The sequence below is a fragment of the Pseudomonas agarici genome (genome assembly GCF_001543125.1).
Taxonomy (GTDB): domain Bacteria; phylum Pseudomonadota; class Gammaproteobacteria; order Pseudomonadales; family Pseudomonadaceae; genus Aquipseudomonas; species Aquipseudomonas agarici.
This window is the reverse complement of the sequence record NZ_CP014135.1, coordinates 1,334,438-1,392,108: the sequence shown is the minus strand read 5'-3', so window position 1 is coordinate 1,392,108 and position 57,671 is coordinate 1,334,438. Positions and strand designations below refer to the sequence as shown.

General features: G+C 59.2%; 45 protein-coding genes and 1 pseudogene (1 of these 46 cut by a window edge). 21 read left to right on the top strand and 25 right to left on the bottom strand.

Annotation, left to right across the window (positions count from 1 at the left end):
* The 4 genes from AWM79_RS06075 to AWM79_RS06060 all read left to right on the top strand — a co-directional run.
* Window positions 1–596, top strand: the 3' portion of a protein-coding gene (locus AWM79_RS06075; protein WP_060782409.1) for a CbtA family protein. 106 nt of this gene lie to the left of the window's left edge; only the last 596 of its 702 coding nucleotides appear in the window; its start codon lies off the left edge, out of view; it ends in the stop codon at window positions 594–596.
* Entirely contained in the window at window positions 593–1,018 is a 426-nt protein-coding gene (locus AWM79_RS06070; RefSeq protein WP_017133871.1) for a cobalamin biosynthesis protein, read from the top strand. The genes AWM79_RS06075 and AWM79_RS06070 overlap by 4 nt, the downstream gene beginning before the upstream one ends.
* Before the next feature lie 63 nt (window positions 1,019–1,081).
* Complete coding sequence (gene cobM / locus AWM79_RS06065) at window positions 1,082–1,828, top strand: precorrin-4 C(11)-methyltransferase (RefSeq protein WP_026013394.1); 747 nt, start codon at window positions 1,082–1,084, stop codon at window positions 1,826–1,828.
* Between the two features lie 14 nt (window positions 1,829–1,842).
* Window positions 1,843–2,283, top strand: coding sequence for an NUDIX hydrolase (locus AWM79_RS06060; RefSeq protein WP_017133873.1), 441 nt, complete (start codon window positions 1,843–1,845; stop codon window positions 2,281–2,283).
* 65 nt (window positions 2,284–2,348) lie between these two features.
* On the opposite strand, the gene nfuA is transcribed toward AWM79_RS06060, so the two are convergent.
* Both nfuA and AWM79_RS06050 read right to left on the bottom strand, forming a co-directional pair.
* On the bottom strand, window positions 2,349–2,933 hold the full coding sequence (gene nfuA, locus AWM79_RS06055) for a Fe-S biogenesis protein NfuA (RefSeq protein ID WP_060782408.1): 585 nt from the start codon (window positions 2,931–2,933) through the stop codon (window positions 2,349–2,351).
* Window positions 2,934–3,079: 146 nt separating this feature from the next.
* A complete protein-coding gene (locus AWM79_RS06050) occupies window positions 3,080–5,371 on the bottom strand; it encodes a fatty acid cis/trans isomerase (protein ID WP_060782407.1) in 2,292 nt (763 codons plus the stop codon).
* 151 nt (window positions 5,372–5,522) lie between these two features.
* Between AWM79_RS06050 and metH the strand changes: the two genes are divergently transcribed.
* The 4 genes from metH (at window position 5,523) to AWM79_RS06030 (ending at window position 12,232) form a co-directional block, all read left to right on the top strand.
* Window positions 5,523–9,233, top strand: coding sequence for a methionine synthase (gene metH, locus AWM79_RS06045; protein WP_060782406.1), 3,711 nt, complete (start codon window positions 5,523–5,525; stop codon window positions 9,231–9,233).
* A 109-nt stretch (window positions 9,234–9,342) separates the two neighbouring features.
* Complete coding sequence (locus tag AWM79_RS06040; RefSeq protein WP_017133878.1) at window positions 9,343–9,561, top strand: DUF2970 domain-containing protein; 219 nt, start codon at window positions 9,343–9,345, stop codon at window positions 9,559–9,561.
* 534 nt (window positions 9,562–10,095) lie between these two features.
* Window positions 10,096–11,754, top strand: a complete 1,659-nt coding sequence (locus AWM79_RS06035; RefSeq protein ID WP_017133881.1) for a nitrite/sulfite reductase — start codon at window positions 10,096–10,098, stop codon at window positions 11,752–11,754.
* The gene (locus tag AWM79_RS06030; protein ID WP_017133882.1) at window positions 11,738–12,232 is read left to right on the top strand and encodes a DUF934 domain-containing protein; all 495 of its coding nucleotides are present in this window, start codon (window positions 11,738–11,740) and stop codon (window positions 12,230–12,232) included. The genes AWM79_RS06035 and AWM79_RS06030 overlap by 17 nt, the downstream gene beginning before the upstream one ends.
* Before the next feature lie 40 nt (window positions 12,233–12,272).
* Here AWM79_RS06030 and AWM79_RS06025 read toward each other — a convergent pair whose 3' ends face one another.
* Window positions 12,273–17,120: an NEL-type E3 ubiquitin ligase domain-containing protein gene (locus AWM79_RS06025; RefSeq protein ID WP_060782405.1), complete on the bottom strand. Its 4,848-nt coding sequence runs from the start codon at window positions 17,118–17,120 to the stop codon at window positions 12,273–12,275.
* 127 nt (window positions 17,121–17,247) lie between these two features.
* On the bottom strand, window positions 17,248–18,282 hold the full coding sequence (sohB, locus tag AWM79_RS06020) for a protease SohB (protein ID WP_017133884.1): 1,035 nt from the start codon (window positions 18,280–18,282) through the stop codon (window positions 17,248–17,250).
* 463 nt (window positions 18,283–18,745) lie between these two features.
* Here sohB and AWM79_RS06015 point away from each other — a divergent pair, with 463 nt between their 5' ends.
* Entirely contained in the window at window positions 18,746–19,093 is a 348-nt protein-coding gene (locus AWM79_RS06015; RefSeq protein WP_017133885.1) for an SCP2 sterol-binding domain-containing protein, read from the top strand.
* A gap of 66 nt (window positions 19,094–19,159) precedes the next feature.
* Here the strand turns inward: AWM79_RS06015 and AWM79_RS06010 are convergent, their stop codons facing one another.
* Genes AWM79_RS06010 through AWM79_RS05985 form a run of 6 tightly spaced genes read right to left on the bottom strand, consistent with a single transcriptional unit; the run spans window position 19,160 to window position 25,376 of the window.
* Complete coding sequence (locus AWM79_RS06010) at window positions 19,160–20,695, bottom strand: ABC transporter substrate-binding protein (protein WP_026013395.1); 1,536 nt, start codon at window positions 20,693–20,695, stop codon at window positions 19,160–19,162.
* Window positions 20,692–21,705 carry an ABC transporter ATP-binding protein gene (locus AWM79_RS06005; protein WP_060782404.1) on the bottom strand — a complete coding sequence of 338 codons (1,014 nt, stop codon included), beginning with the start codon at window positions 21,703–21,705 and terminating at the stop codon, window positions 20,692–20,694. Before AWM79_RS06005 ends, AWM79_RS06010 begins: the two co-directional genes overlap by 4 nt.
* A complete protein-coding gene (locus AWM79_RS06000; protein ID WP_060782403.1) occupies window positions 21,702–22,688 on the bottom strand; it encodes an ABC transporter ATP-binding protein in 987 nt (328 codons plus the stop codon). Before AWM79_RS06000 ends, AWM79_RS06005 begins: the two co-directional genes overlap by 4 nt.
* Window positions 22,685–23,542: an ABC transporter permease gene (locus AWM79_RS05995; protein ID WP_017133889.1), complete on the bottom strand. Its 858-nt coding sequence runs from the start codon at window positions 23,540–23,542 to the stop codon at window positions 22,685–22,687. The genes AWM79_RS06000 and AWM79_RS05995 overlap by 4 nt, the downstream gene beginning before the upstream one ends.
* Window positions 23,539–24,486 carry an ABC transporter permease gene (locus AWM79_RS05990; protein ID WP_017133890.1) on the bottom strand — a complete coding sequence of 316 codons (948 nt, stop codon included), beginning with the start codon at window positions 24,484–24,486 and terminating at the stop codon, window positions 23,539–23,541. Before AWM79_RS05990 ends, AWM79_RS05995 begins: the two co-directional genes overlap by 4 nt.
* Complete coding sequence (locus AWM79_RS05985; RefSeq protein WP_017133891.1) at window positions 24,483–25,376, bottom strand: proline iminopeptidase-family hydrolase; 894 nt, start codon at window positions 25,374–25,376, stop codon at window positions 24,483–24,485. Before AWM79_RS05985 ends, AWM79_RS05990 begins: the two co-directional genes overlap by 4 nt.
* A 170-nt stretch (window positions 25,377–25,546) precedes the next feature.
* On the opposite strand from AWM79_RS05985, the gene AWM79_RS05980 reads away from it, so the two are divergent.
* From AWM79_RS05980 to AWM79_RS05965, 4 genes are all read left to right on the top strand, one after another.
* Window positions 25,547–26,311 carry a LuxR family transcriptional regulator gene (locus AWM79_RS05980; protein WP_017133892.1) on the top strand — a complete coding sequence of 255 codons (765 nt, stop codon included), beginning with the start codon at window positions 25,547–25,549 and terminating at the stop codon, window positions 26,309–26,311.
* A 90-nt stretch (window positions 26,312–26,401) separates the two neighbouring features.
* Window positions 26,402–27,301, top strand: a complete 900-nt coding sequence (locus tag AWM79_RS05975) for a proline iminopeptidase-family hydrolase (RefSeq protein WP_060782402.1) — start codon at window positions 26,402–26,404, stop codon at window positions 27,299–27,301.
* Window positions 27,302–27,471: 170 nt separating this feature from the next.
* Window positions 27,472–28,539, top strand: a complete 1,068-nt coding sequence (locus tag AWM79_RS05970) for a phosphotransferase family protein (protein WP_060782401.1) — start codon at window positions 27,472–27,474, stop codon at window positions 28,537–28,539.
* A 26-nt stretch (window positions 28,540–28,565) separates the two neighbouring features.
* Window positions 28,566–29,333 (top strand): SDR family oxidoreductase, encoded by a 768-nt coding sequence (locus tag AWM79_RS05965; RefSeq protein WP_017133894.1) that lies wholly within the window; start codon window positions 28,566–28,568, stop codon window positions 29,331–29,333.
* Between the two features lie 179 nt (window positions 29,334–29,512).
* On the opposite strand, the gene AWM79_RS05960 is transcribed toward AWM79_RS05965, so the two are convergent.
* The 8 genes from AWM79_RS05960 to AWM79_RS05920 form a co-directional block, all read right to left on the bottom strand.
* Window positions 29,513–30,532 (bottom strand): ABC transporter substrate-binding protein, encoded by a 1,020-nt coding sequence (locus AWM79_RS05960; protein ID WP_060782400.1) that lies wholly within the window; start codon window positions 30,530–30,532, stop codon window positions 29,513–29,515.
* Window positions 30,533–30,758: 226 nt separating this feature from the next.
* Entirely contained in the window at window positions 30,759–31,226 is a 468-nt protein-coding gene (locus tag AWM79_RS05955) for a hypothetical protein (protein ID WP_082712579.1), read from the bottom strand.
* A 715-nt stretch (window positions 31,227–31,941) separates the two neighbouring features.
* On the bottom strand, window positions 31,942–32,154 hold the full coding sequence (locus AWM79_RS05945; protein WP_060782398.1) for a hypothetical protein: 213 nt from the start codon (window positions 32,152–32,154) through the stop codon (window positions 31,942–31,944).
* Between the two features lie 97 nt (window positions 32,155–32,251).
* The gene (locus AWM79_RS05940) at window positions 32,252–33,493 is read right to left on the bottom strand and encodes a methyl-accepting chemotaxis protein (RefSeq protein WP_425262055.1); all 1,242 of its coding nucleotides are present in this window, start codon (window positions 33,491–33,493) and stop codon (window positions 32,252–32,254) included.
* A gap of 572 nt (window positions 33,494–34,065) precedes the next feature.
* Window positions 34,066–34,470 carry a TraR/DksA family transcriptional regulator gene (locus AWM79_RS05935; RefSeq protein ID WP_017133899.1) on the bottom strand — a complete coding sequence of 135 codons (405 nt, stop codon included), beginning with the start codon at window positions 34,468–34,470 and terminating at the stop codon, window positions 34,066–34,068.
* Between the two features lie 385 nt (window positions 34,471–34,855).
* Window positions 34,856–35,893, bottom strand: a complete 1,038-nt coding sequence (locus AWM79_RS05930) for an ABC transporter permease (RefSeq protein WP_060782397.1) — start codon at window positions 35,891–35,893, stop codon at window positions 34,856–34,858.
* Window positions 35,894–35,953: 60 nt separating this feature from the next.
* The gene (locus tag AWM79_RS05925; RefSeq protein ID WP_060782396.1) at window positions 35,954–37,501 is read right to left on the bottom strand and encodes a sugar ABC transporter ATP-binding protein; all 1,548 of its coding nucleotides are present in this window, start codon (window positions 37,499–37,501) and stop codon (window positions 35,954–35,956) included.
* A 63-nt stretch (window positions 37,502–37,564) separates the two neighbouring features.
* Entirely contained in the window at window positions 37,565–38,506 is a 942-nt protein-coding gene (locus AWM79_RS05920) for a sugar ABC transporter substrate-binding protein (RefSeq protein WP_060782395.1), read from the bottom strand.
* Window positions 38,507–39,362: 856 nt separating this feature from the next.
* Between AWM79_RS05920 and arnC the strand changes: the two genes are divergently transcribed.
* The 8 genes from arnC (at window position 39,363) to AWM79_RS05880 (ending at window position 48,704) form a co-directional block, all read left to right on the top strand.
* On the top strand, window positions 39,363–40,376 hold the full coding sequence (gene arnC / locus AWM79_RS05915) for an undecaprenyl-phosphate 4-deoxy-4-formamido-L-arabinose transferase (RefSeq protein WP_017133903.1): 1,014 nt from the start codon (window positions 39,363–39,365) through the stop codon (window positions 40,374–40,376).
* Complete coding sequence (arnA, locus tag AWM79_RS05910; RefSeq protein ID WP_060782394.1) at window positions 40,373–42,364, top strand: bifunctional UDP-4-amino-4-deoxy-L-arabinose formyltransferase/UDP-glucuronic acid oxidase ArnA; 1,992 nt, start codon at window positions 40,373–40,375, stop codon at window positions 42,362–42,364. Before arnC ends, arnA begins: the two co-directional genes overlap by 4 nt.
* Window positions 42,364–43,248: a 4-deoxy-4-formamido-L-arabinose-phosphoundecaprenol deformylase gene (arnD, locus tag AWM79_RS05905; protein ID WP_017133905.1), complete on the top strand. Its 885-nt coding sequence runs from the start codon at window positions 42,364–42,366 to the stop codon at window positions 43,246–43,248. The genes arnA and arnD overlap by 1 nt, the downstream gene beginning before the upstream one ends.
* Window positions 43,245–44,894 carry a lipid IV(A) 4-amino-4-deoxy-L-arabinosyltransferase gene (gene arnT / locus AWM79_RS05900; RefSeq protein ID WP_026013397.1) on the top strand — a complete coding sequence of 550 codons (1,650 nt, stop codon included), beginning with the start codon at window positions 43,245–43,247 and terminating at the stop codon, window positions 44,892–44,894. The genes arnD and arnT overlap by 4 nt, the downstream gene beginning before the upstream one ends.
* Window positions 44,891–45,235: a 4-amino-4-deoxy-L-arabinose-phosphoundecaprenol flippase subunit ArnE gene (arnE, locus tag AWM79_RS05895; RefSeq protein ID WP_017133907.1), complete on the top strand. Its 345-nt coding sequence runs from the start codon at window positions 44,891–44,893 to the stop codon at window positions 45,233–45,235. The genes arnT and arnE overlap by 4 nt, the downstream gene beginning before the upstream one ends.
* The gene (gene arnF, locus AWM79_RS05890; RefSeq protein ID WP_017133908.1) at window positions 45,232–45,639 is read left to right on the top strand and encodes a 4-amino-4-deoxy-L-arabinose-phosphoundecaprenol flippase subunit ArnF; all 408 of its coding nucleotides are present in this window, start codon (window positions 45,232–45,234) and stop codon (window positions 45,637–45,639) included. Before arnE ends, arnF begins: the two co-directional genes overlap by 4 nt.
* Window positions 45,636–46,997 carry a UDP-glucose dehydrogenase family protein gene (locus AWM79_RS05885; RefSeq protein ID WP_060782393.1) on the top strand — a complete coding sequence of 454 codons (1,362 nt, stop codon included), beginning with the start codon at window positions 45,636–45,638 and terminating at the stop codon, window positions 46,995–46,997. The genes arnF and AWM79_RS05885 overlap by 4 nt, the downstream gene beginning before the upstream one ends.
* A 99-nt stretch (window positions 46,998–47,096) precedes the next feature.
* Window positions 47,097–48,704, top strand: a complete 1,608-nt coding sequence (locus AWM79_RS05880) for an ArnT family glycosyltransferase (protein ID WP_060782392.1) — start codon at window positions 47,097–47,099, stop codon at window positions 48,702–48,704.
* An 84-nt stretch (window positions 48,705–48,788) separates the two neighbouring features.
* On the opposite strand, the gene AWM79_RS05875 is transcribed toward AWM79_RS05880, so the two are convergent.
* The 7 genes and pseudogenes from AWM79_RS05875 to AWM79_RS25370 form a co-directional block, all read right to left on the bottom strand.
* The gene (locus AWM79_RS05875) at window positions 48,789–50,330 is read right to left on the bottom strand and encodes a M10 family metallopeptidase C-terminal domain-containing protein (protein WP_017133911.1); all 1,542 of its coding nucleotides are present in this window, start codon (window positions 50,328–50,330) and stop codon (window positions 48,789–48,791) included.
* A 107-nt stretch (window positions 50,331–50,437) separates the two neighbouring features.
* The gene (locus AWM79_RS05870) at window positions 50,438–51,793 is read right to left on the bottom strand and encodes a TolC family outer membrane protein (protein WP_017133912.1); all 1,356 of its coding nucleotides are present in this window, start codon (window positions 51,791–51,793) and stop codon (window positions 50,438–50,440) included.
* A 1-nt stretch (window position 51,794) separates the two neighbouring features.
* Window positions 51,795–53,123 (bottom strand): HlyD family type I secretion periplasmic adaptor subunit, encoded by a 1,329-nt coding sequence (locus AWM79_RS05865; protein ID WP_017133913.1) that lies wholly within the window; start codon window positions 53,121–53,123, stop codon window positions 51,795–51,797.
* Window positions 53,120–54,919 (bottom strand): type I secretion system permease/ATPase, encoded by a 1,800-nt coding sequence (locus tag AWM79_RS05860; RefSeq protein ID WP_017133914.1) that lies wholly within the window; start codon window positions 54,917–54,919, stop codon window positions 53,120–53,122. The genes AWM79_RS05865 and AWM79_RS05860 overlap by 4 nt, the downstream gene beginning before the upstream one ends.
* A gap of 143 nt (window positions 54,920–55,062) precedes the next feature.
* Window positions 55,063–55,794 (bottom strand): calcium-binding protein, encoded by a 732-nt coding sequence (locus AWM79_RS24160; RefSeq protein ID WP_082712578.1) that lies wholly within the window; start codon window positions 55,792–55,794, stop codon window positions 55,063–55,065.
* A gap of 560 nt (window positions 55,795–56,354) precedes the next feature.
* Entirely contained in the window at window positions 56,355–57,179 is an 825-nt protein-coding gene (locus AWM79_RS05845; protein ID WP_060782389.1) for a methyltransferase domain-containing protein, read from the bottom strand.
* Window positions 57,180–57,260: 81 nt separating this feature from the next.
* Window positions 57,261–57,671: pseudogene (locus tag AWM79_RS25370) on the bottom strand (hypothetical protein); the annotation flags it as partial.

Here is a 57,671-nt window from a genome sequence, read left to right as displayed (position 1 = left end):
AGACCTATGAGAAAGCCGCCGCCGCCCAGATGCATGAACACGCCGCTGCCGCCCGCCACAACCACAGCCATGATGAAGAAGCCTGGGAACCGCAAGACGGCTGGCAACGCCTGCTCTCCACGACCGGCAGCAACTTGGTGGTGGCGATCGGCTTTGCCCTGATGCTGGCGGGTCTCTACACCCTGCGCGCACCGAAGCGCACCTCCCAAGGACTGCTCTGGGGCCTGGCCGGCTATGCGACTTTCTGCCTGGCACCGACCCTCGGCCTGCCACCGGAACTGCCTGGCACCGCTGCCGCGGACCTGCTGGCGCGACAGATCTGGTGGGTGGGCGCCGCTGCGTCCACCGCCGTGGCCATTGCCCTGGTGGTCTTCGGCAAGCATTGGGTACTCAAAGGGGTGGGCGTGGCGATTATCGTGGTGCCCCATCTGATCGGCGCGCCACAGCCGCCAGTTCACTCCAGCCTCGCGCCGCAAGAACTGCAAGCGCAGTTCAAAATGGCCTCGCAGTTGACCAACGCGACGTTCTGGCTGGCCCTGGGCCTGATCAGCGCCTGGTGGTTTCGCCGTAACGCCGACGATCATTACCCGGCATGAATGAAACCTGGACGACGCCAACCCTCGCGGTTGGCTTCGGCTGTCGGCAAGGCTGCAGCGCATCGACCCTCCAGGCACTGCTTGAGCAGTCACTGCAGGTCTACCGGATCGATCTCAAGGCACTCAAAGGGTTGGCCAGCATTAATGACAAGCAGCATGAGCCAGGGCTACTTGAACTCGCGCAGCGCCTGAGCCTGCCATTGCTGTTCTTCAGTGCCGCTGAACTGGCACCTTACGAAGCCCGCCTGAGCCATCGCTCCGACCTGGCCTTCGAACGTACCGGTTGCCATGGCGTCGCGGAAAGTGCCGCGCTGGCCCTCGCCGAACGCTTGGGACCAGCCCCCGCGAGCCTGCTGATTTCACGCCAGAAACATCCGCTGGCAACCTTTGCACTGGCCTGGACGGGGCAAAACCCCCGATAATCCCCGTCTCCTGCATGAACGTTGTTCATGTGGCGCCTCGTGCAGACCTGTTCAGAGAGTGTTATGACCGTCTATTTCATCGGCGCCGGCCCTGGCGATCCGGAACTCATTACTGTCAAGGGTCAACGCCTGATCCATCGTTGCCCGGTGATCATCTATGCTGGCTCGCTGGTCCCTGAAGCTGTGCTGGAAGGTCATTGCGCTACACAAGTGATCAACAGTGCCGAACTGCACCTGGAACAGATCATCGAGCTGATCAAGGCGACCGACGCCCTGGGCCTGGATGTGGCGCGGGTGCACTCGGGGGACCCTTCGCTGTATGGCGCCATCGGCGAACAGATTCGCCATCTGCGCGAGCTGGGCATTGCCTACGAGATCATTCCAGGAGTAACCGCGACCGCCGCCTGCGCGGCCCTGCTGGGTGTCGAACTGACACTGCCGGATATTTCCCAGAGCGTGATCCTCACCCGTTATGCCGACAAGACCACGATGCCAGACGGCGAAGAGCTGGACAGCCTGGCCCGACACCAGGCCACCATGGCAATTCATCTGGGAATCAAGCACCTGGACAGGATCGTCGAGGTGTTGCGCCCTCATTACGGCGCGGACTGTCCCATTGCCGTGATCCATCGCGCCACCTGGCCCGATCAGGATTGGGTTCAAGGTACACTGGCGGACATCCTGGGCAAGGTCCAGGCCAAGGGCTTTCGCCGCACCGCATTGATCCTGGTGGGGCGCGTACTGGCCAGCGACCACTTCAGCGATTCGTCGCTGTACCGTGCCAGCCACGCCCATCTTTATCGGCCTTGATCTGGAGGACGCCGATGTCCGAGCCATTGTTTTCCGGTGCCAAGCTGGCGCTGATCTGCGGTGACGAGCTGTTGACCTATCTGCGCGACATGAAGGACAGTATCCCCTACCCTGGACATTGGGACTTTGCCGGTGGTGGCCGCGAGGGCAATGAAACCCCGAGCGAATGCGCGCTCCGAGAGCTGGACGAAGAGTTTTCCCTGCACCTCGACGCCGAACGCATCGAATGGATCCGGCGTTATCCCAGCGTCACCCAACCCAATACTCACTCGTGGTTTCTGGTGGGGCAACTGGAACGGGCGGAAATCGAGACGATCCGGTTTGGCGATGAAGGCCAGTACTGGCGGATGATGTCGATTTCCGAGTACCTGGAGCACCCGTTGGGCGTGCCCTATCTGCAGGAGCGCTTGCGCCACTATCTTGAAGAGCGAACCCGGCCTATCCGCCCCGCTTAAAAAAACGGTGCTCACGGACACCGTTTTTTATTCAACCGAACGCAGCGAATGCCCTGTCACCGAACTCAGTAGTAGGCATTTTCTTTCTGCGTATGATCGGTCACGTCACGCACGCCCTTGAGCTCGGGAATACGTTCGAGCAAGGTTCGCTCAATACCTTCCTTCAAGGTCACGTCGGCCTGACCACACCCCTGGCAACCCCCACCGAACTGCAGCACGGCGATACCGTCCTCAACCACCTCGATCAGGCTCACCTGACCACCGTGGCTGGCCAAGCCCGGGTTGATCTCGGTTTGTAGGTAATAGTTGATGCGCTCGTTGATCGGGCTATCGGCATTGACCATCGGCACCTTGGCATTAGGCGCCTTGATGGTCAGTTGGCCACCCATGCGGTCGGTGGCGTAGTCGACCACGGCATCGTCAAGAAAGGCCTCGCTGAAGGAGTCGATCCACGCGGTGAAGCTTTTCAGCCCCAGCGCCGTGTCTTCAGGTTTTTCCTCGCCCGGTTTGCAGTAGGCAATACAGGTTTCGGCGTACTGGGTACCCGGCTGGGTAATGAAAACGCGGATGCCGATCCCCGGTGTGTTCTGCTTCGACAGCAGATCAGCCAGATAATCGTGGGCGGCATCGGTAATGGTTATGGCGCTCATGGAATCTCCTCACAGACTTGCCAGCAGTTTACGCCAATCGGGCCGCTGGACAAAGTCCTAGTGTTTTTGTCGGAAAAGCAGTGACAACCAGCGAGTCAAGTCATGGGTAAGAGAGTGCGGCGAGCGCCGGAACACTCCCTTAGCCCTCACAGGTTCTCATAGCGGTTCATATCCAGCACCCCGGCATTGATCGGGTCGGTTTCCCGCAAATAGGTCGTCAAGTCGTGGAAATAGTGCCAGAACTGCGGATGACTGCGGCGAATCCCCCAGCGCTGGACGATCTGCTCGAACCTGGTGGCATCCTTGGCTTGTTCCATGGCATCGACAAACGCCGGCACCTGGTCGGCCGGGATATTGAACATGAAGTTGGGATAGCTGGTGAGGATTCCTGGGTAAATGGTCAAGGTATCCAGGCCGGGCTGGTAGCGGTAGGCCTCTCCGAGCATAAAGGCTACGTTACTGTGAGCGCGATTGCGCAGCAAGCTGTAGACCTCGCGTTGGCCGCCGCGGGTCTCGATACGCAGCATCGTCGCTTCCGGAAGTTGCTCGATGACTTTGAGCCCGGCCGCCGGGCGCGAGGTCAGGCGACTCAGGGACTGTTCGGCCTCCTGCAATGCCGGGGCAATGTTGCGCCGCGAGCAGTAGGCACCTTCGCAGCGGTTGATCGGATCGGGATGAGCATTGAGTTCGCGGTAGCGGGTGAGCAACTGCCTGGCGAAATCGAGTTTCGGGTTCTTGTCATCGAGTTTCAGCGCACTTGGCTTATCGTTGTCGATGCTCTCGTAGTCCAGCCACATCTTGAACTTGCCGCTGTTCTGGTACCAGTCATCGAGATAAGCATTGCGGGAATCCGCCGGCATCAGGCGCAGGAAGTTCAGTTCGGCGCCGTTGCGGATCAGATCGAAGTAGAGCCGGGTCTGCGCCTGATGCGAGACATTGCCGAACACATCGAAATTGGCCGCCAACTGGTAATACGTGCGCTCCAGCAACGGATAGTCGAACAGCCACATCGTCTGTGGAACCTCGCCGATCAGGCCCTTTTTGACGGTGGCGCTGTCAAAATGCCGAAAAATGCTCAGCAAGGCGTTGTCGTTGCCGGTCCACAGACTCGACCAACCGGGCGCCGGCACCGCCGCATAGGCCTCGCCACGCAGGGCTTCATATTGGTTGCGCTTATCGCGATAGGCCAACCACAGGTTCAGCACGCTGCCGACATCGTCGTTCTGCCCCGGCATCGCCAACAATGGCGTGGCTGCACCGCGATAGCTTGGGTCGGTGATATACAGGTCGTGCTCCGGCGCCTGGAACAATGCCCAGAAATTGTCGCGAATCACATCAGTAGCAATCTGCCCGCGACAGACCGGCCCACGGATAAAGGTATCGACGAAGTACTCGGCGTTATCGAGCATGAACTGATAACGCGCAGCCGCCGGAATGGCCTCGAATGTCTCGAAGGGATTGGCCCGACGCTGCGGACCATATCCCGGCAAGGCACTGACCTGCCAGTCGCCGCTGTAGAACAGGGTCTTGACCCGGGCCATCTTGGCCGCACTCAAGGCATAGGTAATATGGGTCTTGTGGACGATCACCCCCTGTATCGGCCATAGCCGGTAGTACACCTGGGTCCCTGGATCATCGTTCGGGCGCCGGGTGTTAATCAGGTCGATCGGCTGTCCACTCGGCGTGCGTGACCGCACCCATTGGAAAAAATGGCCCGACTCGCCGCCTTCGAAATAGATATGTGCCAGGAACCAGTGTTCATAGAGCCAGCGTGCCACCAGGCTTTCCCGCGCGCCTGGTGCGTTGAGTAGGTTTTCCCATTGGGCAATCTGCAGCGACTCCTTGGCACTCGGTGCCAATACTTGGACATCCATCGGTGCACCGGCGGCCAGCCAGCGTTGCAGCGTTTGGTACTGCTGGTCTGTCAAACCGGTCACGGCCAGGGGCATGCCTTCTTTCGGATGAGCGCCCGCATACGCCTCGAATTCGCCGGGCATGGGGCACATGTTCTGGCGATTCAAACCCAGCACGATGTCTTCCGGCAGCTTGGCATTGGGCTGCAAGGGCGTGCGGTGGCCCAGTTCCAGCATGCGCGCCATCAGGGCCGCCTGGCTGCCCTGGGCATCCAGCACCGAATAGAACTTCTTCTGTTGCCATTGGAGCGGGGTCTGAGCGTCGAAGTACAGCCGGGTCGGATTCGACGCCTTGCCGCGGTTGCCGTTGTACACTGGGACCTTCGATGCGCCGCGCGCCGCGCCCTCGGCACTGCTGAGATTGAGTTGGCAAGCCGCGTCGTAACAGGCATGGCAGGCCACGCACTTCTCGGTAAAGATCGGCTGGATGTCGCGGGTATAGGAAATCGTCGAGGCCGGGCTCTGCGCCTGACTGACACCGCTGAGCAATAACAATAAGAAAGCGCTGACAAAGCGGTACGACATAGCTCTGATCCTGAATATAAAATGCCAGTATTCTACCGCGCCACCGCCGCTTAAACATGAACGATATTCATGCAAAACCCACGCATGCTCCAAAAGCGCACAGGTTTGTTATGATCGCACCTCCTCTGTGTCCGTCTTTCCAGGTAGCCCCATGTCCGATCGCAGTGCTCGCCTATACGCTCTTCAGCAAGCCCTCAAAGAACGTATCCTGATTCTTGATGGCGGCATGGGCACCATGATCCAGAGCTACAAACTCGAGGAGCAGGACTATCGCGGCAAACGCTTCGCCGACTGGCCCAGCGATCTCAAGGGTAACAACGATCTTCTGATCATCACGCGTCCAGACGTGATCGGCTCGATTGAGAAGGCATACCTGGATGCCGGCGCCGATATCCTGGAAACCAACACTTTCAACGCCACCCAGGTGTCCCAGGCCGACTACGGCATGGAGACGCTGGTCTATGAACTCAACGTGGAAGGCGCTCGCCTGGCGCGCCAAGTGGCCGACGCGAAAACCCTGGAAACACCGGACAAGCCACGCTTCGTCGCTGGAGTATTAGGCCCGACCAGCCGCACCTGCTCGCTGTCGCCGGATGTGAATAATCCCGGCTACCGCAACGTGACCTTCGACGAGCTGGTGGAGAACTACACCGAGGCCACCAAGGGCCTGATCGAAGGCGGTGCCGACCTGATTCTGATCGAAACCATCTTCGACACCCTCAACGCCAAGGCCGCGATCTTTGCCGTGCAAGGCGTTTTCGAGGCGTTGGGCTTCGAACTGCCGATCATGATTTCCGGAACCATCACCGATGCTTCCGGCCGGACCCTGTCGGGGCAGACCACCGAGGCTTTCTGGAACTCGGTGGCCCACGCCAAGCCCATCTCGGTCGGCTTGAACTGCGCCCTCGGCGCCAGCGAACTGAGGCCGTACCTGGAAGAGCTGTCGAACAAGGCCAACACCCACGTCTCGGCGCACCCCAACGCCGGCCTGCCAAACGAATTCGGCGAGTACGACGAGCTACCGGAAGAAACCGCCAAGGTCATCGAGGAGTTCGCCCAGAGCGGCTTCCTGAACATTGTCGGCGGCTGCTGCGGGACCACCCCCGGCCATATTGCGGCCATCGCCAAGGCCGTTGCCGGCTACGCGCCGCGATCCATTCCGGATATTCCCAAAGCCTGCCGCTTATCCGGCCTGGAACCGTTCACCATCGACCGTCAATCGTTGTTCGTCAACGTCGGCGAGCGGACCAACATTACCGGTTCCGCGCGCTTTGCCCGGCTGATTCGCGAGGACAACTACACCGAAGCCCTGGAAGTCGCCTTGCAGCAGGTGGAAGCCGGCGCCCAGGTGATCGACATCAACATGGATGAAGGGATGCTCGATTCGAAGAAGGCCATGGTGACCTTCCTCAACCTGATTGCCGGCGAGCCGGACATCTCCCGCGTACCGATCATGATCGACTCCTCCAAGTGGGAGGTGATCGAAGCGGGCCTCAAGTGCATCCAGGGTAAAGGCATCGTCAACTCCATCAGCATGAAGGAAGGCGTCGAACAGTTCATTCACCACGCCAAGTTGTGCAAGCGCTACGGCGCCGCCGTGGTGGTGATGGCCTTTGACGAAGCCGGCCAGGCCGACACCGAGGCGCGCAAGAAAGAAATCTGCAAACGTTCCTACGACATTCTGGTGAACGAAGTCGGCTTCCCGCCGGAAGACATCATCTTCGACCCGAACATCTTCGCCGTCGCCACCGGCATCGAAGAGCATAACAACTACGCCGTCGATTTCATCAACGCCTGCGCCTATATCCGCGACGAGCTGCCCTATGCGCTGACCAGCGGCGGCGTCTCTAACGTGTCCTTCTCGTTTCGCGGCAACAACCCGGTACGCGAGGCGATCCACTCGGTGTTTCTGCTGTACGCGATCCGCAACGGCCTGACCATGGGTATCGTCAACGCCGGTCAACTGGAGATCTACGACCAGATCCCATCAGAACTGCGCGATGCCGTCGAGAACGTGATTCTCAACCGCACCCCGCAAGGTACCGACGACCTCCTCGCCATCGCCGACAAGTACAAGGGCGATGGCAGCAGCAAGGAAGCCGAGACCGAGGAGTGGCGTGGCTGGGACGTCAATAAGCGCCTGGAGCATGCACTGGTCAAGGGCATCACTACGCATATCGTCGAAGATACCGAGCAATCACGCCAGTCGTTCGCCCGCCCGATCGAAGTGATCGAAGGTCCGTTGATGTCCGGCATGAATATCGTCGGCGACCTGTTCGGTGCCGGGAAAATGTTTCTGCCCCAGGTGGTGAAATCCGCCCGGGTGATGAAACAGGCGGTGGCCCACCTGATTCCGTTTATCGAACTGGAAAAAGGCGACAAGCCGCAAGCCAAGGGCAAAATCCTGATGGCCACGGTCAAGGGTGACGTGCACGATATCGGCAAAAATATTGTCGGCGTGGTCCTGGGTTGCAACGGCTACGATATCGTCGACCTCGGCGTGATGGTGCCAGCGGAGAAGATCCTGCAGGTGGCCAAGGAACAGAAATGCGACATTATCGGCCTGTCCGGTCTGATCACCCCGTCGCTGGATGAAATGATCCATGTCGCCCGGGAAATGCAACGCCAGGATTTCCACCTGCCGTTGATGATCGGCGGTGCGACTACTTCCAAGGCCCATACGGCGGTAAAGATCGAACCACGCTACAGCAACGATGCGGTGATCTATGTCACCGACGCCTCCCGCGCCGTCGGCGTGGCGACGCAGTTGCTGTCCAGGGAGCTCAAGGCCGGTTTTGTCCAGAAGACCCGCGAGGAGTACGTCGAGGTCCGTGAACGCACCGCCAACCGCAGTGCCCGTACCGAACGCCTGAGCTACGCCGCCGCCATCGCCAAGAAGCCACAGTTCGACTGGAGCGCTTACCAGCCGGTCAAGCCGAGCTTCATCGGTGCCAGGGTACTGGACAATATCGACCTTAAAGTCCTCGTCGAATACATCGACTGGACGCCGTTCTTCATTTCCTGGGACCTGGCCGGCAAGTTCCCGCGCATTCTCGAGGACGAAGTGGTCGGCGAAGCTGCCACCGCGCTCTATGCCGATGCCCGGGAAATGCTCGACAAGCTGATCAACGAAAAACTGATCGGCGCCCGCGCCGTGTTCGGCTTCTGGCCAGCCAACCAGATACAGGACGATGATCTGGAGGTTTATGGCGAAGACGGCCAACCATTGGCGAAACTGCATCACCTGCGCCAGCAGATCATCAAGACCGACGGCAAGCCGAACTTCTCCCTGGCCGACTTCGTCGCCCCCAAGAGCAGCGGTATCACCGACTACGTGGGAGGTTTCATCACCACGGCGGGGATCGGCGCCGAGGAAGTCGCCAAGGCTTACCAGGACAAGGGCGATGACTACAACTCGATCATGGTCAAGGCCCTTGCCGACCGTCTGGCCGAAGCGTGTGCCGAATGGCTACACCAGCAGGTCCGTAAAGATTACTGGGGTTATGCCAAGGAAGAACAACTGGACAACGAAGCCCTAATCAAGGAGCAATACACGGGTATCCGCCCCGCTCCCGGCTATCCGGCCTGTCCGGACCACACTGAAAAAAGCACGCTGTTCACTCTACTGGATCCTGATGCCAGCGAAGGCAAGGCCGGTAAGAGCGGTGTGTTCCTCACCGAGCACTATGCGATGTTCCCGGCGGCGGCAGTCAGTGGCTGGTACTTCGCCCATCCACAGGCGCAGTATTTCGCCGTGGGCAAGGTTGACAAGGACCAGGTGCAAAGCTACACCGCACGCAAGGGCCAGGATCTGAGCGTCAGTGAACGCTGGCTGTCACCTAACCTGGGCTACGACAATTGATCTCGCACGCGGATGATCGCTCACCGTCCGCGCAAATACCTCTCTGGAGGATCCGGGAAGCCGATCATTGTCTATGCTCTGCACACACAGACCTTGTGTGGAGGATTCTATGGACGACCCGCTCGACAACAAACCCCCAACCTTCTGGCAGATGCTGCACAGCGTGATGGCGGCAGCCTTCGGTGTACAAAGCGGGAGAAATCGCGCTCGCGATTTCACCCACGGCAAACCGAGCCATTTCGTGATACTGGGCATCCTGTTCACGGCGGTGTTCGCGCTGACGCTGTTCGGCATCGTGAAATTGGTGCTGCTGTTTGCCGGTGTCTGAGGCCGTCTTCTCCTGCGCGAGACGACGGGACGAGCTCACTGACGGTGGATGCCAACGATAGCGTCGCACAGCCTTGACGTTATCGTCGCCATGCCACCGGAGCCAGCTCGCCCTTATGGTAAGGCCAGGAAACCTGGCTTTATTTATGGCTGACCCAGAACACGGCCGTGGCCACCACCAGGATGATCAGGAACAGGATCGCCCAGGCATCGACCGTACTGTCGCTTTTCCTTGCTTTGGTTGGATTGCCCATCGCATCGCCTCTTGTCGGTTTTATCGGTGATTGCTCGAAGACTCACCGATAGTTAAGACGACAATTGCCCCTATCACAACCAAGGTCTTTGTCAGGTCGATCTGCTTATCGATTTCAATTATGTTCATATTCAAAAACATCACTTTTGCACATAAATGCAAACTGCTATCTTGCGCCAGTTCCTTGTGGGATCGTGCGGCCGTGCGCGCGGAAATTGTTCAGGTAACGTGACTGCGCTTGTGGGTTCACGGGACCTATAAAAGCCTGAAAACAGGATCAATATGTACGTATACGACGAGTACGATCAGCGGATCATCGAGGACCGCGTCAAGCAGTTCCGTGATCAGACCCGACGCTATCTGGAGGGTGATCTGAGCGAAGAAGAGTTCCGCCCTCTGCGCTTGCAAAATGGCCTTTATATCCAGCGTTTCGCCCCGATGCTGCGGGTTGCCGTGCCCTACGGCCAGTTGACATCACGGCAGACGCGGATGCTGGCCAAGATCGCTCGCGACTATGACAAGGGCTATGCCCATGTCAGCACCCGGCAGAACATCCAGTTCAACTGGCCGGCGCTGGAAGACATCCCCGATATTCTCGCCGAGCTGGCAACCGTGCAGATGCACGCAATCCAGACTAGCGGTAACTGCCTGCGCAACGTCACCACCGATCAGTTTGCCGGGGTGGCTGCCGATGAGCTGGTCGACCCGCGCCCGTGGTGCGAGATCGTTCGCCAGTGGACTACCTTTCACCCTGAATTCGCCTATCTGCCGCGCAAATTCAAGATTGCGATCAACGGGTCGAGCTCCGATCGCGCCGCCATCGAAGTCCATGACATCGGCCTGGAGCCACGGTACAACGCTGCCGGCGAGCTGGGTTTCCGCGTGCTGGTCGGCGGTGGCCTGGGGCGTACCCCGGTGGTCGGGGCCTTTATCAACGAATTCCTGCCGTGGCAGGACCTGTTGAGCTATCTTGACGCCATCCTGCGGGTCTACAACCGCTATGGCCGTCGCGACAACAAGTACAAGGCGCGGATCAAGATCCTGGTCAAGGCCTTGACTCCCGAGGTCTTCGCCGAGAAGGTCGAGGCCGAGATGGTCCACCTGCGCGGCGGCCAGACCACGCTGACCGAAGCTGAGGTGCAGCGCGTGGCCAAGCACTTCGTCGATCCCGACTATAAGGCATTGGGCAACCAGGCCACCGAACTCGCCGAACTGGACCAGCAGCACCCCGGTTTCGCCCGCTGGCGCGCTCGCAATACCCTGGCTCACAAGAAGCCCGGTTATATTGCCGTAACCCTGTCACTCAAGCCTACCGGCGTTGCTCCAGGCGATGTCACCGACAAGCAGCTTGAGGCCATTTCCGACCTCGCAGACCGCTACAGTTTCGGTCAGTTGCGCACCTCCCACGAGCAGAACATCATTTTGGCCGATGTCGAGCAGAGCCAATTGTTCAGCCTTTGGGGCGAACTGCGCGAACACGGTTTCGCCACACCGAACATTGGCCTGCTGACCGATATTATCTGCTGTCCGGGCGGTGATTTCTGCTCCCTGGCCAATGCCAAGTCGATTCCGATCGCCGAATCCATCCAGCGCCGTTTCGACGACCTGGACTACCTGTTCGACATCGGCGAACTGGACCTGAACATCTCCGGTTGCATGAACGCCTGCGGTCACCACCACGTGGGTCACATCGGTATCCTCGGAGTGGACAAGAAAGGCGAAGAGTTTTATCAGGTGTCCTTGGGAGGCAGCGCCAGCCGCGATGCCAGCCTGGGCAAGATCCTCGGCCCGTCCTTCGCCCAGGACGATATGCCCGAGGTGATCTCGAAGCTGATCGAGGTGTACGTGGAACAGCGTACCGAAGACGAACGCTTCATCGACACCTATCAACGTATCGGCATCGACCTCTTCAAGGAACGCGTCTATGCAGCGAATCATTAAGAACCACGAGGTTGTCGACGAAACCTGGCACCTGTTGCCCAAGGACGCGACCCTCGACGGTATCACCAACTGTGACGATCTGATCGTACCATTGGCCCTGTGGCGCGAGCACGCTCACGCCCTCAAGGTCCGCGACGGCGGCCTGGGTGTGTGGCTGGACGCCGACGAAGAAGCCGAGGAAATCGGCGTCGACGTGCACCACTTCCAGGTGATCGCGCTGAACTTCCCCTCCTTCACCGACGGGCGCAGCTACTCCAATGCCCGCCTGCTGCGCGACCGCTATGGCTACAAGGGCGAACTGCGGGCCATTGGCGATGTACTACGCGACCAGTTGTTCTACCTGCACCGTTGCGGCTTCGATGCCTACGCCTTGCGCGCGGACAAGGATCCGTATGAAGCCCTGGAAAGCCTCAAGGACTTCTCGGTGACCTACCAGGCTGCCACTGACGAACCCTTGCCACTGTTCCGTCGACGCTAAGCCTGTTCGGCCCGGGCGGATCCCGCGCTCGGGCCGGCGCTCATGAATCAAGCGTTTGCTCTGAAATCCTCGCCAGTATTTTGCGGGTCTGAGCCAGCGCCTCATTGGCCATCGCCTCTCGCCACGCCTTGAGCTGGTCGCCCATCTGCGCTTCAAGTTCGACATCAATGAACTCATGCCAATGGCGACTGCGGCTACTCATACGCAGGGCATCCAGTGCACGGACCGCCGTTTGGTGCTGCTCATCGATGTCGTTGAACCGCGAAGGGTAATGTTCTTTCAGGTAATCGACCCAAAACTCGCGATCTGCCAGAGCCCGTGCATACGCAGGGCTGTGCTCTCGGGCCAATACTTTGGCAGAAGCCACCGTCAGATCTTGCTCCGTTACTTGGGCCAACCCGGTCACTGTCATGTGCCCTGGCTGGCCCGGCAAACGCAGTCGCTCTCTCAGGCCAACGCGGTAAGCCAACCGCAGGTCCGACAGATCGCTCCGTGGCGAGTCGGAGTTCTTCAGCCGTGCCTCGACATCCGCCTGAGCCAGGGTGTCGACCTCATCCAGGCGCCACAAGCCCCGAGCCAGCTTCAGTAGATTCAGTTCGGTGTCGACTGAGGCGCTCGCGGCCATTGCACTCGCCCGATTCACCATGACTCTGACCTCCAGATCGCTGAAGACCAGCTCGACGCCATCGGAACAAGCCTGCGGGTGAGAAGCCAGGTCAAACAGTTCTTCGCGTAGTTGAGTGTATTGACTGGCCCCATCCATGACCTGCCAGACCCGCAGACTCAAACCCTGGCGTGCCTCGCGGTACTCGGCGGTGATAGTCAGATCCGCCAACAGTCTAAAAAAGTCTTTGCAGCCTTGCTGCCGATAAAGCAACTGCCACTGCTGTTGCTTCAAGACTTTCTGGTCGGCGGATACGGCATCCAGCCAATGATCGCACTCGTCTGACGGGGTTCCGCGCTGGGCGTGGGCCCGCTGTCGACCCTGGGTATCGATGCCGAAGGTGATGCCGGTTTCGCGCTCGTAACGTTGCAACCGTTGCATGCCTTCGGCCGAAAGCGCCGGGTTGTCATGCAGATAGGTAGCCCGGTTGGTGGAAACTAGCCCAGAGTAAACCGCCTCGGGGATCGTCGCGATCCGATTGTCGCGCAGGTCCAGGCACTGCAGGTTGCGCAATCCCGATAGCCCGACAGGCCAACGATCCAGCTCCGCATGACGCAGCAACAGGCTCTCCAATTCGCTCATCGGGCTGACATCAGGCGGCAGGCACAACGGATTGTCCGACAGATTGAGGAGTTTCAGCCGGGTCAGGCTGGCCAGCACGGTGGATGCCTGATCGTTCAGCACAATCTGATTGCCCGGCAGGTGTAGCTGCTCCAGTTCGGGCATCTGCGCAAGCTGCTCCGGCAGACTGCTTAGATGATTAAAACCCATGGACAACCAACGCAGTTGCCTGAAACACGACAAGAATGAAACTTCATTGCTGGCTATGGCCATGTCATTCATGAACAAAAAGCCTACATGACTGAAGTCGGCACTGATCGCCGGCAGATCCCCGACACGCATACCTAACAGGTCGAGTTCATAGAAATAGCGCCCATCCAACGCGTTGCGGTTGGACTGTTTTCTCCAGCAGGCGAGGATCGCATCAGCCACCCGCTGCTTGCTATCGAGGCTCACGGGAGTGACCTGCGAGGTTCCACCTACGGACCTCCAGGTCTGGCGGTGTACCCATTTATCCAGCTTGGCTAACAGCGTTTCATACTCTTCCCGCAAGCGTTCTAGTTTCACCAGGCAGGCGGATTCGGGCAAGCGTAGCGAGGTGAGAAAATGCCCCACTTCCTCCGATGAAAACCCCGGATACAGGTCACGCACACGACCGATCAGTCGCTGGGAATACCCGAGAACCCCACTGCCGTCGCTCATCGGGTAGCCGATGCGCCATGAGGCAAGGCGAATCGGAGGCCTGAACCAACGACTGAAGGGCGATAGGCCTAGCGTCTCCTGGGCGGCATGGGGATCTCGGATAATCTGGCCGACAATCCGCTCTTTCAGCCAGGCACCTTGCGCGGTACCGTTGAGTCCGAGGGCAATGCGGTCAGGCTCTGGCAGGATGTGAACCATGGCATCGAAAATGTTATCCGCTCTCCCCAGGAGCGCCCCTGAATGATCAAAGGCGTTGTACTGTCGAGCGACCTTGAGAATCACCCGCGGCGTGGTGATATCCAGATCCCCCACCGTTTCGGATGCTTGGCTGGTAAACCGCTGCTCGCGCACCTCGATCCGTAGACCCTTGGCCGGCCAGCCCGGCAGGCGCTTGAGCGTATGCAGCGCGAGGCGATCCGCCAGGGCGTATTGCGGTGCTTGCAAGTACCAACTCTCGCACACCCGATTAAGCTGCAACTGCTTGAGGTACCAGCCGATTTCCTCCGAGAGCCGCAGTGGCACGCGCTCGCTCAAAAGATCGAGTTCAGCACTGTTAGCATGGCCAATCAACTCCCGGGCGACACTGGTAGGCAAGCCAGGGAACGCTTCGAGCATCCGATTGATCCTGGGATCGTTGGTCCGCTCGCTCGCCGCGTACAACTGATCGAACAGCCATTGCCTGCGCTGTGCGGCCCAACTCTTGAGGCGTTGGCTCAAGACCTGGACGCGCGCGTCATTCTCGAGCAGATCCGCGCCGAGCAGGGTACGACGCTCGGACTCGCTTAGCATGTTCAACGTCGATTTGAGCAAGTCGCCATTCGCGAGCTGCGACTCGATAATTTGCAGCGAGGAGAACTGTTCTGAACGGCGCTGCCCATATTCCTCGATGATTTCACCCGAACCGTTGCATACCTGAACCACGCGGTTTTCCGGCCACTCGGGCAGCGATGTCAACAGCCGTAAGCGCAGATCGCCCTGTTCCGGTGTGTGCGAGAGGGCGCCGGGCGCCTTGCCGATAAACTCGCTGATGGCCTGGTCGATTCTGAAGCGCTTGATCGTATCGAGCAGCAGCGCGGGCGCCGGCTGATTGTCCGCCAGGGATTTACGCAAGGCATGCTCGTGGCCGGAACACAATTGACGGATCTGTAAGTTCAACTCGGCGCCGAGTCCGATCATGGGTTCGCCGAGGCGGCGGAACAATTGCTCCACAGGCCACTCAGCCACTCGTTCGTAAATCGTTTGCCAGACACCCGCGCGGTTGTACCTGAGCGGCACGGCATGAAACGCTTCGCCTAGCGGATGTTCAATCCGCCATTGCAGGCGGGCGCTGTCGTACTTCACGGCATACAGCTTGCCTTCCCGCGACAGATAGAGGTCGCCCTGAAACGGGTAAAGTCCCATTTCATTGGCCTGCAGATCCTTCGGCAAACGGATATCACACTCGTAGGGCGCAAGGTCACTTCGCCACAATCGGCGCTGGCCTCCCGGGCCTTCAATGGGCACCAAGGCGTCGACCGAAGCCGGAGCCCGGCTCCTGAACAGTATCTTACCGCCCTTCACCACCTCAGACCCGATCACCATCATGGCAATGTCTTCCGCAACACCCAGCAGGTAGGAAATGGCCTCGTGTTTCTCTCCGATTTGCCAGGACGCAAAGCCCTCATACACTTCCACAACCATCTTCACCACCGCTGCCGCCAAGACGATCTCGCCGATCACCGGCAAGAACGACAAAGCCAGCGACAATAGGCTCAGGCCGGCGTCGCGATAGGCGTCCAGGCGCGCCTGACGCGAGCGGGCGTCGACATCAGCCGTGGGTACCACCAGGTGCCGTGCGTGCGCCTTGATCTGGCTATGGCGCTGCTGCTGAAAGCTCTCGAATAAATCACCGTCGATGGGCACTTCACTTAACGGGAGATATTGCAAGACTGGCGGTACCGGTGGCCATTTTCGACTCAGCGGAGGCAACCTGGCATTCAGGGTCCGAAAGAATCGCAGCCGGTGTTTCTCGGGGACGAAGCGAGCAAAAAATTTCTGGTAAGACGGATCCCGAAGTTTCAGGGTCAGATCATGTTCCAAGTGGACAAAGTGCCTGTAGAGCTTCAGCGGGCCGTGCGGGTCATCCGGAATATAGGCAATGCAGGGTAAGGCCCAGCCCTCCACCAATTTCGCACCGATGACCACCCACCCACTCAACTCGATATCGAACATTTTCATCCAACTGCAATGAATCGGTTCGCCACCCAGCTTCAAACCGGCCTGCCCGTTGATCAGTCCCTTCAGCAAATCATAGGTCGTGGAAGAGATCTCTCCCTTCATGTAGGCGATATCCGCATTCACCGCCAGCGCCTGTTTGTCGTACTCGATAAAATGCTGCTTTACCGACAAGACGCCGTTAGCCGACGGGCCCGGAGGGTTGAACGCACTGTCGATATGCGCCTGATACAAGCCCCCCAAGTCCAATGTTCGACAGAGCCAGGCAAAGTCTTCTGGGTTGAGAGACCTGTCGCCGCTCGCGGAGGACCCTGGAAACTGAATAATAGCCTGGCCCGCAAGAGCACCCTCCACGGCCTCGTCGGCGTCGAAGTTCTGCAGGGCCGCCTCAAGCAGTGTCTGACTACGGGAGAAACTAAAGAGCCGGTCCTCGAAGATACTGGACAGGTAAGCCGTATCGAGCCTGACCAACCGGGCACTCTGCACGTTCTGGTTGGCACTGACCTGTCTTTCCAGTGCCTGAACCAGGCGTGGCATGCAGAATGCGTCGATCTTTTGGAGCTGCGCCATGATTTGCCGGACTTCATGCCTGGCGGCCTCCAGGGCCAGCAGGTTCTCACGAAATGACAGGCGTGTTTGCGCAGTGGCCAGATAGAGCCAATGGGGAATTTTTTCCTTGATCGTATCGAAATGAATGCCTGCTTCGGCAGGTGTTGGGATTTGCTCAATGACGCTTTTTTCTTCCATATCAATCAACCTGGACATCCTTAGGGATGTCCAGTGTATGAATCGCTTGATGGGAAGGAGCAGTACTTATCGCTGGCGGGTGGCCTCCAGCGGTGAAGACCGACAGCGGTCAACGAGCTGGGGGGGCTTACCAGAAACGCTGCTGGATCATGCGGTTCCAGCCGTTGAGTAGCATGCGCTCGATCGAACCGCTGGCGGCCAGGCCGATGCGCTCCTGCAGGCTCTTGCGTTCGGCATAATGCAGGTGAAACAGCTCGGCGGACTTGGCGCGCTCGGCCAGGTATTCGTCGCTGGTCCGGAGTTCGTCGACCAGTTGCTTGTCCAGCGCGGCCATACCCAGCCAGACCTCGCCGGTGGCCACGTCGTCGATGGCCAGTTGCGGGCGGTAACGGGAGACGAAGTTCTTGAACAACTGGTGAGTGATGTCCAGGTCTTCCTGGAACTTCTCACGCCCCTTGTCGGTGTTCTCGCCAAAAACTGTCAACGTGCGCTTGTATTCGCCGGCGGTCAGCACCTCGAAGTCGATATCGTGCTTCTTCAGTAGCTTGTTGACGTTGGGCAACTGCGCCACCACGCCGATGGAGCCTAGCACGGCGAACGGCGCACTTATGATCTTCTCGCCGATGCAGGCCATCATGTAGCCGCCGCTGGCTGCAACTTTGTCGATACAGATGGTCAAGGGCACCCCGGCCTGGCGGATGCGCACCAGTTGCGAGGAAGCCAGGCCATAGCTGTGGACCATACCGCCGCCGCTTTCCAAGCGCAGCACCACTTCGTCCTTGGGGGTGGCCAGGGTCAGCAGCGCGGTGATTTCGTGACGCAGGCTTTCGGTCGCCGACGCCTTGATATCACCGTCGAAGTCCAGCACGAACACCCGTGGTTTGTCCTGCGGCTGCTTCTGCTTCTTCTTATCGTCCTTGCCCTGCTGCTTGCCCCGCTCCTTACGTAGCACCTTGAGCTGCCCCTTGTCCAGCAAGCTCTGCTCCAGGCGCTCGCGCAGGCCTTTGTAGAAATCGTTAAGCTTGCTGACCTGCAATTGGCCGGCGGACTTGCGTCGCCCTTTGCCACGCAACGAGGCCGCGACGACCAGCACCACGACGATGGCAATGACCAGGGTGACGGTTTTAGCCAGAAAACTTGCGTACTCGGCAAGAAAATCCACAGTGACTCCTTAAAAACGAGGCTACCCCCGGCTTTGGGGGCGTGACACCTCAAGCATACCGTCGGGACAGCCCTGCGGCCAGCCGCCGTTGCGCCAGAAAACAAGTCCCTGACAAACATTTCAAACGAGCGTATGTTTTTTTATTGACAGGTTTCTGTCATCCCCATAACCTCGCCAGAACTTCAACGTACCGGGGCGACGCGGACGTGGGCAGTATCTACTTGATTCGATATGGCTAGGCCTTCTTCAAGGTGTCTGTACGGCAGGCATTCGAATTGGACTGCTAATTCGTCAATACCTCACTCCTCCACTCCAGTTCCCTGGGCGCGAAGTGACCTTGGTGTCCGGCAACAGTCAGACACACTTGCAACTGCTGAAGACACCCGACCTCCTCACCTGCCATTGAGAACCGGCTGACCGTGACCCTTGGAGTCGCTGTAATCACCCATAAAAGGATCAAATCATGACTGCTGTAGCCGATGCCGTACAAGCAATGCACGCCAAATTCAACCCAGCCGCCGCTGCCGGACTGGATCTGGTGTTCGGTTTCCGTATCGACGACACCAAGCACTTCTCGCTGGTGGTCAAGGACAGCACTTGCGAACTGCAGGAAGGCGAAAATCCGGACGCGCAAGTAACCTTGGTGATGGACAGCGAGACGCTGAAAGGCATCGTCAGTGGCGAAACCGACGGCATGCAGGCTTTCATGGTCGGCAAGCTGCGCGCTGAGGGCGACATGATGCTGGCCATGAAACTGAGCGAGCTGTTCCCGTCCCAAGACCTGTTGGAAACCGCTGGTCAGCTTCCATAGAGGTTGCCAAAAGCCAGGGATATCCCTGGCTTTTGTGTTTTACCCGCCTGGCGACTCAGTCGCTGATCAGTTGCTGGCTACCTTGTCATCTTTCTTCACGGTCTCTTCCAGCGAGAAACGACCCAGTGGATTCTGTTGGAAGTTCTCGATGTTGTTGCGCGAGATGTTGATGTACGGGCTGTAATACAAATCGATCCAGTTGACATCGGCTTTGGCCATCTTCTGCAGGTCGATGTACATCTGCTTGCGCTTGACCGGGTCGCTTTCGATGCGGGCCGCCGCCACCAGTTCCTTGACCTTCTCGTTCCGATAGCCCGTCATATAGTTGTTGTTGGTGTCGTGACCAAGGACGAAGGTGGTTTTCTGGTCGGCATCGAGAATATCGTTGGTCCAGTACATCACCGACAAGTCATAGGCCCCGTCGATCAGCATCTGCCAGCTCTGCGTCGGATCGACTTTCTGCAGGTTGGCTGTGATGCCGACCTTGGCCAGTTGCTGCTGGACCATCACCGCGATCTGCTCGTCCGCTTCGTTACCGGCATTGACCACATAGTTGAGCTTCAGGTTCGACACACCGGCTTCGCTGAGCAGCTTCTTGGCTTTCTCCGGATCGTAACGGCGTTGCAGATTGTCCGCGTAGTGGTACTGACCGCCCTTGGGAATATAGGAATAGGCCACGACTCCCTTGCCGAAGGTCACGGTGTCCACCAGCGATTTCTTATCGATCGCATAGTCCAGAGCCTCACGCACCTGCGGTTTGGCCAATTCGCCATGGGCATGGTTGATCAGCAGGTGGTCCTCGCGAGTCGAAGGGTCGAGATGGACCACCAGATTCTGGTCTTTCTGCAAGGCATCCACTCGCGAGAATGGCACGAAGATCGCCGAGTCCAACTCCCCCGCCTGGACCTTCAGCATGCGGGTATTGTCATCCGGGATGGAGATCCATTCCACGCCATCGAGGCTGACGCTGGCGGCCTGCCAGAAGTCCGGGTTCTTCTCCAGGACCACGCGATCGCCGCGAATCCATTCCTTGACGGTAAAGGCACCGGAGACCACCGGTGTCTCGGCGTAGGCATCCTCGCCCATCTTCTCGATGGCCTTTTGCGACAGCACCGAAGCGGTCGGTGAAGCCAGTTGCGAGACGAATGGCACCGAAGGAGTCTTGAGGGTGACTACCAAGGTTTGCGGGTCCTTGGCCTCGGCTTTGTCGATGAGTTTGTAGGAATCGCTCCACAGCGACGCCTTGTTATCACGGATGCGTAACAGGCTGAACGCTGCATCGCTGGCGGTGATCGCCGAGCCATCGGAGAACTTCGCCGGGCGCAGCTTGAAGGTGTAGGTCAAGCCATCGGGCGAGGTCGTCCAGCTTTGCGCCAGTCCGGGCTCCAGTTGGGTGCCGGCCTTGTCGACGCGCACCAGGGTGTCGTAGACGTTGGCGAACACCCAGGTATCGCGGTTCTGCGCACTCTTGATCGGGTCGAAGGTGGTGCTGTCTTCCCGGCAACCAATGGTCAGCACGCCTGCGGCTTGCGTCACACTTGCCGCCAACGAGCAGACCGCCAGGGCGGCGGCGCTCAACAATTTCAAATGCCTGGATCTCATGCGTATAACTCCCTGTTAGTCGATGGTAGGTTGAGTGTTTGCAACAGCGGTTCCTCGAGCACACAGCTATAGCGTTGATGCGCGAGGTAATGGGTCGGCGGTGGCGCTTCGGCGCAACCTGGCCGGGCGAGACGACAGCGCGGGTGAAAGGCGCAGCCGCTCGGAACGTTCAACGGACTCGGTGGCTCGCCGGGCAAGGGTTCGGTGGGCAGTTGACGATCCGGATCGATATTGGGGATCGAATTGATCAACGCCGCCGTATAGGGGTGGCGTGGCGCAGTGAAGACCGCCTCGACGCTGCCTTCCTCGACGATCTGCCCCAGGTACATCACCGCGACCCGGTCGCATAGGCGCCGGACGATGGCCAAGTCATGGGCGATGAACAGGATCGACAGGTTCAGGCGCTGCCGCAGCTCCAGCAACAGATTGATGATCTGACCTTGGATCGATACATCGAGCGCCGCCACGCACTCGTCGGCAACGATCAATCGTGGCTCCACCGCCAGGGCTCGGGCAATGCCCACTCGCTGGCATTGCCCACCACTGAGACTGCCCGGCTTGCGCCCGGCCAGTTCCGGCCTTAGTCCGACCAGGGTCAGCAGTTCCTCGACCCGTGCCGGAATCTTCTCAACGCTCACCTTGCGTTGCACCCGCAGCACCTCGGCAATGGTTTCGCCGATGCTCAGGCGTGGATTGAGCGCGGCATAGGGATCCTGGAAGATCATCGCGGTTTCGCGGCGCAGGAGCTCCAACTCAACCCCATGGCCCTGGGCGACATCCACCCCGTCAAACAACACCTGGCCGGCGGCGATATCGTTGAGTCGCAAGATGGCGCGGCCAAAGCTGCTTTTACCGCTGCCCGATTCGCCGACCAATCCCAGGGTTTGCCCCGCGCCCAGAGTCAGGGAAACCTCGTTGACTGCCCTCACCCACTGGCGGCTCATCCCCAGCAAACCGCCGCCTTGGGCGGCAAAGCGCACGTGCAAATCCTTGACTTCAAGCAGGTTCATGGCCGACCTCCCAACGCCAGGGGGTAATGACAGGCCACCCGCTGCCCATGTTCGATTATCCGCAGGTCCGGCAAGGTGTCACTGCAATGAGACCCCAGGTGCTGACAACGCGGATTAAAACGACAGCCTGTCGGCAGGTCACTGAGCAAGGGAGGCTGGCCGCCGATAGTGAGCAACGGCTCCTGGCCCGCGCCATCGGCCGGCTGGCACGCCACCAGCCCGGCAGTGTAGGGATGGCCCGGTCGCGCCAGCAGATCGCGCTTGCTGCCGTGCTCGCACAGGCGACCGGCATACATCACGGCAATCGAGTCGCAGGTCTGGGCCACCACGCCCAGGTCATGGGTAATCATAATCAGCGACAGCCCGCGTTGATCCCGCAGATCGAGCAACAAGCGCAGAATCTGCGCCTGTACCGTCACGTCGAGGGCGGTAGTCGGCTCATCGGCGATCAACACCTTGGGCTCGCAGCCCAGGGCCACCGCAATCATCGCCCGCTGGCGCATGCCACCGGAAAACTCGTGGGGATAGTTGTCGATGCGGCGCTGGGGATCGGAAATTCCCACCTGACGCAGTACCTCGATAGCTTGCACGCGAGCCTCACGGCGTGTGCATTGCTGGTGCTGACGGATACCTTCAGCGATCTGCTCGCCGATGCGCATCAGCGGGTCGAGGTGACTGCTGGGATTCTGGAATATCATGCCGATCTGTCGTCCGCGCATCCTGCGCATGCCGGCCTCGTCCAGCGTCAGCAGGTTCTGCCCGGCCAGCCGCACGGCGGTACCCTCGACACTCAGTCCGGCAGACGGCAGCAAGCGCATCAGCGCTCGACAGGCCAGAGTCTTGCCCGAACCGCTTTCACCCACCAGGCCGAGGATCTCGCCCTGCGCCAGATCGAAGGACAGGCGATCGACCAGGGTCAGTGGGGTTGGGCCGTTGTGGGCCAATACACTCAGGTCCTGGACTTGCAGCACCGGCGAACTCATGTGCGCGCTCCCATGGCATCGGCGACACCGTCGGCCAGCAGGCTAAAACCCATGGCCAGGGTCACGATGGCGATACCAGGAAAGGTGCAGATCCACCAGGCACTGGTAATCAGGCTCTGCCCTTCGGCAACCATGGTGCCCCACTCCGCTGTCGGCGGCTGGACGCCTAGCCCGAGATAACTCACCGCCGCGCCATTGAGCAGCACCAGCACCGCATCGGACATGGCGAACACCACCGAACCGAACAGCGCATTGGGCAGCAGGTGACGGAACAGGATGCGTCCATGACCGAAGCCGAGGCTTTTCGCCGCCAGGGCGAAATCGCTTTCCTTGAGGATCAGGATCTGCGAGCGGATCAGCCGCGCATAGGACACCCAACCCACCAGAGCCATGGCGATATAGAAGCTGGTCAGCCCAGGGCCGAGAATGGCCATGATCGCCAACATCAGGACCAGGAACGGAAAGGCCAGGACGATATCGATCAGACGCATACACAGCGTGTCGAAACGACCGCCGATATAGCCGGACAAGGCCCCCACCACGGTGCCAATCAGGAACGGGAAAATCACGCCCAACACCGATAATTGCAGGTCGACCCGGGCGCCCCAAATAACCCGCGATAGCACGTCCCTGCCAAAGTGATCGGTGCCGAACGGATGAGCCGCGCTCGGCGCCAGCAAACGCACCTCGATGTTTTGCAGGATCGGGTCGTAGGGCGCGATCCACGGCGCCAAGAGTGCCAGCAGCAGCCAGCCGCCCAGAATCACCAAGCCAAGATACATCGCCAGTCGACCGTGGCGCAGACGCAGACTGAGAGCATTGCGTCGCGCCACCATCACCTCGGCACCACTCATCGGACCTTCACCCGTGGATCGATGGCCACCGTGGCGATATCGGCGAGAAAGTTCACCGCCACCGTCGCCAGCGCCAGGACCATCGCCACGCCCTGTACCACCATGTAATCACGACCGAAAATCCCGCGTACCAGCAACTGACCGATCCCTGGAATGGCAAACAGGCTTTCGATCACCACTGTGCTGCTGATCAGCCAGCCGATATTCACCGCCAGCAGGTTGACCGTGGGCACCAGTGAATTGGGTAACACATGCCGGCGCAGGATGGCTGCCTCGGACAAGCCCCGCGCCCGGGCGGCGCTGACATGATCGGCCTGCAATTCCACCAGCATGCTGGCTCGCAAGTTGCGAATCAGCACCGAGGACAGGGCCAGGGCAATGGTCAGGCATGGCAGTACCAAGTGATGCAGCTTGTCCAGCCAGGTGCGGCCATAGCCGGTCACCGGAAACCATCCCAACTGCACGCTAAACACCAGGATCAGCATGATTCCCAGCCAGAATGCCGGCACTCCGAGGCCGCTGGTGGTGAAGACCCGCACCAGGTTATCGACCCAGCCGCCCTGGTGCCGGGCCGCCAAGGTCGCTAACGGAATCGCGATCAGCAAGGCCAGCAAGACACTGCCCAGGACCAGGACCAGCGTTGGCTCGATACGCGTGGCAATCAGCTTCAAGGTATCGACCCGATACTGGATCGATTGCCCCAGGTCGCCTTGCAGCAGGTTCTTCAGGAAATAGACATACTGCATCGGTAGCGGCTGATCGAGACCGAACTGGGCGCGGATATTCGCCAGCGCCTCTGGCGTGGTTCGCGATCCTAGCAACGCTCGCGCCGGATCGCCGGGAATCGAACGGATCAGGACAAAGGTCACCAGGCTGATGCCGAACAGCACCGGCAGCAATTGCAACGGTCGGGTCAGGATAAAGCGGTAGCGCTGCAGGTTCATGCAGTGCCCCGATGACGCTGCAGGAAGTCGAGCAGGACCGGAAAGTAGGCTTGGGGCTCCTCGTAGAACGGCATATGGCTGCTGTTGGGGAACACATGCAGCTCGACATCCCTGAGCGCCCGCTTCATCCGATAGGCACAAGCCGGAGTCAGCTCATCATGCTGACCGGTGGTGATCAGCACCGGCATCTCGAAATCGGCCATCTGCTCGATGCGGTTCCAGTCCTTCAGATTGCCGACATAGAGGAATTCATTGGGGCCCTGCATGGCCTCGTAGGGTCCCATGTTCCAGTCATTCAGCGAACGCTTGACCGGTGCCGGCCATTCATCGAGGCGGCACACATGCCGGTAGTTGAGCAAAGTGATCGCCGCCTGATATTGCGGGTGATCCAGGGTGCCCATGGCCTCATGGCGCTGCATCATCGCCACGGTTTCGCTGCCTAGGGCCGCACGCAGGCGCTGCAACTCCTGGGTCAAGTGCGGGATATCGCCGACGGTATTTTCCAGTACCAGGGTCTTGAGGTGCGCCGAATGATGGATCGCATATTCGATCGCCAGCCAGCCGCCCCAGGAATGCCCAAGCAGATGCACCCGGCCCAGCTCCAGGGTCTGACGTACCTGCTCGACTTCGGCGACGTACCGGCTGATATCCCACAATGCCGGGTCGGTGGGGCGATCGGACGCGCCGGTGCCCAATTGGTCGAACGCCACTACCCGCAGGTTCTTTTCCTTCAGCCAGCCATGGGCATCGCGCAGGTAGTCGCATGGCAAGCCCGGACCGCCGTTGAGACACAACAGCACCTCATCGCCACTCCCGTAGCTATAAACCACGACACTGTGGCCATCGACTTCTAGGGTGTAACGCTGATCCGGTTCCAGTTCGTACCACATGACGCTCTCCCTGTTGCTGGCTTTATGTAGCCTGTCGGCTTCACCCTAGCGGGGAATTTCCTAGCCCATAAGCTAGCAATTCTTATAGGTTTGATCTGGCTGTCCCTCGTCCAGACGTGGCATTCTACTTGCCTGATTTCAGGATTGAAATTTATTCAGGAGAGGAAAGGATGCAGGTCAAATTCTCTGAGGTCGATACCCGTCGCTTATCCGGCAACAACATGGATGAACTGATGGATAACGCACTGGTCCTCGCAGGTCACCTGGGATTCGATGCCCTGGTATACGACTATACGCCGGTGCCGCTGGACCACGACGGCAGTATGATTACCCCGTCAGTGCTTCAGGTCCGTAACACCCCCTCGGACTGGCACTCGCTCTGGTGCGAACAGGGTTTCTACCAGATAGATCCCGTGCAGCAGCTGGCACTGAACACTGTTTCGCCCTTTGTCTGGTCCTATCAGCCCAAGGCTGAAACCGCCCTGCAAAAGGTCATTGAGCAGCGCCATTCGCCTGTGACCAGCTACCTGCAGGACCGGCAAATGACCTGCGGTGTCAGCGTGCCGATCCATCTGCCCAAGGGTGGCTTTGCCTCCTTGACGGGCTTGCGTACAGGCAACGGTAAATATGTCCTAAAGGATGCACGACAAACTCTTACAGACTTCAGCGTTATTTCCCATGCGTTACAGGAAGTCGCCTACCCTTTATTCAGCCCGGAAATGCGCGTATATCCACTTATTCGCCTGACCCGGCGTGAACGCGAGTGCCTGCAATGGGCTGCCGAGGGGTTGACCGCCAAGGAAATAGCCGAACACCTGCATCGGTCGTTGGCCACCGTGACCCTGCACTTGACGTCCGCCATGCACAAGCTAGGGGCAAAAAACCGCGTACAGGCGGTATTGCGAGCGGCGCATTATCGGTTGCTCGACAGCTGACCCGGCAAAAACCTATCAATTCACCTAGTTATGTCGCCGAACAAGTTTCGCTATCGTGCCCTGAATCATGCACTCAGGGAGTCTGAAGAAATGGAATTCAATGAAATACGCGAAGGTTTTGCGGACTTTGGTTCGCACCGAACCTGGTACCGTGTCACCGGCGACCTGGCCAACGGTCGTACCCCCTTGGTGATTCTCCATGGCGGCCCAGGCTGTACCCATGACTATGTCGACGCCTTCAAGGACATCGCCGCCAGCGGTCACGCAGTGGTGCATTACGACCAGCTAGGTAATGGCAAATCGACCCACTTGCCTCTTCAGGACTCGTCCTTCTGGACCGTCCAACTGTTTCTCGACGAACTGGACAATCTGCTCGATCACTTGGGCATTCGCCAGCACTACGTGCTGCTCGGCCAGTCCTGGGGTGGCATGCTCGCCAGCGAGCATGCGGTGCGCCAGCCGGCAGGGCTCAAGGCGATCATCCTCGCCAACTCGCCCTCGTGCATGCGCACCTGGGTCAGCGAGGCCAATCGCTTGCGCGAGCTGTTGCCGGAGAACGTCCAACAGACCCTGCTCAAGCACGAGCAAGCCGGCACCTATAACGATCCGGAATACGTCGAGGCCTCGCGGGTATTCTATGATCGCCATGTCTGCCGTATCACCCCATGGCCGAATGAAGTGGCCCGCACCTTCGCCCAGATCGATGCGGATCCCACCGTCTATCACGCCATGAGCGGCCCGACCGAATTCCACGTCATCGGTTCGTTGAAGGACTGGACCATCATCGACCGCCTGCATCGGATCAGGGTACCGACGCTGGTAATCTCCGGTCGCCACGATGAAGCCACCGAAGCGGTGGTCCGGCCCTATGTCGAGAACATCGCCGGCGCACGCTGGGCGCTATTCGAAGACTCCAGCCATATGCCCCATGTCGAAGAGCGCCAGGCTTGCATGGGCACGGTTGTACAATTCCTCGACGAAAGCCTCTGATACATTCCTCTGACACCACCATCACTACAAGATTTGCGGTAGCGCATCAGGCACGCTGATTACCTGGCAACACGCGCCCCTATAAGACCGGGTCCTGCTTGTACCTCTGCGGAGCGAGCATTAGATTAGCCAATAATCTCTGATCTCCAGAATAAGCAGAAGGGATAAGCATGGCGCTTACTGACCAGTCCACCAGCACCCGGGCTGGCGAAGAACTCGATGCCGAGTTGATCGATCCATACCTTAAGGCGCATATTCCAGGTCTCAGCGGCCTGCCGCGGATCAGTCAATTCCCCGGCGGTGCGTCGAACCTGACCTACCTGATCCAGTATCCCGAGCAGGAGTTGGTTCTTCGGCGCCCGCCGTTCGGCCACAAAGCCAAGTCGGCTCACGATATGGGGCGCGAATTCCGCATCCTCAATCGGCTCAAGGACGGCTTCCCGTATTGCCCGAAGGCTTATGCGCATTGCAGCGACGAAAGCCTGATCGGCGCGCAGTTCTATGTGATGGAGCGGGTCAAGGGCATTATCCTGCGCTCCGACCTGCCACCGGAGCTTGGCCTCGATGCCGCCCAAACCGAGACGCTGTGCAAGAGCTTCATCGAGCGCCTGGTCGAACTGCACCGCGTCGATTACAACGCTTGCGGCCTGGGCGAACTGGGCAAGCCCGAAGGCTATGTCGCGCGACAGATTCGCGGTTGGAGCGAGCGTTATGAACAAGCCCTGACCCCGGACGCCCCGAAGTGGGAAACGGTCAAGGCCTGGCTGAATGACAAGATGCCCGCCGACCATCCGACATCAAGCATCGTCCACAACGACTATCGTTTCGACAATGTCATCCTCGACCCGCAAAATCCGATGCAGATTATCGGCGTGCTTGATTGGGAACTGACCACCCTTGGCAACCCGCTAATGGACCTGGGCAACACCCTCGCCTACTGGGTCGAGGCTAGCGACCCGCCAGCGGTACAACTGATGCGGCGCCAGCCTAGCCATGCACCGGGCATGCTCAGCCGCCGTCAGGTCGTCGACTACTACGCCGAGCGTTCGGGCCAGTCGATCGACAACTTCGACTTTTACTACACTTATGGCCTGTTTCGCTTAGCCGGTATCGTGCAGCAGATCTACTACCGTTTCTTCCACGGTCAGACCCAGGACAAACGCTTTGAGCCGTTCATTCACATGAACAAGCTGCTGGAGCAGATGAGCCTGCAAGTCCTGCATAAATCCAATCTCTGACCGCGACCACAAACAAGGGAAAAACCATGTCCAAGACTCAGTTGTTCGATCTCGACGGCAAGATTGCCTTTGTCTCAGGCGCCAGCCGTGGCATTGGCGAAGCCATTGCCCGGCTGCTGGCTCAGCAAGGCGCCCAGGTGATTGTCTCGAGTCGCAAGCTCGACGGTTGTCAGCGCGTCGCCGACGCGATCGTCGCCGAAGGTGGCCAAGCCACCGCTATCGCCTGCCATATCGGCGATATGGAACAGATCACCCAGGTTTTCGCCACCCTGCGTGAACAATTCGGACGCCTGGACATCCTGGTCAACAACGCCGCCACCAACCCGCAGTTCTGCCATGTACTGGACACCGACCTCGGTGCGTTCCAGAAGACTGTCGAGGTGAATATCCGCGGTTATTTCTTTATGTCGGTGGAAGCCGGCAAACTAATGCGCGACAACGGTACTGGCAGCATCATCAACGTGGCTTCGATCAACGGTATTTCCCCTGGAGTGTTCCAGGGTGTCTATTCGCTGACCAAGGCCGCAGTGATTAACATGACCAAGGTCTTCGCCAAGGAATGCGCGCCGTTCGGTATTCGTTGCAACGCCCTGTTACCAGGCTTGACCGACACTCAATTCGCCTCGGCCCTGGTCAAGAACGAGGCGATCCTCCAGACCGCGCTGCAACAGATCCCGCTCAAGCGTGTAGCCGAGCCGAGCGAAATGGCCGGAGCCGTGCTGTACCTGGCTAGCGAAGCATCGAGCTACACCACTGGCGTGGCGTTGAATGTCGACGGTGGCTTCCTTTCCTAGACTTTGTACGAATTGCTCCAGGCACAAGCAGGCGAGCAGGCCAGAGTTAACGGCCTCCCAAAACCGATACCGTCCGCTTAAGAAGCCTCACCGTTGGAGCCCTGCCTGGCCGGGACACCGACAACCTGCGAGCGGTTGCATAAGGCGCGCTTTTTTAGCAACGCGGTGCCGGTCTGTTCCTACAGACTGGCGCTGAGCCGGTCCGCCACGTCTTTGGGCACCCAGGCCTGCCAGACCTGCGGATGTTCCTTGAGAAACGCGCGGGCCACCTGCGCAGGCGGTTGACGCTCGTCAGCCATCTTCGCCAGTGCCTGGTTCAACAGATCGATCGGCAGATCGACCTTGGCAAAGAATGCCACCACTTGCGGGTGCTGCGCCTTGAAAGGCGTGGACACACCGATACTCAGCTTCGAGGGCAGCGACCGGGTCGGCCGGGGATTGGGATTGTCGGCATCGGTCAGGGTCTTCCAGGCCTCGGCATCAAACGCTGGCTCCTCCAACTGCACCAGCTTGAACTTGCCCAGCAACGGCGTCGGCGACCAGTAATAAAACAGGATCGGCTTGCCACGACGAATTGACGAGGTGATCTCGGCATCCAGCGCCGCGCCGGAACCGCTGCGAAAGTTCACGTAGCTATCGCTCAAACCATAAGCCTTGAGCTTCTGCTTATTGACGATCTCGGAGGTCCAGCCGATCGGGCTGTTAAGGAAACGCCCTTTGTCAGGCGACTCGGGGTCCTTGAACACATCCTTGTACCGTTTGAGGTCCTCGACACTGCGCAGATCCGGCGCAAGGGGTTTGATATCCCGCTTTGGATCACCCTTGATCACATACTCCGGCACCCACCAGCCTTCGGTGGCGCCCTTGACGGTATCGCCCACCGCGACCACCTCGCCCGCCGCCTCGGCCTTGATCCAGACCGGGCTGCGGCCAGCCCACTCTTCGCCGATCACCTGGATATCGTTTTTGGCCAGGGCAGTTTCCAGGGTCACGGTAGTACCCGGCAACATATCCGTTGGCAACTCGTAGCCGTGCTCGACGATATAACGCAAAAGCTCGGTAATCAGGCTGCCGCTTTCCCAGTTCAAGTCGGCAAAATGAATCGGTGCGGGCGCAGGCGCTGCCTGAGCCGACAGTGACGCGATAGTGACGCAGAATACAGCCAAGGCGCTGGCCAGCCGCGCGCGAAATGCTTTCATGGATCTACCTCGGTCGCTGGATAGCTTTCGACGAAGGTCGAAAGTTTCTGGATAACTCAATCAACTGACTTTAGTAGAGATTTCGGGAGCGGTGTACGTCAACTTATTCCATGCTCTGTGTCTGAAACTGCGACAACTCTCCCCCGACCTTGCGCCTCCACCGGCACCGAGCATCGGTGTGTCTGGTAGAGATGTCGCGGCTGAAATTCGGCCGAGCCGACGCTCACTACTCACTGGCTTTGAAAATCAACTCGCCTTTGCGCCACCTGGCGGCCTTTTTGGTCACATCCTTGAGCGTCTTGGTCAGACCTTCGCGTAATTGTTCGTTGGCGGCGAAGACCATGATAATGGTGTGACCTTCCTTGAACAGGATCCCATGCCCCAGCTCCGTGGTCACATAGGCGTAGTCGCCCAAGCCATAGACCGTCTGCTTGATGTCGCGAAACTTGATATCGAACTTTCCGCCCTCGCGGCTGGGCAATACCGCCGCCCGGAAGTGATCGCCGACTTTCAGTTCAAGACGTGGCTTGTCATCGACGACCAACGCCGTTTCGGTGTCTATTTCGGCGATATAGATACCTTCAGCGGTTTGTTCGGTGATGTAGACAAAACGTGATTGAAACTGCTTGACCAGTTTGGCCCGCAGATCGCCCAGTACAAATAACGCGTGCATATCGAGATTGCTGACTGCCAACGAAAAACCCTCAAACTCAAAGAATGAAGCCGCCCCGCCAGAGGTCGGGCGGCACAGAACATTCGGCGACTGCCGACGGTGACTCACTGGAAACCCTGATGACTGCAAATCGGCCTTGCGCAGACCGCCGGGGAACACAGGAAGCCTAAAGGATCCAAAACCCTATTACTTCTGCGAACAATCACCAGAACGTGAAGGAAAACGCCGCGTATTGCTGACTCCAGAAAGTGAGACAGAGAAGTTACGGGAATCCCTTTCCTGAAAAAATAGTTTCCGACGTACAAGTAAAATAATGCCCCGAATGAACCAAACCTCAAAGCACCGGTTGATTCTAGAACACGTCGACCTGTTGCGGCTATTCAAACCACTGACAATGGATATCAAATAAGACAAAAAGCAGCGATTGGTATCGGCTTGACCTCTGGCCGGACAGTCGCCAGGAAGAAATTTTCTGCTGTCAGTCCCTGCACCGTCGTTATGCGCCATGACGGAAAAAACTTTCCGGCGATAGTCAGCATCAGCCCACGCTGCAAGCACCCCGAGCCCATTTCAGCACCGCTAATCATCTGCACGGATACCTTAGCTCAGGTTCGGAAGCCACAAGCCTACACCCAAGACGCCGTGACGAATCATAGCCCGCTATGGGGGGAGCAGCAACGCCGATCAGCGGTTGGTCGCCTCCTAAGTTGACTAACAGAACTAGTCACACAGGCCACTAGGCGGCGCTGAACACGCCCGGCGCTTCAAGCCCATGCAGTTGCGCCAACCACGCCTCCCGGCATTCTTGCGCTTCGAGTCGAGTGGAAAAGGCCGTGCCACGGCGCTCTCCATTCACCAACACAACCCAACATACCCGTTGTCCAGACGTCTGTAGCATGGCCGGAACGCCGCTGCCGATCATCGCCACCACATCGATCTTGCTGTGCATAAAGGATCTCCCGTCATAGCTGGTGGCTCATCATAGATGACCAATACCGACGGGAAAAAGCTATGGGCGCGATAGCCCTTTGCATCAATGATAACGATCAACGCTTGCGGGCGGCGTGGGGCGCATTTTCCGGTTTGTAGCCCAGGCGCAGGCCGCCCCAATGCTGGCCCTTGACCATGATCGGTACTGACAGATCGTGCATCAGTTCACCGGTATCGCGGGTATAGGTCTGCAAGAGCAGCGGTTGCCGGTGGCTGCCACAGCGAACGCCGGTGCGGTCATCGAACTTGCGCTTGGTCCGGTTCTGCAGGGTGTCTTTCGCTACATCGCCGGTCAAGGGCTGGGAAAATGCCTGGTTATGGGTTGGCACATACCCTTGGGGGGTACAGGCAATGGCAAACACCAGCCCCTCATGGCGGCTCAACAGCGGTTCCTGGATCGCCGGCAACACCTGGTCGGTGTAACGATCAAAGCGTGTCTGGAACTTCGCCGGCGAGGTGTTGGCGATCGCCAGGTAATTACGGTCGAACAGGTCGTCGAGGCTGATCCGACTCTGTTCAATATCCGCCTCGAAGCGTGCGGCGATCTGCTCGGCGCCTTCACGAGCCAGGTCGTAGATACGCTGGTGATAGTCGTCCAGACCAATCTCAGCCAGGCGCTCGCTGATGGTTTCCGCCTGCCCTTCCATTTGTACGGCGGCTTCGGCCAGGCCACGGGTCTGTTGGTCGCTCGCCGCCAGGTCGCTGCGCATCTGCTCTACCGCAACAAACAGGCTACCCAACTGTTCACGGTTATTGTGCGCGCCCCGAGCAATTTCACTGACCTGACTTTCGACTCCAGCAGCCAGGCGGGCAATATTTTCCAGATACGCACCGGTATGTTCGACCTGTTCGACACCGTTGTTGAGATCCATGGACAATTGCTGGATCTGCTCCACCACCTGGGCAGTGCGTTGCTGGATATCAGCGACCATCACCCCAACCTCATCGGTGGCGGTCGCTGTGCGACCGGCCAACCCACGGACTTCATCGGCGACTACGGCAAAACCGCGGCCATGCTCCCCGGCGCGCGCAGCCTCGATGGCGGCATTGAGTGCCAGCAGGTTGGTCTGGCTGGCAATCGCCTGGATCACCAAAGTCACCCGCTGGATCTCCTCGCTACGCAGGCTCAGGGCTTCGATCAGCTCCCGGCTGGCGCCGGCACGCTGGCTGAGTTGATGCATGCGCGTGATCGACTCCGACAGCAGCGCATGCCCTTCGGCACCGCTCCGGCGTGCTTCGCTGGCGCAAACGAGCGCTTGCTGGCTCAGTAGCGACGTGGCTTGTTCGGTGTCGAGCATCATTTCGGCGCTGCTGACGATCTGCGCCGCGGCGCCGAGTTGCGACTGCAGCTTGCCGGCCAATTGCTTGACCGAAAAGGCCACGCCGGCGGCGGACAACGCATTATGGCTGGTCACATAGGACAAATCACGAGTCAGCTCGCCCAAGGCGCTGTTGCCGGGGACAACGGCAACCGCTACCTGGCGCGACTTCAAGTGCGGCAGCCAGACCAGCAGCAGCGCTAGTGGCAGGCAGGCGACCAATGGCCAGTCGGCATAGGCCATGGCTGCTAACAGCAACGTCAGCCCGACACTTTGTATCAACACTCCCCACCAATGCGAGCTGGACTTCGACTGCACTGGCGATTGCGTCAGGGCCTCGGACAGAATTCCTTCTCCAGACATGTGCATTACCTACTTTCAGTTTCTAGTTATTTTCTTGCATTAAACGCCACTACAAGGCCATTAGCCATGCTCCATTAGTGGTAATCGCAAGCGCGGAATCTGAAAGCAGAAAAAGGATGTGGCGAGGTCTTGGGAGAGTGAGTTCAACAGGTGGCGAGCAGGCTGGCCTGATCGCCACGAAAGCTGAATCAGGCCTGACGCTGATGCTTATCGATCTGCTCGTGGCGCTCTTGAGCTTCGATGCAGTACTTGGTGGTCGGGCTGATCAACAGGCGCTTGAGGCCAATCGGATCGCCACTGTCGTCACACCAGCCGAAGGAATCTTCACGAATGCGATCCAGAGCCTGTTCCAGCTGTGGCAGCATGCGCTGGTCGCGGTCAATCGCATTCACCAGCCAGGTGCGCTCTTCTTCAACGGATGCGGCGTCGGCCGGGTCTGCCGGGGTATCGAGGCTTTCGATAGCAATACGGTTCTGCTCGATACGCGCGTGGGTTTCGACTTTCATTGCCTGCAGCAGCTCGGTGAAGAAAGCCAGTTGCTCGGCGTTCATGTAGTCGTCCGCCGGCATGGCCAGCAACTTTTCCTTTGTCATTGACTTCTCTATAGAAAATACGTGCATTAAGGCGAATTAGGGAGCGTCCTGAGCACCTGAGGGGATGCACAGAAAGGCGCCGTCCATTCCAAGCGCCACCCGGCACTCAATTTACGAGGGGCGGCAGTCTAAGGCCGAGTTATCGAGTCAGCAACTGAAATGACAGCAAAAATCCTCCGATAGCTTCGGACGAGCGTCCTGGAGCCCTTTCATGGATGCGCATCGGAGTGTGTTTATAACAAGAAATTTCGTTCAGTGCCCGCACTCAGGGGACAAACGGCACAACTGAGGGTTGGGCTAATCCGGAAAAAAGCCGCCGGGGCGCTCAAAAGCTTTATCGGAACGCCGCCCGACAAGCAACGCTCCCACCTCGGAAGCCTGAGCTCTAGCGCTTGAGCTTGCGCTTGTTGCGGTATTGGTCAATAACCACCGCGATCACGATGATCAGGCCCTTGATGATGTCCTGGATATAGGCGTCGACTCCGACAAACGTAAAACCGCTGGCCATGACCCCGAGAATCAGCGCACCGATCACCGTGCCGGTAATACGCCCCACGCCGCCGGCCAGGCTGGTGCCGCCGATGACCGCCGCGGCAATCGCGTCCAGCTCATAGGACATGCCCATTCCGGCCTGCCCGGTAGCTGCTCGGGCTGAAGCCACCACCCCGGCCAGCCCGGCGAGGAGCCCGGCAATACTATAGACGATCACCAGATGGCGCTTGACGTTGATCCCCGAGGTGCGGGCCGCCTGCATATTGCCGCCGATGGCATAGGTGTACTTACCGTACTTGGTGTAGCGCAGGGCGATATGGAAGATCACCGCCACCACCAGGAAAATGATCACCGGCATCGCCCCGTGACCGATGGCCGTGTAGGCGTCCGAGAGCATGCTCACCGGCTGCCCTTCGGTGTAGTAGCGAGCCAGGCCTCGGGCCGAGACCATCATGCCGAGGGTCGCAATAAAAGGCGGGATCCCGGTCACGGCGATGATGCTGCCGTTGATCGCCCCCGCCAGCAGCCCGACACCCAGCCCAGCCGCCAGCGGTATCCACACCGGCAGGTCGGTCAGCGACGGAAACACTGCCCGGGAAAAGTCCGAGGTCTGCGCCAGGCTGGCGGCAATCATCGCCGACAACGCCAGCACCGAGCCGGAGGACAGGTCGATCCCGGTGGTGATGATGACCTGGGTCACGCCGATGGCCAGCAGGCCGATCACCGATACCTGCAGGATCATCAGCACCAGACGCTGGGAGTTCATCAGAAAGCTTTGATCGCGGACGATCCAACCGAACAGCTCGAAGACCAGGCCAATCCCGATCAGCACCAAGAAGATGCTCAGTTCGCTCGGCAACCGTCGACGGTGCTTGATCGGTGCCAGGGCGGGCTTGTTGTCCGCCGGTTTGTTTTCCAGGACTGCACTCATGACCGCTTATTCTCCTTTGCCACCGACAGACCCCGGTATGCGGTGCCCACCTTGATAAAGTCAGTGAATCGCCGAAATACCCGACGCCAGTTGCATCACCCGCTCCGAAGTCGCTTCGCCGCGGTCCAGGACCCCCATCAGCTCGCCTTCATGCATGACCATCACTCGGTCGCTCATGCCCAGCACTTCCGGCAGTTCCGAAGAAATCATGATCACCGCCATGCCCTCGCCGGCGAGGTAAGCGATCAGCCGATAGATCTCGGCCTTGGCCCCGACATCGATGCCACGGGTCGGCTCATCGAGGATCAGCACCCGTGGGTTGGTCATCAGCCAACGCGCAAGCAAGGCTTTCTGCTGGTTGCCGCCAGACAGGGTATCGATACATTGCTCCAGAGACGGGGTCTTGACCCGCAGCTTCTTGCACATGTCCTCGCACAGGGCACGCAGGGCCTTTTGTTGGATAAAACCGTTGCCGACGTAGTGTGGCAATACCGCCATTTCCATGTTCTCCAGCACCGACAGGCAAGGGAACAGGCCGCTGAGCTTACGATCCTCGGTCAGCAGAGCAAAACCCCTCTCGATCGCCAGATGCGGATCGCTGATTCGCAGCAACTTGCCGTCCAGGCGGATCTCGCCACCGCTGGCGGGGGTAATGCCGAACAAGGTTTGCGCAATATTGGTCCGCCCGGAGCCCATGAGACCGGCAATCCCGAGGATTTCCCCGGCATGCAGATCGAACGACACGCCCTGGAATACCCCATCCAGGCACAGGTCCCGTACCGACAACAGCAACTCGCCAATGGGCTTCTCGCGCACCGGGAACAATTGATTCAGCTCACGCCCGACCATCATCGAAATCAGGCTGTCGCTGTCCATGTTGTCGGCCCGCTGCAAGCCGATGTACTGGCCGTCGCGAAACACCGCGACTTCATCGGCGATGCTGAAGACTTCGTTCATCTTGTGGGTGATATAGACGATGCCCTTACCCTGGGACTTGAGGTCGGCGATGATCGAGAACAGGTGAGCGACCTCCTTCTCGGTGATGGCCGAGGTGGGCTCGTCCATGATCAATACGTCCGAATCGTAAGACACCGCCTTGGCGATCTCGACCATCTGCCGTTCCGCGATGCTCAAGTTGCCCACCAGCTCTTGCGGGTCGAGGTCGATACGTAGACGATCGAGTAAGTGCGTGGTGCAACGATGCATTTCGCGATGATCGATCATGTGGAAGCGATTGAGTTGCTCGCGCCCGATCCAGATGTTCTCGGCGATGCTCATGTGCGGCATCAGGTTGAGTTCCTGGTGGATCATCGCGATCCCCGATTGCAACGCCATCAAGGGGGCATCGAAGGTCACTGGCTTGCCACGCAGGCGCAGTTCGCCAGCGTCCGGCGGATAGATGCCGGCGACGATTTTCATCAAGGTCGACTTGCCGGCCCCGTTTTCGCCCATCAGCGCCAGCACCGAACCAGGGCGAACCCGCAACTGTACATTGGACAGGGCAATCACACCGGGGAAGCTCTTGCTGACGTTGATCACTTCCAGCAGGTAGGGCGAACCGCCAGCGGTGGCGTTGACGGTGGACGCAGCAGTCACACTAGCGAGCATGGTTAGGGACTCCTCAGCTCGGGGTGGGCAAGGCGCCACGAACACCCTGCCGGTTTATTGTTGTTATTGAGACGAAGCTTGTTTGAAATCCTTGACGTTTTGTGGGGTGATCAACCTGTACGGCACCCATACCACGGCTTCGACCGGCTCCTTCTTGATCATTTTCATCGCTGTGTCGATAGAGCCGTCGGCCTGGCCCTTTGCATCCTGGAATACCGAGACGGTCATATCGCCTTTCTCCACGGCCCGCAAGCCGTCCGGCGTGCCATCGACCCCGGCGATCAGCACACTGCCTTTCTCCACCCCGGCCTGTTTCAGAGCCATGGACGCGCCGATGGCCATTTCATCGTTGTTGGAGACCACTGCATCGAACTTACGACCCTGGGTCAGCCAGTCATTGGTCAGGTCCATGCCTTTGTTGCGCAACCAGACTCCGGTCTGCTCCTGGTCGATCTTGATGTTCGGGTATTTGGCCAGGACTTCCTTGACACCCTTGGTGCGGTTGGCGGTGGAGTTGTTGGCCAGGTCACCCAGCAGGATCACGATCTCGCCTTTGCCGCCCAACTTGTCGGCCAGGTACTGCATCTGCATCTGGCCGGCTTCCAGGTCGTTGGAAGCGACGCTGACCACGCCCTTGGGCAGGTTCAGGTCGTCGGGACGGCGGTTGACGTAGACCAGTGGGATGCCGGCCTTGACCGCAGCTTCGGTGATTTTCCGGGTGGCAGCGGTGTCCACCGGGTTGACCACGATGGCATCCACCTTCTGACTGATGAAGCTTTCCACTTGGCTCAACTGCTTGACCACGTCACTGCGGGCGTCTTCGAACTGCAGCTTGACGCCCTCGGGTATCGATTGAGCTTTCTTGTCCATGTTCTCGCGCAGGTAGGTCAGCCAGGTGTCGTCGAACTGCGACATGCTGACGCCAATCCTCAGGTCGGCCATGGCCGCGCCGCTGGCGAACAGCAGAGACAAGGCCAGCGAAGCGAAACGAATCTTGGTGTCCATGAATATTCTGTCTCCACAATTGTTGTTGATTTTATGAGGGAAGCCTTTCAGAGCACTCCTTTATTTCAACGCACAGGCACGCTGCCCTTGCGTTCGACAGCACAGCGGCATGAGGTTCCAGAGCGCAAAACGAGGATGCGGGCGCGAGGCACTCGCATGGGCGGTGAGGTGAGGTACGTCGCAGACGCAGTGCGGCAGTGAAGGTTTTCATCGACGGCACCTGTTGTTTTTGTTGGTTCGCCCGCAGCAGACTCAATGAATCTGAATCGGCGAGACATGATAAGTCGGCAACCTGCAAATGACTTTATTGGAAAATAATTTCCATATCAACACTTTTTAGAATTATTTATTCTGCCGAAATGAGAAGTTATTTGCCAATGGTTAGGTAGCCCTTCGTCATGGCCGGGGCCGGCAGGGATTCGTACCGGCGTGCTGCGGGCAACCCCGAGGAACGTTAAGTCCAGCAGATTGAGGCACTCATGGAGGGTGGTCCGTGGCGTGGCGGGGCCAATGAATCATTTCCTGAATACAGGCTGTCTGGATGGCAAAAAGGACAGGTTGTTGATCCATCTTTCATAGGCTTTTCACATTTCAGCGTTTACCGTAGGCCCATGTCCGATCTTATGTCAGGGAGTCTATGAAAATCATGAAGATACCACTCTTGCACAGCAGTGCCTTTCCAGGTTTCAGGCGTTAGTCCCCGGATGCCGATTAATGTATTGGCATCCTTTCATGGGTTGTTCCGTGTCCGCCGCTATGACTGGTACAGGCCGATTGAGGCGTATACGAGTCCGATTTGCCACACGATGACACCGATCATCGTCTGCATTATTGAAACCATTCTGGAAAGAAACCTTTGAAACCTTATCCAATCCAGCGCGTATCGATCGTCATACCGGTCTACAACGAAGAACAGAGCCTGCCCGAGCTGTTGCGTCGTACCCAAGCGGCTTGTGCGCAACTGACCCAGGACGTGGAAATCATCCTGGTCGATGACGGCAGCCGTGATCGCTCCGCCGAGATTCTTCAGGAAGCCGCCGAACGCGAAGACAGCCCGGTCGTTGCGGTCATTCTCAATCGCAACTACGGCCAGCACGCCGCGATCATGGCTGGGTTCGAACAATCCATCGGCGATGTGGTGATTACTCTGGATGCCGACCTGCAAAATCCGCCGGAAGAAATTCCGCGCCTGGTGGAACAGGCCGCGCTGGGTTACGACGTCGTCGGTACCGTGCGCAACAATCGCCAGGACTCGGCCCTGCGTCGCTGGCCGTCGCGCCTGATCAACCTGGCCGTGCAGCGCTCCACCGGGGTAGCCATGAGCGACTACGGGTGCATGCTGCGCGCCTACCGTCGCAGTGTCGTCGATGCCATGCTCGCCTGCCGCGAGCGCAGCACCTTTATCCCCATCCTGGCCAATAGCTTCGCCCGCCACACCACCGAGCTGCTGGTGCAACACGCCGAGCGTGAGCACGGCGACTCGAAATACAGCCCGATGCGCCTGATCAACCTGATGTTCGACCTGGTCACCTGCATGACCACCACGCCCCTGCGGCTATTGAGCATCATTGGCTTCACCATGGCTGGCCTCGGTGTACTGTTCGCGCTGATGCTGATCGTCCTGCGCCTGATCTTCGGTGCCGCGTGGGCCGGTGACGGTATGTTCGTGCTGTTCGCCGTGCTGTTCGTGTTCACCGGCGGCCAGTTCATCGGTATGGGCCTGTTGGGCGAATACCTGGGGCGTATGTATAGCGATGTCCGCGCCCGCCCACGATTCTTTATCGAAAAAGTGTCGCGTAGCCAACCGCGTTCCAGCAGCGCCAGCACTGAATGTTCTTCTACCACTCCCGCCAATCAGGTCGCATCATGAGTCCCAAAGCCGTTGTCTTCGCCTATCACGATATCGGTTGCGCAGGCATCGAAGCCCTGCTGAACGCTGGCTATGAAATTGCCGCGGTGTTTACCCATGCCGACGACCCGAAGGAAAAAACCTTCTACGGTTCCGTTGCCCAACTGTGCGCACTCAAGGGCATCCCGGTGCATGCACCGGAAGACGCCAACCACCCGCTGTGGGTCGAGCGCATCGCCAAACTGAGTCCGGACTTCGTCTTCTCCTTCTACTATCGCAACCTACTCAGTGAAGAACTGCTGAGCATCGCCAAGAAGGGTGCATTCAACCTGCACGGTTCGTTGCTACCCCGTTATCGCGGTCGCGCGCCTGCCAACTGGGTGCTGGTCAACGGCGAAACCGAGACTGGCGTGACCCTGCACCGCATGGTCAAGCGTGCCGATGCCGGCGGCATCCTGGCGCAGAATCGGATCGCCATCGAACGTTGCGATACCGCCCTGAGCCTGCATTCCAAGCTGCGTGACAGCGCCGCCAGCCTCTTGCGCGACGTCCTGCCACAACTGGCTCAAGGCGAGCTGAGCGAAACCGTTCAGGACGAATCCCAAGCCAGCTACTTCGGTCGTCGTACCCCGGCTGACGGCAAACTGGTCTGGAGCAAGCCAGCCGAAGAACTGTTCAACCTCGTTCGCGCGGTCACCCAGCCTTACCCAGGGGCGTTCTGCGCCGTGGGCGAGCACAAGCTGATCGTCTGGGCCGCCGATGTCGTCAAAGGCAACGAAGGCCGGGCGCCGGGCGGGGTGATCAGCGTGGACCCGTTGCGTATCGCCTGTGGTGAAGATTCGCTGCGGATCAATGCCGGCCAGCGCAATGAAAACGGCCTGTTCCTCAGCGGCCCGCAACTGGCCAGTGAACTGGGCCTGGTTGAGGGGTCCGTGCTGCGGGGCGCCGAGTCGGGCCGTAAGCCACGGCGCACCCGTGTACTGATCCTGGGGGTCAACGGCTTTATCGGTAACCACCTGTCCGAGCGTCTGCTGCGTGACGACAAGTACGAAGTCTATGGCCTGGACATCGGTTCCGATGCCATCGAGCGTCTGCGCAGCCATCCGAACTTCCATTTCGTCGAAGGCGATATCAGCATCCACTCCGAGTGGATCGAGTATCACATCAAGAAGTGCGATGTAGTCCTGCCACTGGTAGCCATCGCCACTCCGATTGAATACACCCGCAACCCGTTGCGCGTCTTCGAACTGGACTTCGAAGAAAACCTGAAGCTGGTGCGTTATTGCGTCAAGTACAACAAGCGCGTGATCTTCCCGTCGACCTCCGAAGTCTACGGCATGTGCCAGGACAAGAACTTCGACGAAGACACCTCGAACCTGATCGTCGGCCCGATCAACAAGCAACGCTGGATCTACTCGGTCTCCAAGCAACTGCTGGACCGTGTGATCTGGGCCTATGGCGCCAAAGGCTTGAACTTCACCCTGTTTCGCCCGTTCAATTGGATGGGCCCGCGCCTGGACCGCCTGGACTCGGCTCGTATCGGCAGCTCCCGTGCCATCACCCAACTGATTCTGAACCTCGTGGAAGGCACGCCGATCCGCCTGTTCGACGGCGGCGAGCAGAAACGTTGTTTCACCGACATTGCCGATGGCATCGAGGCCCTGGCACGTATCGTCGACAACGAGAACGATAGCTGCAACGGCCAGGTGATCAACATCGGTAACCCGGACAACGAAGCCAGCATCCGCCAGCTGGGCGAAGAGCTGCTGCGTCAGTTCGAAGCCCACCCGCTGCGCGGCAACTTCCCCCCGTTCGCGGGTTTCCGCGAGGTGGAAAGCAAGGCGTTCTACGGCGCAGGCTACCAGGACGTGGAACATCGCAAGCCGAGCATCGAAAACGCCAAGCGCCTGCTGAACTGGGAACCTAGCGTCGAGATGAGCGAAACCATCGGCAACACGCTGGATTTCTTCCTGCGTGAAGCCATGCTCGAAATCGCGGACCAGCGCTGATGCAGGCTGGACTTCGCATCGATGTGGACACTTACCGTGGCACCCGTGAAGGTGTGCCGCGGTTGCTGGAATTGCTCGACGAGGCCCAGGTCAAGGCGACGTTCTTCTTCAGCGTCGGGCCGGACAATATGGGGCGCCACTTGTGGCGCCTCATCAAGCCGCGATTCTTCTGGAAGATGCTGCGCTCCAAGGCTGCCAGCCTGTACGGCTGGGATATCTTGCTGGCCGGCACGGCCTGGCCGGGCAAGCCGATCGGTCGCGACTTGGGGCATCTGATGCGCCGGACCCTGGCCGCCGGCCATGAAGTCGGCCTGCACGCCTGGGATCATCATGGCTGGCAGGCTAATGCAGGGCGTTGGAGCGCAGTCGAATTGATCGAACAGATCCGTCGCGGTGTCGACTGCCTGAGCGATATCACCGGGCAAGCCGTCGAATGCTCCGCCGTCGCCGGATGGCGTGCGGATGAGCGCGTCGTGCAAGCCAAGGAGCATTTCGGCTTTCGCTATAACAGCGATTGCCGGGGGCACGGCCTGTTTCTGCCAAGGTTGGCGGATGGCAGCCTGGGCACCCCGCAGATTCCCGTGGACCTGCCGACCTTCGACGAAGTCGTTGGCGCGGACCTGGCCGCAGAGAATTTCAACGCATTCATTCTCGACCGGTTCGGCCCGGCGCGACTGAATGTCTACACCATTCACGCAGAAGTAGAAGGGATTCTGATGGCAAGTGATTTTCGTCAACTACTGGCTCAAGCCAGCGCACGCGACATTGAGTTTCAACCCCTGGTCAATCTGCTACCGGCGCAACGTGACCGGTTGCCGGAAGGACGGCTGGTACGCGGCGTTCTTAACGGTCGCGAAGGCTGGCTGGGGGTACAGCAAGGATGACTAGACGCTGGGCTTTGCCATTACTGTTCCTCGCTTTCCTGCTGTTTTACCTGGCGCCGCTGGCAACCAAGGGCCTGTGGATCCCGGATGAGGCTCGCTACGCACAAATCGGCCAGGAGATCCTCCTGCGCGGCCACTGGGCCGCGCCGCATTTCATGGAACTGCGCTACTTCGAGAAACCTATCGCTGGCTATTGGATGATTGCCCTCGGCCAGGCGCTCTTCGGCCATAACCTGTTCGGCGTGCGTTTCGCCTCGGCCCTGAGCACCGGCCTGAGCGTGCTGCTGGTCTACCTGCTGGCCGCACGCCTGTGGAACGATCCACGCAAGAGCTTCGCCGCCGCCATCCTGTTCATGAGCTTTGGCCTGATTGCCGGACAGGCCGGTTACGCCAATCTCGATCCCCAGTTCACCTTCTGGGTCAACCTGAGCTTTATCGCGCTGTGGCTTGCCATCGACAGCACCACGAAAAAAGCCCGTTTGCTGTCCTGGGCCGCGCTGGGTTTCGCCTGCAGTTGGGGCTTTATGACCAAGGGTTTTCTCGCGCTACTGCTGCCGGTGCTGATCGCCCTGCCCTACATGATCTGGCGCAAACGTTTCGGCGAATTGCTCGGTTATGGCCTGGTGGCGGTGTTCGTGGCGGCGTTGGTCAGCCTGCCCTGGGTGATTGCCGTGCATCTCCAGGAGCCGGACTACTGGCGGTTCTTCTTCTGGCACGAACATATCCGTCGCTTTGCCGCCGAAGATGCCCAGCATGGTCGCCCATGGTGGTTCTATCTGCCACTGATGGTCATCTCCAGTCTGCCCTGGGCGGCTTATCTACCGGCCACCCTCAAGGACGCCTGGAAGAGCCGTGGCCAACAGATCAGCGTGTTCCTGTTGCTGTGGTTGCTGCTGCCGCTGGCGTTCTTTAGCCTGAGTCGGGGCAAGTTGCCAACCTACATCATGCCGTGCCTGATGCCGCTGGCCCTGCTCATGGGGCATTCGCTGATGGAGCGCATTGCTCGCGCCGAAGCTTCGGTGCCACGCCTCAATAGCCTGCTCAACCTGGTGCTGGGCCTGCTCGCGGCGGCTGCACTGGTGTTCTTCCAACTGAAGAAGCCCTTCTACCACGACGAGCCCGTTCACCTGACACTGTTGTGCCTGATGATTGCCGGCTGGATTCTGCTCAACGTCATATCGCTGTTCAGACCGCTGAAATACTGGGCCCTTCCTGCCTTGGGCATGGGCTTGTTGGTAGCGCTAGTGCCCACGGCCATGCCCAGCATTGTCGTGCATAACAAGATGCCTGACCAATTCATCGCCGAACATAGTCTGGAATTGAGCAAGAGCCACCGTCTGCTGAGCAACGACCTGGGCGCTGCCTCGGCCCTGGCCTGGCGCCTGAAACGTACCGACATCACGCTCTACAACACCAGGGGCGAACTAAAGTACGGCCTCGGCTACCCGGAAGCCACCGAGCGTACCCGCGACATGACGCAGATCCAGGCCTGGATGGACGATGCCCGGCGTGAAGGCCAGGTCGGCGTGGTGATGCGCCTCAAGGGCGCAGAAGAACAGCGCGAAATCGCCATGCTGCCCAAGGATTACACCCGCTACGAGGATGGCAATATAGTCATCCTGATTTTTCCGCAAAGCGCCTCATGACCCTGCTCCTTGTCCTCGGCGCCTGCCTGCTGACCTGCCTGGGCCAGGTGGCCCAGAAGCTCGCCGTGGAAAGCTGGCGCGAGAACGCCATCGGCCTGCTCGGCAAACTGCGTTCGCCCTGGTTGTGGCTGGCCTTGGCCTGCCTCGCGCTCGGCCTGCTGGCGTGGTTGCTGGTCCTGCAACGACTGGAGGTCGCGATTGCCTATCCGATGCTCAGCCTGAACTTTGTGCTGATCACCCTGGTGGCGCACTACCTGTTCAAGGAACCGATTGATCGCCATCACTGGTTCGGCGTGACGTTGATTATTGCCGGTGTGGTATTGCTGGGGTTGCATCTATGAACCTGTGTCGCGGTTTCACTTTCGCTGGCGCCAGCGTCCTGCTGGTCAGTGGTGCCCAATTGGGTATGCGCTGGGGCATGACCCACTTGCCCGAGCCCAGCCAGTGGTTGGACACACTGATGATCGGCGATATCTCCTGGCTGGCGCTGGGCGTGGTCGGCGCCTCGATCCTTGCCTACGCACTGTCGATGCTCTGCTGGCTGGCCACCCTGCGCGACCTACCGCTGGGGCGTGCCTATTCGTTGCTCAGCGTGAGCTACGCCCTGGTCTACTTGCTGGCCGCCAGCCTGCCGTTCTTCCACGAAAGTTTCAGCCTTTCCAAGACACTGGGGGTGGCGCTGGTCATCCTGGGTGTGCTCACGATCAACTCTCCACGTACACCCCGTCCTAGGGACTCCGTATGAAAATCAGCGTAATGGGTAGCGGTTATGTCGGCCTGGTACAGGCGACTGTTCTGGCCGAAGTGGGTCACGATGTCGTGTGCATGGACGTTGATCAGGACAAGATCGAATTGCTGCGCAAGGGCCATATCCCGATCTTCGAACCAGGGCTGGAGATCATGGTCAAGGCCCAACTGGAAAGTGGCCGCCTGCATTTCTCCAGCGACCAGAAACTGGCGATCGAGCACGGCCAAGTGTTGTTTATCGCCGTCGGCACACCGTCGGACGAGGATGGCTCGGCCGATCTCAGGTACGTTCTTTCGGTCGGCGATGCCGTTGCCCGTTATCGCTTCGAGCCGCTGATTCTGGTGGAAAAATCCACCGTACCAGTGGGCACGGGCGACGCCCTGCGCGCGCATATCGAAACCGCCTTGCGCAAAGCCGACCGCGAACTGGAGTTCGATATCGTCTCCAACCCGGAATTTCTCAAGGAAGGCTCGGCGGTGGAAGATTGCCGTCGTCCGGACCGTATCATCATCGGCTGCGAGCGTGAGGCAGTGCGTGAAGTGATGCGCGACCTCTACGCGCCGTTCAACCGCAACCACGACCGCATCATGTTCATGGATCTGCGTAGCGCGGAACTGACCAAGTACGCTGCTAACTGCATGCTGGCAACCAAGATCAGTTTTATCAACCAGATTGCCGAGCTGGCCGAACACCTGGGCGCGGACATCGAAGCTGTGCGCATGGGGATAGGCGCCGACCAGCGGATCGGTTATCACTTCATTTATCCGGGCTGCGGCTACGGCGGTTCATGCTTTCCCAAGGACATGCGCGCGCTGATCCGCAGTGCCGAGGTAGCCAACTGCTCAAGCGACCTGCTTCGGGCAGTGGACGCCATCAACGAACGGCAGAAACACAAGCTGTTCGACCGTATCAACGCATTCTACAAAGGCGACCTCAAGGGCAAGACCTTCGCGCTCTGGGGCCTGGCCTTTAAACCCAACACCGACGACATGCGCGACGCGCCAAGCCGTGTGTTGATGGAGGCTTTGTGGGCTGCCGGCGCCCAAGTACGGGCCTTCGACCCGCAAGCCATGCAGGAAACCCAACGCCTCTATCCGGACGAGCCGGGCCTGTCGCTGATGGGCACGCCGGAGGCGACCCTGGTCGGGGCCGACGCATTGATCGTCTGCACCGAATGGCAGCAATTCAAGGCGCCGGATTTCGATCGGCTCCAGCAGCGCCTCAAGGCCCCGGTAATCTTCGACGGGCGCAATCTGTATGACGCCAACCGCATGCAGCGCAAGGGCTTTAGCTACTTTGCCATTGGCCGCGGTGCGTCCCTCGATCTACCGGTGACCCGTCACGATCAGGGCTGATCGCTGAGTCGGGGTTACTGGAGATAGACACAGGGCACGGCCATTTCCGAATGGCCGCGGTTTAGTTCCTTGCGGGCCTACCCGCTTTTTTTCAGGTGCATGGCCGTGACATCGACGTGCTCTTCACGCACTACCCTGAATCGGCACTCCCTCGGCCTGGGCCTGATTGCCCTGTTGCTGTTTCTTGCCGGGGTCCATCAGCAAGCCGTCATCGGCTTCGACTCGCGCTTCGTGTTGTTCGCCCAGGAAATGCTCCGTCACGGTCCGGGATTCTTCCCCACCACCTACGGTGAACCCTATCCCGACTATTCGGCGTTCTCGACCTTCCTGGTCTGGCTGTGCGCCCTGCCCTTCGGTGCGGTCAACACTCTCGCGGCCTGGCTACCCAGCGCGCTGGCAGCGGCCTGGATCGTGGTGCTGATGTACCGACTGGTCGCGGGCTACTCGCCACGCTGGGCGTTACTGAGCATCGCCTTGCTGCTGCTGAGCAACACCTTTGTCAGCGAAACCCGTGCCATATCGCTAGACCTGATGTTGGCTGCGGTCGGACTCTCGGTGTTCTACCTGGGCTACGCCGCCGAACATTTCGCCGCACCGAAACGCACTGTGTGGATCTTCGCGCTGCTGGTGCTGGGCTTCGCCATTCGCGGCCCCATCGGCCTGGTGATCCCCACCGGCATGCTCTGTAGCTTCTATCTGTTGGGCGGTCAATGGCGGCGCTTGCTGATGTTCGGCTTTCAGGCCCTGGCTCTGTTGGTCGCCTGCATCGGCCTGCTGCTCTGGCTCGCCTGGCTCGACGGCGGCGACCTCTTCCTCGCGGAAGTGATCCGCATGCAGTTCATCGGGCGGATGGACGGCAGCGAAGGTTCCAGCGGCGTGCTGTATTACTTCACCAGTTCGTTGGGCAATTACGCACTGGCCTACCCGCTGGCGGTACTGGTGGTTGCCGCGCTGCTGGCAAACGCTCGCCGGCAGCGTGGGCCAGCCCTGCAACTGGTTCTGCATTGCTTGGCAGCCGGCCTGATCGTGATGCTCGGGCTGTCCGTGCCGCAGGCGAAGAAGGCTCGATACATCCTGCCGATGCTACCGATGCTGGCGATTGTCGCGGCCTTCCCGTTCCATGCGATCCAGGGGCGGCTGTTCACCTGGTTGCGTGGTTTGATCCAGGGGATCTGGCTGATCCTGCCGAGCTTGCTGATCGCTGGGATGATCATGCTGCACCGGCGCTTTCCCGAAGCGTTGCCGACGCTGGGATTGGTACCCTGGCTGGTGGGCGCCTTGCAAATACTCGCCATGGCCTTGTTGTTCAAGGCCCGTTGGCGGGCTCTGGGCCTGGCGGGTTGCGCGGTGCTGGCGCTATGGGCGAGCTACATTCTGGTGGTCGAGCCCGTCGAACGCGCGGCCTACGACACCCGGACCTTCACCCGTGCCGCCCTGCAACTGATCCGCCATGACCCGGCGCCCGTGATCCTGCACGCCATGGGCAAGGACGCGAAAGCAATCAAGTTCATGGTCAATCTGGACGAGGACCTGCAACCGCTGTTTACCGACACGGCGGACCAGCTCCGGGCCGTGACCGGCCCGGCATGGCTGGTAATGGATAAGCAGGATTACCAGAAGCTGCGAGGTTCGCCGATCGGCGCCCTGGTGCCAGTGCTGGGCGGGCGCTTCGACAAGAACGATTTTGTGCTGTTGAAACAGCATTAGATCGCTGATTGCTCACTCCGTTCGCGCCTTTCAGCGTCTCACCAAAAGAGAGAAGCACCTGAATGCCAATCTCTTTGTATCACCTCATACCACGATATCCGTCACCGCTGCCTGACCTACCGTGGTAACCAGGAAATCCGTCTTCCCGGTCCCAGCGAAGTCGATTTGCAAGGTAGCCAGACCCGTCTCCAAGTCATGGCTCAATATCGCCTCGCCGGCCTGACCGGTAAGTGCCTTGACGAACTTCAGATTCGCCCCTTGGGTGATCCCGGACAGGTCGATCTTGTCTTCGCCGCTGACAAAGTCCAGGATCCAGTCCGACTCTCCAGAGGCCGAATCCGCCACCGCACCGAACACAAAGGTGTCCTGGCCGGCGCCACCGCGCAGCAAGTCGGCGCCGCCAGCGCCGTAGAGAATGTCGTTGCCGGCTCCCCCGGTAATTTCGTTGGCCAGCGCATTACCGATCAACAGGTCATGGCCAGAACCGCCAATCGCATTCTCCACCGCAACACCTTTGGCAATAGACACATTGCCCACCAGGCCCGCGACATCGGAGAAAGAAAGCTCATTGAGGTTGATTTTCTGGTCCTGGAAAAAACCGGAAAAATCCAGCGTATCGTTGCCACCGGCATCCCAGACTGCAAATAGAGGCCTGTCCGCAGAGGACGTAGCACTCAGAAAGTCGCGACCGGTATTTGAATTGAAGCCATAAATCGTGTCATCGACACGGGTATTCATATTGGCGCCGTAGAGCTGCTGGATGGCGGCGATATCATCCATCAAGGGTGCGGAGGAATGTGTTCGCAGGTGATCAACGGGAAAGAAATAGTTCATGTAAGCCTCACGCACAACCGCAACCGGTGTTCCCAACAGCATGCCCAACGGTGAATAGTTCTCCATCAGGTAGGCACCATAGTCGTCACTGAAATCATGTCCCGCGTAGTTTTCCGACCAGTAGCTCATGACGCTATAAGCAACGGTATCCTGCGCATAAACCGCATCGTGCTGATAACCCAGCGGGGTCGAGTCGCTGGCATTGTAATCACCCGGATGCTCAAGTCCCAGGGCATGGCCTATTTCATGGCCCAAGATAAACCGCGCAAGATTATTAACAGCCGGCGCCTTGTTGATATCGTTCGCCTCATTGACCTTTGCCCAAACATAGGAAGTCTGATCAGTACGGCTAAAGAAATTCTGAGTGAACGCCGATTCGCCGGAAGCGTCGTGGTTAATCTGGTAGTTGCCAAAATACAGATGACCATCGCAGCCACCGGAATGACTTTCCTGAAAGCTCACATTCGCCAGGTCCGCCCAGGACTGCATCGATAACTTGGTTTGATTCTGTTGCTGCGGGTTGAATGGCGTAAATCCATCCAGATCGAAGATACTGGCAAGTCTTGGCCCGTAGGGAAGATCCAGGAACTCATAAGTAACATCGATTCTGCCATCGCCATCCAGATCCTGAAAACCCGCCGCATTACGAATCAATGCCGCTGCCGCCTGATCGTTCGAATAGGAAAGTTTTTGCTGATGGAACACATCCGCATTGCGATCGGACGCCACCTGAAAATGTTTGACCTGCAGGTAGGCAGGACTTGTTTGAGCAAAAATTTTGGCTGTCAGCATAATGAAGTCCTTTTTCACAAAGCAAACCAATAGAGCATGGGCACCACAAAAAAGCGGCGCACGTATTCAATGATTTATCTCATGAAAAATCCTGTCGAAATCGCTCACTAAGGCTCCCGCCCGGTGAAAGCTTCATCAACTCTGGCCAGATGGGTTTCACCCAAGGTGCCGGCGTAGTAATGCAACTTGGTCCAGGCCATCAGGTAGTCGTAGCGCGCCTGCGCCAGATCGCGGCGGGTGCTGTAGAGCTGCTGCTCGGCGTTCAGTGCATCAAGGTTGACCCGCTCGCCACCGAGGATGCTTTGCCGGGTGGAAACCACCAGGGCCTCGGCCGAGCTCAGCGCCTTCTGGTAGGCTCGCAGCCTGCTCACCCCCGACAGGCAAGCGCTGTACTGTCGACGCAGTTCGATCAGGGTTTCGCGGGTCTTGCCGTCGAGTTCGTACTCGGCCTGTTCCAGCTTAGCGCTGGCCTGGCGCACCGAGGCGGACACTGCGCCGCCGGCAAACAGCGGCACATTCACCTCGATGCCGATGGTGTGGGTGTCGTAGCGCTGGTTGTAGGTATTGCTGTTGTCGGACTCGCTCTTGCGCAGGCTGGCATAGGCATTGATCTTCGGCAGATGTCCGGCGCGATGGCGCTGGACCTCGTAGCGCGCTGCTTCCAACGCCTGACGCTGGGACGCCAGGGTTGGATTGTTGCTCAGCGCCAGTTGGTGCCAACTGTCGAAGTTCGCAGGCTCCAGCGCGAAGGCCTGAAAAGCCTGGCTCAGGGGCGCCAGGTCGGCCACGCCGACCGTCGGTACGCCGATCAACGCCCCAAGCTCGCGCAAGGCGGCATCCTGAACGTTGCGCGCTTCGATCTCTTCGGCAGTGGCCAACTCGTAACGTGACTCGGCCTCGAGGATATCGGTGCGGGTGCCCTCGCCGTGCCGAAACAGATGCTCGCTCTGCTGGAACTGCTGCTCGAAAGCTTTCTTCTTGGCCTGGGCGATTTCGATCTGCTCCTGGGCAAACAGCGCCTGGGTGTAATAGGTCAGCACCCGCACCAGCAATTCCTGGCTCTTGCCGCGAAAGATCTCGTCAGCGAACAGTGCTTGGGCCACGCCCTTGCGGTAGCTGGCATAGGCCTCGTAGTCGATCAAGGGTTGTTGCAGCATCAACGCCGAAGCGGAGCTGGTGTAGTGTCGGTCCTCATGGCTGTTGCCGCGCTCGTTGAAGTAGGTCGCCCGAGAGTCGTTGCGCCCCTGATTGTAGTTGTAGGACAGCCGTGGCAGCAGCCCCGCGCGGCCAATGGCACGGTTCTCCTGTCCGGCATCGCGCTCCTTCAGGGCGCCGAGAAATAGCGGATCGTTACGCAGCGCCTGTTCATAGACCCGGAACGGTCCCATGGCCTGGCAATCGAGGGAAATGAACAACAGCAGGACAGCGGCCAGGCACAGCGGTTTTTTTATCGAGCACAACATCCTATTCCTCAATCAAGGCAGAACTCGCACGGTCCAACAGGGGTTTGAACAGATAGTTGAGCAGCGAGCGTTCGCCGGTACGCACGAACATCTGGGCCGGCATGCCCGGCTTGATCACCAGCCCGTTGAGTTGCTCCAGGGCCAGGTCGCTGACCGAACTGCGCAGTACGTAATACGGCGCCCCGCTCTTCTCGTCGAGCAATTGGTCGGCGGAAACCAGGCTGACAATCCCGCTGACCCGGGGTGTGCGGTTCTGGTTGAAGGCGGTGAAAAGGATGTCCACCGGCAACGCGGTGCCGACCTTGTCCACCAGATTCACCGGCAAATGCCCCTCCACTTCCAGGCGCTCGCTTTGCGGCACAATTTCCAACAAGGTCTCGCCAGCACGGACCACTGCTCCCTCGGTATGCACGCTCAAGTTGACCGCGATGCCTTCGGCCGGCGCGCTGACCTCGCTGTGCCGCAGCTCGAAACGGGCGGAAGTCAGTTGCTGCTCCAGAGTTAGGGTTTTCAATTGGGCATCGGCCAACTGGCTGCGCACCTCCTTCTGATACTCCTCGGTGTGCTGCGCCAGCTTGAGCCGCGACTCGAGGATCGCCTGCTCGACCCGACCGCTTTCGCCGGTGTTCTGCGCCAGGTCCTGCTGCACCTGCGACAACTGGCGCTCGTACTCCATCAGCCGGTTGCCGGGGATATAGCCGTTGTCCGCCAGGGGGCGCAGGTTATCCAGTTGATGCCGCAGGGAGTCGGCGCGTGCCGTCATGTCGGCACGAGCCCGGCGCATGCCCGCCAGTTGCGCGGTAGCGCCTTCGATAGCCGCACCGATACCCGCCTGTTCACGGGAAAAAGCCTCGCGGCGGCTGCTGAATAACTGTCGCTGACCTTCGAGTACCAGGTTCAATTGAGGGTCGGCATCGCTGCTCAGTTCAACCGGGAAATGCACTTGCACCAGATTATCCCGCTCGCTCTGCCAGCGCGCTTGGCTGGCCCAGGCCATGCGGTACTGCGCCCGCAGGGACTGGACATCGGCCGAGCGCTGGGTCTGGTCGAGGCGAAACAGCGGTTGCCCCTGGCGCACCAGTTGTCCTTCGCGTACCAGAATCCGCTCGACCACCCCGCCGCCCAACGACTGCACCGCTTTGCGCTTGCCGGAAACCACCACGGTGCCCTGCACCGCGATACCCTGGTCCAGTGGCGCCAGGGCCGCCCAGGCAAAAAAGCCACCGGCGCCCAACAGCGCCAGCCACCAGCCAGTCCGGACGAAAAACCCTGCGTCACGCTCTGGGCGCTCCAGGGTATTGTCACACTGCATCAGGTTGTCTTGGATCATGCTCCGCTACTCCGTGTCGGTGCGCGGTATTGTCGACTCAAGGTCAACTCGTCCGGTGTGCAGAGCGGTTCATCAGGCGGAGATGGGACTGCCTGAGGAGAAGCGGCCTGGGCGGTGGCGGACAGCGCCTTGAGCACCTGCGCGCGAGGGCCGAAGGTCTGCATCCGACCGTCGTTGAGCACCAGCAACTTGTCCGTCTGGGCCAGCGAAGTGGAACGGTGAGTCACCAGGATCACGCTGCTGCCCTGGGCCTTCAGTTGTGCGATAGCAGCGCTCAGGGCGGCCTCGCCCATGGCATCGAGATTGGAGTTCGGCTCGTCGAGAACCACCAGGCGCGGGCCGCCATACAGTGCCCTGGCCAATGCCACCCGTTGTTTCTGCCCGCCGGACAGGCCGCCGCCAGCGTCGCCGAGCACCGTGTCATAACCCTGGGGCAGGCGCAGGATCAGTTCGTGCACTCCGGCCTGGATCGCCGCCGCGACCACCTTCTGCGGGTCGGTGTCGCTGAAACGGGCGATATTCTCGGCGACCGTGCCACTGAACAGTTCAATCGCCTGCGGCAGATAACCAATGTGCGGGCCTAGTTGGTTGCGGTCCCAACGATGGATATCCGCACCGTCCAGGCGCACCACACCACCCAAGGTCGGCCAGACGCCCACCAGCACCCGTACCAGGGTCGACTTACCAGAGCCGGAGGAGCCGAGCACTCCAAGCACTTCGCCCGCCTCCAGCTTAAAACTCACCTGATGCAAGGTCGCGCCGCGCCTGCCGGGCGGACCGGCACTGACCTGCTCGAACGTCACTTGCCCCTTGGGCTCGGGCAGGCTCATGGGTGATGCCGCTTCGGGATACTCGCGTAATAACTCGTCAAGCCGCTGATAAGCCAGCTTGGCGGTGCTCCACTGTTTCCACACGGCGATCAATTGATCAATCGGGCTCAACACCCGGCCCATCAAAATAGAACCGGCGATCATCATTCCGGCACTCATATCGCCCCTGATTACCAGCAATGCTCCCAGGCCCAACACCAGCGATTGCAGACACAGGCGCAGGGACTTGCTCAGCGAGGTGACGATTGCTCCGGTGTCGCTTGCCTGGTTCTGGCGAGCGAGAAAGCGCGAGTGAATCTGGAACCAGCGTGTGCGCAGGGCACCGAGCATGCCCATGGCCTGGATGGTCTCGGCGTTATGCAGGTGGCTGGTGGCCAACTGGCTGGATTTCTGCGAATAACCGCTGGCTTCGCGCAACGGCTTTTTGCTCAGCGACTCGTTGAGGCAAGCCAATGCGATCAACAGCAGCGCGCCGACGCTGGCGAAGACCCCGAGCCAGGGATTGAACAGGAAGATCACCAACAGGTAGATCGGAAACCATGGGGCATCGAAGAAGGCAAATAACGCCGGTCCCGTGAGAAACTGGCGGATATGGGTCAGGTCGCCCAGCGCCTGGCCGGCGTGGCCTTCCCCACGAAACAGATTACGCTCGAACGCCGCCTGGTAGACCCGCAGGTTGCAGCGTCGCTCCAATGCACTGCCGATGCGGATCACGATAAAGCTGCGGATCGTTTCCAGCAGCCCGATAAAGGCAAAGAACCCGACCACCATCAGCGTCAGCATCACCAGCGTGGTTTCGTTCTGTGAGGTCAGCACCCGGTCATAGACCTGGAGCATGTAGATCGAAGGAGCCAGCATCAGCAGGTTGATCAGGGCGGTGAAACAACCGACGCTGATTAGAATATTTTTATAGTCGCCCAGCACACGGAACAAAGGGCTGTCGGCAATCGTTTGCAACGACTTCATTGATCTTCCCTGATAGACCTGATTTCAAGAGACAGCAGTGATACGGCCACCACACCGTCGATCCACGACGGCTGAATGGCTCGATCATGAGTCCTCGCTACACCCTCGGAAGCAGCGCCGGTGCGCTGCTCGTCACGGTCCCATCAGGCGACGATGTCTGTGACCGCCGCCTGGCCAACCGTATAGACGCGGAAATCGACCAGCCCGTCTCCAGAGAAGTCGACTTGCAGGTCGTAACCCAGCATGGCCTCACCTGCCCGCCCGCTGAATGTCTCGACAAAATGCAGGCCCGCGCCCCCGGTGATGCCCGTCAGGTCGATAGTGTCCTGACCGCTGACAAAGTCCACGATCCAGTCGGCCGCGTCCGGTGTCGAGTCCGCTACGGCCGAGAACAGGAACGTGTCGCGCCCTGGCCCGCCAGACAACCAGTCGAGGCCTGCTCCGCCATCGAGCAGATCATGGCCGTTTCCGCCATTGAGACTGTCTTCTCCGTCACCGCCGTGGAGCACGTCATGACCCGTGCCGCCTGCCAGGGTGTCATCGCCGGCACCGCCCTTGAGCAGGTCGTGACCAAGACCGCCATGGAGATGGTCATCACCGTCACCGCCATCGAGGACATCGTGGCCAGCACCACCCTCAAGGGTGTCATCGCCATTTTCACCGTAGAGCGTGTCATGGCCGGAGCCGCCTTTCAGGCGATCATTGCCGTCGCCGCCGTAGAGACTGTCGTGGCCGGCGCCGCCGATGATCCGGTCGTCACCACTGCTGCCCAAGGTGCGGTCTTGCAGTTCTGTCGTACCGGAGAGTGACCCGGCATCGGCTTTGTTCGGCGAGCCCTGAACGACCGTCGCTGTGTTGGAATAGGGTGTTGTCACTGGAAATCCTTAAATCTTGAAAAAACATACGGACCACGATTTTTCAGCAGGCGGCAAACGCTGCCTCCTGTGTCCCCAACTCAGGCCACTGTGTTGGGATGAAGAAGACTCATGCTAGATCCTTGAGGCATGAAAAAATCTATTCGAATAGACCGTGGTCCGATCACGAGAGCGCACATTGGACTGATTCTTGCCTCGAGGTACCTGTAAATAACGCTCACCCGGCGGTCAAATGCCCATTTATCAAAAAGGCCATCTGACTCGGGTTCAACTCTTAATAAGAAAAGTCGACACGACAGCTCCGCGATCAGGACCGCTAAGTCAGATGATTCGCAACGACGACCAAACGCCGCACCGTGACCGGCTGTCCTGGGAAGCCTGAGCTATCTCTATGACGACACCCTATCAGCCGCCAATGCCAACTGCCGTCGTGCCGGAACGACGGATCGCAGGCGCAGGTGGCAGCCAACACCATTCATGGCCGATACCGAGGCCTACAGCGATGGGCGGGGTCGGGCGGTTCCGTTTCCATGTCACGTCGGGTATCGCCGCCTTCGCGCTCAAACAGTCGCTAGAATGAAAATCCGCTTGAACGGAAACAGGGTGCATCCATTCCCTTCCGGTGGGTAATCCTGATGAATACGTGGCAGATAGTGATCGAGAAACCTTTGCCGTTCTTGCTCGTCCAGTGCCCGCAGCACTGGACGTAGTGCCGAGACCTTGACCCAGTCGAAGATCGGTGAGTTGCCCTCGACTATCTGTAAGTGCTCTGTTTCCCAGATATCCACGTCCTTGGTCAGCGGAGCCAACAAACGATAGTAATCGTCTAGTGACAGCACCGAACGCTCGGCCATAGACCGTCGCAGTTGCAAATCCCCCAGTGGTCCGTTATTGATGCCGCCGTGCTCAAGGGTTTCCAGCATCAATTGATACCAGGGTGCATCACGCCAGTTGGGCATATGCGCCGCCAGGCAGCCACCGGGATTGAGTTGTGTCAATAGATGTGGCAGCAACACCTTGTGATCTTTGATGAAGTGCAGCACCGCCGCTGCAAACAACAGGTCTGCTCGCTGATCGGCCTTCCAGACTTGTAGGTCGCATGCCTGCCAAAACGCTTTGATTGGCAAACTCTTGGCTTCTTTAAGCATCTCCGCCGAGCTGTCCACACCCGTCAGATCGGCCTGTGGCCAGCGCGTGGCCAACAATTGAGTTGCAATCCCGGTGCCGCACCCCAAGTCATAGATTCGTTTAGGATGTTCTAGACTGACCTGGTTCAACAACTCCACCACTGGCCGTTCTCGTAGACGGGCAAATTTGAGATATGCCTGGGGGTCCCATAGGGTATTGGCAGTCCTTGCCGTTGACGGCTGAGGCTTGATAATCATGAGCTAGTCCTTTAGGTGAAAGTTGCTTTCCAATGACATGCCGTGTTCCAAATATCAGTGCTACTCCACAATGGGTGCTCGTCATACCCTGCACAGGGCTGCGCCCCTAGGCGGATTTCGGTAGCGATGCGATGGGTCGCAACCGGCCTTTTCGAAGTAGGCGATACGCCGCTCCGGATCGACTTTACCCAGGGTAAAATCGCCCTGAAAGCGGATGTTTTTCTGCTCGAAGATACTTGGCACAATCTCGCCAGTTGGTCGCTGTAAGCACCAGAAATTATGCTGGAGCAGAGTGGTAGTAGCGTAGGTGTAAATAATTTCAAGTTTATTTCGGACACTACGACAACGCAGGAAATCGTCGAGCATCAAGATCGTCTCCAGCGGAGCGATACCGCATGTTTGCTGACCAAATGGTTGGAGAACATCGTGCCACCAACCCCTGCACCGACAATAATAATCTGCTTGCCCATTCTTCACCTTCCTTGGTCTAAG

Bases quoted from the DNA above. Each gene is read 5' to 3' on its own strand.
- AWM79_RS06070 (WP_017133871.1), top strand. From the start codon at position 593: ATGAATGAAACCTGGACGACGCCAACCCTCGCGGTTGGCTTCGGCTGT.
- cobM (WP_026013394.1), top strand. From the start codon at position 1,082: ATGACCGTCTATTTCATCGGCGCCGGCCCTGGCGATCCGGAACTCATT.
- AWM79_RS06060 (WP_017133873.1), top strand. From the start codon at position 1,843: ATGTCCGAGCCATTGTTTTCCGGTGCCAAGCTGGCGCTGATCTGCGGT.
- nfuA (WP_060782408.1), bottom strand. From the start codon at position 2,933: ATGAGCGCCATAACCATTACCGATGCCGCCCACGATTATCTGGCTGAT.
- AWM79_RS06050 (WP_060782407.1), bottom strand. From the start codon at position 5,371: ATGTCGTACCGCTTTGTCAGCGCTTTCTTATTGTTATTGCTCAGCGGT.
- metH (WP_060782406.1), top strand. From the start codon at position 5,523: ATGTCCGATCGCAGTGCTCGCCTATACGCTCTTCAGCAAGCCCTCAAA.
- AWM79_RS06040 (WP_017133878.1), top strand. From the start codon at position 9,343: ATGGACGACCCGCTCGACAACAAACCCCCAACCTTCTGGCAGATGCTG.
- AWM79_RS06035 (WP_017133881.1), top strand. From the start codon at position 10,096: ATGTACGTATACGACGAGTACGATCAGCGGATCATCGAGGACCGCGTC.
- AWM79_RS06030 (WP_017133882.1), top strand. From the start codon at position 11,738: ATGCAGCGAATCATTAAGAACCACGAGGTTGTCGACGAAACCTGGCAC.
- AWM79_RS06025 (WP_060782405.1), bottom strand. From the start codon at position 17,120: ATGGAAGAAAAAAGCGTCATTGAGCAAATCCCAACACCTGCCGAAGCA.
- AWM79_RS06015 (WP_017133885.1), top strand. From the start codon at position 18,746: ATGACTGCTGTAGCCGATGCCGTACAAGCAATGCACGCCAAATTCAAC.
- AWM79_RS06010 (WP_026013395.1), bottom strand. From the start codon at position 20,695: ATGAGATCCAGGCATTTGAAATTGTTGAGCGCCGCCGCCCTGGCGGTC.
- AWM79_RS06005 (WP_060782404.1), bottom strand. From the start codon at position 21,705: ATGAACCTGCTTGAAGTCAAGGATTTGCACGTGCGCTTTGCCGCCCAA.
- AWM79_RS06000 (WP_060782403.1), bottom strand. From the start codon at position 22,688: ATGAGTTCGCCGGTGCTGCAAGTCCAGGACCTGAGTGTATTGGCCCAC.
- AWM79_RS05995 (WP_017133889.1), bottom strand. From the start codon at position 23,542: ATGAGTGGTGCCGAGGTGATGGTGGCGCGACGCAATGCTCTCAGTCTG.
- AWM79_RS05990 (WP_017133890.1), bottom strand. From the start codon at position 24,486: ATGAACCTGCAGCGCTACCGCTTTATCCTGACCCGACCGTTGCAATTG.
- AWM79_RS05985 (WP_017133891.1), bottom strand. From the start codon at position 25,376: ATGTGGTACGAACTGGAACCGGATCAGCGTTACACCCTAGAAGTCGAT.
- AWM79_RS05980 (WP_017133892.1), top strand. From the start codon at position 25,547: ATGCAGGTCAAATTCTCTGAGGTCGATACCCGTCGCTTATCCGGCAAC.
- AWM79_RS05975 (WP_060782402.1), top strand. From the start codon at position 26,402: ATGGAATTCAATGAAATACGCGAAGGTTTTGCGGACTTTGGTTCGCAC.
- AWM79_RS05970 (WP_060782401.1), top strand. From the start codon at position 27,472: ATGGCGCTTACTGACCAGTCCACCAGCACCCGGGCTGGCGAAGAACTC.
- AWM79_RS05965 (WP_017133894.1), top strand. From the start codon at position 28,566: ATGTCCAAGACTCAGTTGTTCGATCTCGACGGCAAGATTGCCTTTGTC.
- AWM79_RS05960 (WP_060782400.1), bottom strand. From the start codon at position 30,532: ATGAAAGCATTTCGCGCGCGGCTGGCCAGCGCCTTGGCTGTATTCTGC.
- AWM79_RS05945 (WP_060782398.1), bottom strand. From the start codon at position 32,154: ATGCACAGCAAGATCGATGTGGTGGCGATGATCGGCAGCGGCGTTCCG.
- AWM79_RS05940 (WP_425262055.1), bottom strand. From the start codon at position 33,493: ATGCTCGACACCGAACAAGCCACGTCGCTACTGAGCCAGCAAGCGCTC.
- AWM79_RS05935 (WP_017133899.1), bottom strand. From the start codon at position 34,470: ATGACAAAGGAAAAGTTGCTGGCCATGCCGGCGGACGACTACATGAAC.
- AWM79_RS05930 (WP_060782397.1), bottom strand. From the start codon at position 35,893: ATGAGTGCAGTCCTGGAAAACAAACCGGCGGACAACAAGCCCGCCCTG.
- AWM79_RS05925 (WP_060782396.1), bottom strand. From the start codon at position 37,501: ATGCTCGCTAGTGTGACTGCTGCGTCCACCGTCAACGCCACCGCTGGC.
- AWM79_RS05920 (WP_060782395.1), bottom strand. From the start codon at position 38,506: ATGGACACCAAGATTCGTTTCGCTTCGCTGGCCTTGTCTCTGCTGTTC.
- arnA (WP_060782394.1), top strand. From the start codon at position 40,373: ATGAGTCCCAAAGCCGTTGTCTTCGCCTATCACGATATCGGTTGCGCA.
- arnD (WP_017133905.1), top strand. From the start codon at position 42,364: ATGCAGGCTGGACTTCGCATCGATGTGGACACTTACCGTGGCACCCGT.
- arnT (WP_026013397.1), top strand. From the start codon at position 43,245: ATGACTAGACGCTGGGCTTTGCCATTACTGTTCCTCGCTTTCCTGCTG.
- arnE (WP_017133907.1), top strand. From the start codon at position 44,891: ATGACCCTGCTCCTTGTCCTCGGCGCCTGCCTGCTGACCTGCCTGGGC.
- arnF (WP_017133908.1), top strand. From the start codon at position 45,232: ATGAACCTGTGTCGCGGTTTCACTTTCGCTGGCGCCAGCGTCCTGCTG.
- AWM79_RS05885 (WP_060782393.1), top strand. From the start codon at position 45,636: ATGAAAATCAGCGTAATGGGTAGCGGTTATGTCGGCCTGGTACAGGCG.
- AWM79_RS05880 (WP_060782392.1), top strand. From the start codon at position 47,097: ATGGCCGTGACATCGACGTGCTCTTCACGCACTACCCTGAATCGGCAC.
- AWM79_RS05875 (WP_017133911.1), bottom strand. From the start codon at position 50,330: ATGCTGACAGCCAAAATTTTTGCTCAAACAAGTCCTGCCTACCTGCAG.
- AWM79_RS05870 (WP_017133912.1), bottom strand. From the start codon at position 51,793: ATGTTGTGCTCGATAAAAAAACCGCTGTGCCTGGCCGCTGTCCTGCTG.
- AWM79_RS05865 (WP_017133913.1), bottom strand. From the start codon at position 53,123: ATGATCCAAGACAACCTGATGCAGTGTGACAATACCCTGGAGCGCCCA.
- AWM79_RS05860 (WP_017133914.1), bottom strand. From the start codon at position 54,919: ATGAAGTCGTTGCAAACGATTGCCGACAGCCCTTTGTTCCGTGTGCTG.
- AWM79_RS05845 (WP_060782389.1), bottom strand. From the start codon at position 57,179: ATGATTATCAAGCCTCAGCCGTCAACGGCAAGGACTGCCAATACCCTA.